Raw genomic sequence first — 57,671 nt, 5'->3', positions numbered from 1 at the left:
AGTTCGCGCACCGCTCGACCATATTCCGATGATTGCCTCTGGAAGTGTCGGCTTGAACAACCTGCGAAATATTCTGGACGCTGGTGCTATTGGAGTAGGGATTGGCGGCAATCTCGTCAAGCGGCAGTGGATAGAAGCGGAACGATTCAATGAAATCCAGAAGCTGGCTCGTGAGTTCATGGATATCGTTGCCGAATTCCAGGCCCAGTCGACAGGCTTCCTGCTCTCTAGCAGCGTGGCCATGGAAGATCCGCAGGGCTCGAGGAGTTGAGGCGAATGAAGGAGAAAGTGATTATATCGCTGCGGCGTCTTGCTTTCTTGGCCATGTTGGTGCTTCTGCTGCCAGCCCTTAGCGGATGCTCCAGCATTGCCGTACTTGACCCCAAGGGGCCAATTGCCGCACAGCAGCGTGATCTGATGTTTCTATCGACTGTATTATGCGCTGTCGTCATCGTACCCGTGCTTATTCTTTCAGCGATCATTATTTGGCGCTATCGGGATAAGGCTGACCGTAAGGCGGCATATACACCGAATTGGGCTCACAGCACCAAGCTGGAGATGATCTGGTGGGGCATTCCGATTATCATCATCCTGGCGCTGGCCATTGTAACCGCTCGGGCCACTTATGCCCTGGAGCCATCTAAACCGCTGGAATCAAAAGCGGACGTTAAGCCGCTAACCGTACAGGTGACCTCGCTAAACTGGAAGTGGCTGTTCCAATATCCCGAGCAGGGCATTGCTTCTGTGAACGAGCTGAAGATTCCGCAAGGGGTGCCGGTCCGCTTCGAGATTACGGCGGATTCGCCAATGAACTCCTTCTGGATTCCCCAGTTGGGAGGACAGATCTATGCGATGTCCGGTATGGCGATGACGCTCTATTTGCAAGCAGATGAGACCGGACAATATTGGGGCTCCGGCGCCAATTTTACCGGCACGGACTTCGCGAAGATGTTCTTCGATGTGCATGCCGTTACTGCGGAGGAATTTATGGATTGGGTAGAGGGTGTCAAGCAGGACTCTCCGAAGCTTACACTTGATGGGTACAAGCAACTGGCAGAGCCCTCGGCATCGGAGAAGCTGACCTATTCTTCTTTTCCGGAAGGTCTATTTGAAATGACCGTAACTAAATATGCGTCATCCCATCATCACGGCATGTCTATACATGAGGGCAGCGCTCATTAGGAATGGACGAAGGCGGAAAGCTTCCGGACGAATAGTAATCAGGAAAGGAGACTAGCAATGATGCTGGAGTCTATCAAAAATTGGGCCTCCGATTTTTTTGTGACTGGAGACCCTTTAATATACGGGGCGGATGCAGCTATTGTCATTACGCTCGTAGCCATCGTCTTTGGATTGACTTATTTTAAAAAATGGGGGTGGCTCTGGCGCAATTGGCTGACTACGGTTGATCATAAGAAGGTGGGCATCATGTACATCCTATCCGCGTTCCTGATGATGTTCCGCGGCGGGGTGGATGCTCTCTTGATGCGAACGCAGCTGGCCATGCCCGAACTTCAATTTCTACAGCCGGATCACTATAACGAAATATTTACGACTCATGGCGTCATTATGATTCTGTTCATGGCGATGCCGTTCATGTTCGGTTTGTTCAACGTAGCGGTCCCGCTCCAGCTTGGAGCAAGGGATGTCGCCTATCCATTCATGAACGCGCTCAGCTTCTGGCTGTTCTTCGCCGGTGCCATGCTGTTCAATTTGAGCTTCGTAATCGGGGGTTCACCGGATGCGGGCTGGCTCGCCTACCCGCCTTACTCCGAGCTGATGTATAACCCGGGTGTTGGTCAGGACTTCTATATATGGGGTATTCAGATCTCCGGGATCGGCAGCCTGATGACCGGCATCAACTTCATTGTAACGATTCTGAAGCTGCGCGCTCCAGGAATGAAGCTGATGAAGATGCCAATGTTCTCTTGGTCGGTGCTGGCAAGCTGTATTGCCATTATATTCTCATTTCCGATATTGACGGCAACGCTGGCATTGCTCTTTCTGGATCGGTACGGCGGTGCTCACTTCTTTACACTGGATGGCGGCGGAAACCCGATGATGTATATCAACCTGATTTGGATGTGGGGACATCCTGAGGTGTATATTATCGTGCTGCCAGCGTTCGGTATTTTCTCCGAGGTCGTATCCACGTTTTCTCGCAAGAAGCTGTTCGGTTATAAATCGATGGTGTACGCGATGATGATTATTAGTATCTTGTCCTTTCTTGTATGGGCGCATCACTTCTTCACGATGGGATCGGGGGCGAATGTCAATGCCTTCTTCGCTTTGTCGACGATGGTGATCGCGATTCCAACCGGGGTCAAAGTATTCAACTGGCTATTTACGATGTTCCGCGGCAGAATCAGCTTCGAATCGCCAATGCTGTGGACGACCGGGTTCATTCCCTGCTTCGTAATCGGGGGGATGACTGGTGTGCTTCTATCGGTAGCGCCCGCAGATTTTCAGTATCATAACAGCTACTTCCTGATCGCGCATTTCCATCAAGTTATTATAGGAGGCGTCGTCTTCGGCTACTTCGCCGGTTTGTACTACTGGTGGCCGAAGCTGTTCGGCTTCAAGCTGAATGAACGTATTGGGAAATGGGCGTTCTGGTTCTGGAATATCGGTTTCTACCTGTGCTTCATGCCGCAATATGTGCTTGGTCTTGATGGAATGACGCGGCGGCTTGTCACCTATAGCTGGGATAAAGGCTGGTGGGGGCTGAATCTGGTCTCGAGCATCGGCGCGGGACTAATGGGTATCGCCTTCCTGTTTCAGGTCTGGCAAATCCTTCATGGCATCAAGCACTACCGCAGCAACCTGGATACGACGGGAGATCCATGGGATGGACGTACCCTGGAATGGTCGATTCCTTCGCCAGCTCCGCATTATAATTTTGCCGTGCTGCCGCAGGTATCTGATCAGGATGAATGGTGGGAGGAGAAGCAGCGCAGGCAGAAGGAAGGATATACGGCAGTGGCACCAGAGTTTTCGCCAATTCACATGCCTAATAACTCTGGTATTCCCATCATCATGGCCGGCTGCTGGTTTCTGGCCGGATTCGGCTTCGTGTTCCACTGGCTCTGGCTGATTATACCGGGGCTTGCTGGCGTAGCTCTATGCATGTTGGCCCATTCCTTCAATTATGACACGGACCATTATATTCCGGTTGAAGATATCAAACGCACGGAAGCGTCTATATGGGGGGCTGCAAATCTATGAGTTCAAGCCAAGTAACAGAAGCGTCTGCGCACGCACATCATGATCAACATCCGGATATAGAGGAGATGCGCCTGCTGGGCTTCTGGATCTACCTGATGACGGATGTTATGATCTTCGGCACTTTTTTTGCCACCTATATCGTACTAAAAAATAGCACCAATGGCGGTCCCGACCCTGCCAATCTGTTCGAATTAGGCGGGGTTATCGCCAGTACGTTTATTTTGCTTGCTAGCAGCTACACTTGCGGACTGGCGGTTCTGGCAATGAACAAGGGCAGATTGCGGGCGCTGCTCGGCTGGCTGGCCATCACGGCATTGCTTGGAGCTTGCTTCATCGGTCTGGAGATCAGCGAATTTGCCCATCTCGTGAACCGGGGGGCGACGATGGGAACCAGCGCATTTCTGTCCGCTTTCTACACCTTGGTCGGAACGCATGGCCTGCATGTGAGCCTCGGGCTGGTATGGATGGTCGCTCTGATGCTACAGCTCGCCAAACGGGGGATTACTCCGGTCACGAAGCGTAAAGTGCAGGTGATCAGCCTGTTCTGGCATTTTCTCGATGTGATCTGGATTTTCGTCTTTACCGTCGTCTATTTAATGGGGGTGAGCTAGGTTGTCGAATATGGAATCAGTTCATACAGAGCAGGGGGCGCATGCGGGTTCGTTCTACTCTTATACTATCGGGTTCTTATGCTCCATTGTGCTGACCGTGATACCGGTCGTGATCGTCCTGGGCGGCTGGCTGGAAGGAATGACGAGAGCTGTGGCCCTGATGGCAGCGGGTGTCTTGCAGTTGTTGGTGCAGCTTCTGTTCTTCATGCATTTGCGTGAGGAAGAGAAGCCGCGCTATAATCTAATCTCTCTCATTCTTGGCCTGTTGATCCTGATCGTCATCGTCGCCGGGTCGATGTGGATCATGATGTTTAATATGGTGGCACAATAAGATAGGGTATAGAAAGCCCTCGTATGCTTTCCGCTGATGGAGAGCTATACGAGGGCTTATTTTTATTACAGTGCATACGTGAAAAAAAGACTAGGACAAGGACGTTACAGAATCGGATTGATGTAAAATAGCGGTTAATTCGTCAAGCAACGCTTGATTCTCCTCTTGCGTACCGATCGAGACGCGGACATGATGCGGAAGCTGCCAGGCTCCGGCGTACCTGACAATAATTCCTCTGCTCAGCAATTGTTCATAAATTGACTTCGCATCCACTCCCAGCTCTACCAGCACGAAGTTGCTCATGCTCCTCGTATACGTTAGCTGGAGTTCGTCTAGAGCATGGTACAGCTGTTCGCGTCCTTGCACCGTTAACTCCAGAGAACGGAGGACATGTTCATCATCGTCAAGCGCTGCGATCGCGGCTGTCTGCGCTAATGCATTGACATTGAACGGCTCCTTCACCTTCAGAATCTGCTGAACGATATCCTCTCTGGCAGCACCAAAGCCGACTCGCAGACCGGCTAAACCGTATATTTTCGAGAAAGTTTGCAGGACGACTATTGGATACCCGGCACGGACATATTCTAAGCCGCTGCTGTAATCGCTGGCTGTCACATAATGATTGTAGGCGGCGTCGAACAGGACAAGAACCCGCTTGGGCAGAGCATCGAGAAGCTTCTGAAGAAGCGGTCCAGGCAAATAAGTGCCGGTAGGGTTGTTAGGAGAGCAGATACATAGCAACTTGGTTCGTTCTGAGACCGCTGCGAGAAGCGCATCGATGTCAATTTCATATTGCTCATTAAGAGGGACGGGAATAATTCGTGCTGCCATCAGATGAGCTCCGAATTCGTATTCACTAAAAGATGGAGAGAGTACGATAATCTCATCCTCCGGTTCCAGATAGGCTTCCGACACCAGCGTAATCAATTCATCTCCGCCATTCGTCAGAATGAATTGCTCCGGCGCCAAATCCAACTTGGAAGCAAGCGCATGTCGAAGGCTGGACGCTCTCGTATCGGGGTAGCGGTGGATGTCAGGCAGTGCGGCAGCGATCGCTTCAAGCGCTTTGGGGGAAGGACCCAGCGAATTTTCGTTCGAGGCAAGTTTAATTATTTTGGATAACCCGAGTTCTTGTTGCAGCTCCCAGATCGGCTTGCCTGGCGTATAAGGCTTAATATTCCGTACAGTATTGCGGGCTTTGACTTCTTTATGGTCGTCCATGATAAGACACCCCTCCTAATGAAGATTTATCCAGTTTTTTGAAATTATAATGTATTACTCTTATGTAGACAAGTAAACATCCATTTGATTGATAGATTGCCGATCCATTTGCCATTATTCAGGACAATTAATACTTCCAACGGTATAAATAGATTGGATGGTATAGAAAGGCGACGAATGGAGGGTTACGGACTTGCTTCGATTCGCTAAGATCGGTTTGACCAAGGGGCCGCTGTGGAAGATAGCTTCACAGGGCCTGTTCGAAAACTGCGAAAGAAGTGATAGAAGTGGCAAGCATGGATTTACGAAAATGGCGAACATTCCGCCTGCTGGCATGGGGGATGTTCATCGGTATGTTCCTTGTACTGCTTGCAGGGGCATTAGTTACGAAGACGGGTTCTGGGCGAGGCTGTGGAAGTGATTGGCCACTGTGCAATGGCAAATTTATACCAGCTTATACGCTGGAGTCGATGATCGAATATTCGCATCGTATGGTAACAGGAGTTGTAGGTTTGCTTGTGATCATAACATTTATATATACATGGCGTTATCTAAGGCATCCTGAAGCATTACTGTATGCAGGTGGCACACTGCTATTCACGATCATTCAGGCCTTGATGGGAGCAGCAGCCGTTATATGGCCACAGCAACCGGCCATTATGGCGCTTCATTTTGGAATATCATTGTTAGCGGTAGCCTGCAGTATGCTGCTTGTCTTATGGAGCTATCGGATGAAGAGAATAGAGAGGCAGAGCTTCTCACGGCAACTCCCTGCGATTGGTTATTTAATGGCATGGGGAATCTGGCTCTTCTGTTACGGTGTAGTGTATCTTGGGGCTTATATACGACATAAGCAGGCCGGGGGAGGCTGTAAGGGATGGCCGCTCTGTAATGGTCAACTGATCCCGGATTTATCCGGTCCTGCGGGAATCGTGTTCGCGCATCGCGTTGCTGCTCTGATCTTGCTCTTGCTTATCATTGGATTCTATGCTCTTGCCCGCTGTGCTAGATGGAAGGAACAGGCTGCAAGGGCTGGGCTTCGGCCAGTCACACTTTGTGCTCTTATTCTGGTCATCGCTCAAATCGGCAGTGGCGCGCTGCTTGGAGTAGTTGCAGGCAATCCAGATTTATTTCTGTTCGCGAGTCTTCTTCACAATGTACTGGGCACTATATTGTTCTGTATTCTATCAGATCAGGCAATCCTGTCCTATAAGCACCATCGCTCGAAATAAAACAACCTCCAAGCTCAATCCATCCATTGAGTCTGGCGGTTGTTTTATGCGGACCTGCTAGTATTGCTGCTGCTTAATCTGTCAAGATGCGCAGCGCCTCAGCGAATTTAGCGATGCCGCTCTCGATCTCCTCGGTCTTCGCTCTGGCATATGTAAAGCGGACGAAGCCGGAATCCGAACCGTAGACACTGCCGGGCACAAAGACGACGCCCCTTCGGATCGCTTCATCCAGCAGTTTGCCGTCGGGTACCTTAGGGGTAAGCATGCACCATAAATGCAGGCCGCCTTGCGGAGTGACGAATGAAATCTGGTCGCCCAGCTCTCTCCGCAGAGACTCGATGAGCAAGTCCCGCTTGAATTGGAGCTGGATTTGCAGACGATCCAGATGGGGCTGGAAATCGTCCGATTTTATAAATTGAGCCGCAACCTGCTGCGGGATGACACTCAAGCCGAAGTCCATCTGCTGTCTGGCATCGGCCAATCTCTGCACGATCGAATTCGGAGCTACCATCCAGCCGATCCTTAGGCCGGAAGCGGCAATTTTGGAGAAAGAGCCGATGTAAAGAATGTTGCCGTTCGAATCCATCGATTTGAGCGGCGCAGGCGCAGTTCCTTCAAATGCCGTTAGGCTGAACGGGTCATCCTCTACAATCGGAAGCCCAAGTTCACTGGCGACAGAGAACAATTGCTCGCGACGTTCACTGCTGATGACCGCACCCGTCGGATTCTGAAAGTTCGGATTCAGGAACACCATTTTGATCCGATGCTTCTTGTATAACTCCCTTATGTCTTCAGGGTGGACGCCGTACTGGTCGATAGGCAGCCGGAACAGACGGAGTCCTGCCGATTGGAACATTGGCAGAGAGTAACAGTAGGATGGATCCTCAATCGCTACTGCGTCTCCGGGGGACAGCAGGCATTGCGTGATCAGATATAGGGATTGCTGAGAACCCGAGGTAATCATGATCGACGATTCCGTCGTCTGAATTCCCCGGTACTTCTGCAAATAATCGACCAGGGATTGTCTAAGCGGTATATATCCCTGTGGGTTATCATAACCCAGATATGAGGTGTAATGATGCTCCCGCATCAGGGCTGCAATTTCATCAAGCGGGGCTAAATCCGCCGCTAATTCACCGCTCGCAAAGTCGATCAGGGAAGGGTCTTGACTCAGCGCATCCCGTATTTTACGTAGAAAAGGCAAATTAGGCAGGAAGCTCCCGCCCTCAGCATATCGGTTCCAATTCGGCGTATGCTTAGGTGTGGCGCCCCATTTAGTTCGGCTTACCCGTGTTCCGCTGCCCGTGCGGCTCTCAATAATCCCCATCGATCTCAGTTCGGCGAACGCGAGGATCACGGTGCTGCGATTCACGCCGAGCTGCTCGGCCAGTTTCCGTTCGGACGGAAGCAGGCTGCCTGGAGGGAACTCGCTATAGGCGATTCTCTTCTCCAGATGATCGGCAATTTGTTCATAGAGCGGTTTTTTGCTCTGACGGTCGGGTTTCCACATGTTTTATCACCTTCAGTTTGTGAATCTTGGCTTATTGTGATTTTTATCATACCACTGATCTTTTGAATTGCAGGGGCTGTTTTTATCACAACCTTGACAATTGTTTTGCGATTCATTGAACATGGATGGGTTCTGAAGTGATAAATTGGTTGGTATATCATGCAAATGACATAAAAAAGGATCGCGTTGGAGGTTGAAATTGTTCTTATGAAACTGGTGTTCCATTTGGAACCTCGTGATCAGGTTTGAGCAGGATCACATCACCATCCTCCGGAACACCGCCTATAACAAGCACCTCCGATTTAAACCCCGCTACCCTCCTTGGAGGAAAGTTGACGACAGCTACGACTTGGCGACCTATGATTGATTCAGGTGCATATCTCCTCGTAATTTGGGCGCTTGAACTTTTGATGCCAAACTCTCCAAAATCAATTTTCATTTTAATGGCTGGTTGACGCGCTTCCGGGAAGTGCTCTGCTTCCACAATTGTACCGATTCGGATATCAAGTTTTAAAAAGTCTTCAATGGTTGCCATCAGTAATCTCCTTCTGGTAAATAAATAGGTTAGTATAACTATAACATTTTGATTGAATAGGCCAAATAAATAAGTACATTCAATTTATAAATGAATGGATGGCTGCACAAACATAAAAGTGGATGGTTACAATTTATGCTCTATTGGATGGTTTATTTTAGTCCACTCTCTTTTATGATAAGGTTCAGGGTTCGATAAGATACGTCCATGTATTGTTGGAATGGATCATAGAGAGGGATGATAAAGTGAGAAATCGGCATGTGAAAGTAGCAGTCATTCAAGCCGCACCGATCTTGTTCGATAAGCAGTCGGCCATGGACAAGATATCTACGATGACGAAGGAAGCAGCTGAACAGGGAGCGGAGCTCATCGTCTTCCCTGAAGTGTTCCTGCCAGGATACCCGCGGGGTCTGAGCTTCGGAGCACGTGTCGGAAGCCGTACACCTGATGGGCGAAAGGATTGGGAACGTTATTGGTCTAGCGCCATCGATGTTCCAGGGGATGAGACGAAGCAGATCGGAGATTTGGCTAAGGAATTGGGGGTTCATCTTGTCATCGGTGTTGTGGAGCGCGATCAGGAGTTCAGTACAGGCACTTTATTCAATACGATGATCTATATCGGGCCTGACGGGGAGCTGCTGGGCAAGCACCGCAAGCTGGTTCCAACCGGTTCCGAGCGACTATTATGGGGGCAAGGTGACGGGAGCACGTTGACCGTGATCGACACTCCCTTTGGCAGAGTAGGAGGGCTAATCTGCTGGGAGAATTATATGCCGTTGGCCCGGACAGCGATGTATGCGCAGGGGATTGATATCTATATAGCCCCGACGGCGGATGCACGGGATTCATGGCAGTCGACGATTCGCCATATTGCCTGCGAAGGCCGCTGTTTTGTCCTCTCCTGCAATCAGTTCGCAACCAAGGAATCCTATCCCGCGGATCTGGCCTATTATCCAGATATCGAGCAGGATCCCGAGGTGCTTAGTAAAGGGGGAAGTGCGATTGTGGGGCAGTTAGGGGACTACATCATAGAGCCGCTTTACAACCAGGAGGGCATTCTCGTGGCGACACTGGATTTGTCCGAGATCGTACAAAGCCGATTTGACTTCGATTCGGTTGGGCATTATAGCCGTCCAGATGTTTTTCAGTTGATCGTGAATGAGACGAAGCAGGACATTGTACAGAGAAAACAGTAGACAACTATAGATTTTTTAAAGCATGAAAAGGGGTTGGAGAGATTGGAAAATAGCTTAAGAGAACGTTTAGAGACCATTCTGCTGACGAATGAGAACATTGCCTCGGCAGAGGAGGAATTGCTGTCGATCATTCCAGAACTCATTGTCTGCAAAGATTGTGAGCAGCATATGCCGGCGCATCGTCTGCCTGTACTTCTTCATACTTACGAGGTTGTAGATGGAGTGAGGAAGGATCTTGCTCTGAAGCTAGCGGCATTGTTCCATGATATCGGCAAGCCGTATACCAAGGTTACACGGGATGGGGTGGATAGCTTCAAGGGGCATGAAGAGATCAGCGTTATTCTGGGAGACTTCATCCTGCAGCGCCTAGGCTTCGACGATACGATTCGGCGGGAGGTCGGTATGCTAGTCAAATACCATGATACTGAATTGTTCCCAGGTCAAGAGAGCATGGACGATATTACCGAGAAAATAGGTATTGACCTGGTGCTGCCATTGCTGGAGCTGCAGCTCTCTGATCTGCTGGCGCATTCCGAGCAGAAGGTAAAGGCCCTCTTGCCGCAAAGAGAGGACACGCTGAAGTATTTCCTGAGAAGTGTAGGCAGCAAGCTGTAGTGATCACTTGGATCTGGAGCTCTAACGAAACACCATAACGCTATTTGTGATCCATTCGATCAAAAAGCTATTCAAGTGGGGAAATAACGATCCCCAGTTTCGTTAAAATTCTCAGCGGCGCTTTTTGGCGCAAATAGCGATCCCCTGTTTCGTTAGAAACGGGATCTAAGATTAAGAAGGGGAGCCCTGATTCGGGCTTCCCTTTGTGTGTAACGCGGCTTATTTCTCAGCCGAAATAATAAGGAACATCGGTCTCCGGAGTTCATCCTTCATATCGGGAATAGTCCTTAACATTTCTTCAGAAGGAACAGGCTCCTGGACCTCCCTTAATATAAATCCGGCATGAATCAAGTCATTCATATAGGTCGAAATCGTTCGATGATATTTGATAACATCTTCATTCAGAAATGTGGTGTTCCGCTGACCCTCGAATTGGTAACGATCCACGGGCCAATGAAGACGATTCCCCTGGTCATCGTAATACCAATCCTGCTCGTTCCGAGAAGTGAAGATAGGATGTTCCACAGAAAACACAAAAGAACCTCCCGGTTTGAGACAAGCATAAACTTTGCTGCAGAGCGCTTCAAAGGACTCAATATAATGAAAAGCCAAAGAACTAATGACAACATCAAATTGCGAAGCGGAGAAGTTCATATCTTCGATGGGCATATTCATGTAAGAAATCGCAGGGTCATCCGTCATTTCACGGGCTTTTTGCAGCATTTTCGCAGATATATCTACTCCGATCACAGAGCTTGCTTGTTGTTCACGAGCATAACGGCAATGCCAACCGAAGCCGCAACCTAAGTCAAGCACCTTTTTATTTTGCAGTCCAGGCAACATTTTTTTAAATACATGCCATTCACCCGCCCCTTCAAGTCCTTTTACAGAGCGGAGCATTTTCCCATAGGCAGAAAAGAAATTTACGTCATCGTATTTATTTTGTCTCATATACATACATCTCCTATAAATTAAGATAGCCTCCTAAAACAATAAACAAATCCATTTCAGGAGGCTATCTATCTCCGTCTGACCATGTCTCTCACCCCAATGTACATAGGTTACGACCATTATTACATAAATGGCTGATGAACTAAAACCGGTCCATTTACGATCTCGGAATATAATGTTATTATCATTTTATAAAATGATAATAATAATTTGAGGGGCAAGACAATGACTAAAAAGGCAGATTTACTACTTCATCCCGTGCGTATGCGCATTGTACAACAATTGCTGCTAGGTAAACCGTTAACGATTGCCCAACTGACCGACGTACTTGGCGATGTTCCTCAGGCCACATTATACCGGCATGTTAATCTTCTGCTTAAGGCCGATTTAATCGTGGTTGCTGACACACAAAAAGTTAAAGGGACGGAGGAGCGGTTATTTTCGGTTAGAGAAGACAACCTGAAGATTCCTGAAACTGAAATCGAATCGACTTCAAATGAAGATCACATCCGTTATTTTTCCGTATTTCATGGTAATTTGCTGCAACTGGCGACCACGTATCTGGCGAATACGCCGCCCAAGAAGTACAAAGAAGAAGGGTTTGGATACTGGTCTACACCGATTCATGTGAGTGACGAAGAATTTATAGAGTTGGTTCAATCCATTAACCAATGCCTAGAGAAAGTACTGGATAACAACCCTTCGCCTGAGCGGAAGACGCGTCTCTTTGCCGGCATGTTCATTCCGCAAAAATTTGAGCAACCGTAAAGAGGAGGAGATAATATGAGTATGCAAGTTGTCTTAGGTGATCGTGAATTGATCGTAAACATTTCAGGATTGGAAGTGGCTGCCATTTTAAAAAAGGAGATTAGGATCCCTTATACTTCAATCGTGGACGTACAACCGGGCAATTTCGAGTTCCCCTGGACGGCGGTAAAAAGAGCAGGGATTACGACAATGAGTTATAAGGCCGGAAGCTTTGTTATCCATGGGGAGAAATACTTCCTATCCTATCACGATGCTCATAAAGTTGTTATTCTCAACCTCGAAGGGGCTGAATTCGATAAAATCGTATTGGAGAGCGAAGCTCCTGAACAACTGGCGAACAATATTAGGGCACGCTGCTTCTCACTTTAATAGAGGTTTGCTTAGGCCAGCTTTAATAGCGCTGCAAAATCCAAATTAAGCAGGGAGGCGTCTAAAGATGAATTATAAAGAATATGGTGATCAGAATGCTTCTCTGCTGCTATTTTTGCATGGTGGAGGAGTGAGCGGCTGGATGTGGGATAACCAGATTCAATCCTTCTCTCACTACCATTGCATCGTCCCAGAGTTGCCCGGACATGGGGAGAGCCATGGTGACATTCTATTCTCTATTCGTGACAGTGCGGAAAGATTCATTGAGTTTATTGAGGAAAAAGTAGCGGGAAAGCCCGCGGGGTGTAAGGTTATCTTGATTGGGTTTTCTTTAGGCGCTCAAGTCATTATTCAAATATTAAGCTTGAAACCGGATTTGGTCGATGCTGCTATCATAAATAGCGCTCTGGTCAGACCAAGTCCCTTTGGCCGCAAACTCATTCAACCTACGATTAGATTATCATATCCATTAATCAGAAATAAGCTCTTCGCTAGGTTGCAAGCTAAGACATTGTATATAACTGAAGAGCAATTTCAGAAATACTATGAAGAGAGCTGTCAAATGAAGCTTGCCACTCTGTTAAGCGTATTAGACGAGAACATGTCGTTTGGAATACCCCAGAGTTTTAGAGAAGCGCATGGAAAGATCCTAGTAACGGTTGGCGCTAAAGAAAAAGCGATTATGAAAAAGTCTGCAAAAGATCTTGTTGAAGCTAACTCCAATTGCACCGGTGTTATCATCCCTGAAATGGGACACGGTGTTCCTATGGCCATGCCCGACTTCTTTAATCAAATGGTTAAGAGTTGGATTCAAGAAGGGGCAGTGCCAAAAGAATGTATAGTGATTCGTTGAATTATGAATTTGCTTCTGCAATGCACTCATATAAAATGTTCAGACCTGTTTCCAACTGTTCGAAGCTGGCGTATGCGTAAGAGAGTCGGATATGATAAAAATCTTTGGCGTCGTAGATATAGCCCGGATTGATAAGTACATTTTGCTTAATCAGCTTGAGAAACAGGGCTTTGTTCACGAGCGGTTCGTAGAGACGAAGCCAAATGTAAAATCCGCCTGCTGGCTTATTCCAAGTCGCTATGCTGTTATAACGACGCTGTAAAATCTCCTCGACGAAATCGGCTCTTCGTTTAAGATGTTCCCGAAGCTGGTTGATATGCTCCTCATAAAGCCCCGATTCAAGCCAATACCTGGCGATTTGCTGAGAAAATGCGCTTGACCCGTAATCCGTTTGCATCTTAATATCCGCCAGCCTGTCGATGACTGGCTCTGGGCCGATCACCCAGCCGATACGAAGGCCGGGGCTTAATGTCTTGGACATGCTGCCGATATAGAGTACTTGACCGTCGGAATCCAGAGATTTGAGTGACGGCGGAATTTCACCAAACGCCAGCTCGTGATACACATCATCTTCGATGATGGGAATTTGCTGGGAAGCGCATATTTGCAGGAGCTTCCGGCGCTCATCCAGGCTCATAATTGAACCAGTTGGATTATGCAATGTCGGAACAGTATAGAATAGGGACTGCTTTTTGCCTTTCATGGATATGATCTGATCCAGCAGTCTATTATCCCGATTCTCCTTGTCCAAGGAGATGATTCTCATTCCGGCAGACTGAAAAGGACGGACCGAATTCAAATAAGAAGGAGATTCCTGAAAAATGGTCGAACCCGGCTCCAGCAAACCTAGCGAAATCAACTGTAGAGCCTGCAACGCGCCCGATACGATCATGATACTATCTGGTGTGGCGTGAATCCCTCTCTTGGTGGCATATCGGCTGAGAGCATAACGCAGCTCTTTGTTCCCCTTCGGTTCAGAGTAACCAATATCCCGGGCGGTAAGCGGGACGTTCTCCAGAGAACGCTGTAGTACAGCCGTTGGCAGCAGGTCTGGGGATAGCTCACCGGTTCCTAGCCGGATGATATCCTCCCGCTGCTCATATTCATTAATAAGCTGGATCGTCTGGAAATTCGGTTCATAGATGCTGGAGGAGATATGCTTCTCCCAATCCGGATGTTTGTCCTTGATCAGAACATTCCAGCTATTGTTCGATACATAGGTTCCATCGCCGACTCTCGTTGATAATATCCCGTCGGCCACCAGTTCTTCGATCGCATTAACGATGGTGCTGCGGTTCACTCCCATATCTGCGGCCAGTTTTCTCTGTGTAGGGAGCTTTGTATGGATCGGCCATTCTCCGCTCTGAATGCGTTGCTTGATCCAATTTACGATCTGCTGGTGTATGGTTAGATGAGAGTGTCGGTTTGGCTTCCATTCCATAGGCTTTGCAACTCCATTCTTCAGATTGGTTGGTTTTTATGCCGTCCAATTGGTCGTTCCTATTATGTATACCATATTTATAATAGAAAGAAAAAGGATGGAGGAAATGAATATTGCAGGCTTTCATACATGGAATGGTGCTCGCCTTCGGTCTTATTTTGCCGCTTGGCGTTCAGAACATCTTCGTATTTACTCAGGGTGCAGAGCAGCCGGAGTTCCGCAGAGCACTGCCAGCGGCGATCACTGCGGCGGTTAGCGATACCTTACTTATTTTACTTGCTGTGCTTGGTCTATCGGTTATGGTTGGAGAGATCGAATGGCTTCGGACTCTTATGATGTGTGGTGGGGCTTTATTTCTTAGTTATATGGGTTATTCCATGTGGAGAGCGAAGGAAGGGACAGGACACAGTCAAAATCGCATCGGACTGTCTATAAAAGAACAGATCGTCTTCGCACTCTCGGTCTCGCTATTAAATCCCCATGCCATTCTTGACACCATCGGCGTGATTGGAACGAGTGCGCTTCGTTATACAGCGGCTGACAAGATATGGTTCACTGCTGCTTGTATCTTGGTATCATGGTGCTGGTTCCTCGCCTTGACTGTTGCCGGGCGCATATTGAAGCAGCTGGATGGAACGGGAAGAATGCTCGTTATAATTAATAAATGCTCAGCCATTTTCGTATGGTTAACAGCAGTCTGGCTATTGCTTGATATCATGGGTTGGAATCCATACTAAGCGTGCTGTGGTGATCATATTATACTAGTGATTCTGAGATCGAAATTTCCTGCTGGATCAGCAAAAATCTGGAAGACAAAATTCAGGAATAATAGAACAAAGCGTAGGAAGAAAACAGCCTGGGCGTTTTGTATGATAGACATATATAGAAGAGATATTCTGGGCTGAATGAGCAGGAGGAGTACGAATATGACTAGAGTAACGGTATGGAATGAATATCGTCATGAGCAGACGGACGCTAAGGTCCGTGAGGTATACCCGGAAGGAATTCACGGACAACTGGCCAGCTTCTTGAAGGAAGCGGGTATGGATGTGAAGACGGCAACATTGGATGAGCCTGAGCACGGCCTGACTGAGGAAGTGCTTAACGATACCGACGTATTGATCTGGTGGGGACATGTCGCCCATCAAGAAGTAAGCGATGAAATTGTAGAACGGGTACATCGCCATGTCCTGCGCGGAATGGGACTTGTCGTACTGCACTCCGCGCATATGTCGAAAATCTTCATCAAGCTGATGGGCACGAGCTGCGACTTGAAATGGCGCGAAGCGAATGAGCGTGAGCGTCTGTGGGTTATGGATCCGAGCCATCCAATTGCGGAAGGCATTGGAGAATATATCGAACTGGAACAGGAAGAAATGTATGGTACTCATTTCGATGTGCCGGCGCCAGATGAGCTGATCTTTGTCGGCTGGTTTGAAGGCGGTAATGTATTCCCGAGCGGTTCGACTTATCGCCGCGGCAACGGGAAGATTTTCTACTTCCAGCCAGGTCATGAGACACATCCGACGTATTACCACCCAGATATTCAGAAGGTTATCATTAACGGAGTTCGTTGGTGTAAACCTGTGAAACGTGATTATCCGGTCTACGGTCATTCCGATGCATTGGAGCAGATCAGCAAGAAGAATTAGTGAGAGAGTAGTACCAAGCCTCTATAATAGAAGAAAATGAAGGACGGGCCTCGTGTGGATAACGGGTGGCCCGTCCTTTTTGCACAGGTTTACAACCTATATCAGATTGTCTAATATAGTCAATGAGATAAGACAACCGAAGACTACGAGGGATGATTGTGAGTATTTATTTGGAACTACCAGAGTTGAATAAGGATTTTTCTTTCAAGAGCTTTGTTAACTCTGGTGCAGGGTTATGTTATCCGCATTGGCACAAAGAAATAGAAATTATATATGTGACGAAGGGCAGCCTGGAGCTGGGAATTAACGATGTTCCAATTCGAATGCATGCCGGACAGATTCAGTTCATTGCCGGCGGGGACGTCCATTATTTCCTGGCTGCTCCGGAGGGTGAGCGGATCGTCATTCAATTTGATCTGAGCTTGTTCTATGATTCGTCTACCGATGCAGAGCGGAAGAAATCAATTAGTGATTCCTTTATGAAAATGGAGCATTCGAGTTGGAAATGGCCTGAGCATGTGATGGAGCGTATGCGTGCCCTGGTGGAGGACATGCACGAGGAGAATGTCTCACGACGGGAAGGCTACATGTATATGGTGAAGGCGCGGTTATTTGAGATGCTGCCGATGATTTTCAGAGACATTCCTCGTAATGAAATGGCCGAGTACGCCAGCAACGGAAATATCCAGTCTCGTGAGACACTGGAGCAGCTGGAGCGGGTCTTCTCCTATGTTGAGGAGCATTATCAGGAATCGGTGACGCTGAAGGAAGTGGCTGAATATATGGGCTTTGATCCTTTCTATTTCAGCAGGCTGTTCAAGAAGAATACCGGGAAGAATTTCATTACGTTTCTGAATGAATACCGCTTGAATAAGGCGAAATGGCTGCTTCTAACCGAGGAAGGCTCGATGGCTGACGTCGCTGAAGCTTCAGGCTTCGGCAGTGTGAAGACTTTCCATCATCTATTCAAAGAGGCGACCGGCCTTTCACCGTTGAAATATAGAAAGACGTTAGCGGGGAAAGAGTGAATCGCTAGAAATAGGTCACATTTCTTGCAGTTCTGTGGTTACCAGCGTCATGTGAAGTCACAAGTGGAGGCACACACGTGGCCAATCTGCGGGATATGGAGCAAATAACGATACCACGTTTCGTTAGAAAATGAAAAGGCGTTATTTTGAGCAAATAGCGATTGTCAGTTTCGTTAGAATTGGGACAGGCCGCGCCAGGGGCTTCGTTGGGGGGCGTTACAGCAGATGCTGCAGAACGCTGTAGATTGCCTTAATAAAACAGGGACAGGCTGATTTTCTCAGTTTGTCCCTGTTTGTCGTTATTTTGAGATCGAGAAAGGAAGCTCTTCTGGCTTGTAGTCGCGGTAAGTTGGAGCTAAGCCGAGACGGAAGTCGAGTGTCTTGCCTTCCAAAATATCTTCGTGAGTAATAAATAGCTTGGTGTAATCCTGTCCAGCCAGCTTGACGCTGGATACGAAGTTGGACTGCGGATTATTGTTATCTGTACGGATTTGCATCTGCTTGCCGTTAGGCAGCTCAATCGTTACCTGATCGAATAAAGGGATACCAAGCACATACTCGTTGCTGCCAGGGGATACTGGGTAGAAGCCCATGGAGCTGAATACATACCAGCCGGCCATACTGCCGTTATCCTCGTCGCCAGGATATCCATTAAAGCCGCTGTTGAACAGATTCGTTACGATCTGTTTGATCACAACCTGCGATGAGGCAGGCTGTCCAACATAGTTGAACAGATATGGAATGTGGAAGCTTGGCTGATTGGAGATGGCCACTTGCCCAAAGTCGATGGCTGCCATTTCACTCATCTCATGAATTTCGAAGCCGTAGCCTAGCACATCAAAATCCGGTGCTTTATTACATAGTTCTGTGATCTTATCGAAGAAGCGTTCCTTCGAACCATAGGCATCGATCAGCCCTTGGAAATCCTGGAATACAGCGAAGCCGTTCTGCCAGGCGCTTCCTTCGGCATAGTCTCGTCCCCAGCTCGTATCGTTGAAGTCTGGACGGAATTGTCCGTTCTGATCTTTTGCCCGCATGAAGCCGATCTCGGAATCAAAGATATTACGGTAATTCAACGCGCTCTCGCGGTATTTGTCAGCGATATCTGACTTGCCCAGCAATTCGGCGACACGGCTGATGCAATAATCACTATAAGCATAGTCCAGCGTATGGTTAACGCTCTCATGATAGTTGCTTGGAACATAGCCGTATTTAATATAGTCCAGTGTGCCTTGGCGACCGTAGCAGGTCTGCTCGCTCTGGGTCGTCGCCGCCTTCAGCATCGCTTCCAATAGCTCAGGCATCATGTTCAATCCGATTCCCTTGGCTGCGGCATCCGCGATAACAGCGTCGATCAAGGTGCCCGGCATCAGTCCGCGCTCATCCGGGGACAGCCATTTCGGCAGGAAACCAGCTTCCCGGTAAGAGTTCAGATAGCCTTCCAGCATCTCTTCATATTCCTGTGGAGCAATGATGGAGTAGAGTGGATAGACCGTCTTGTAAGTATCCCAGAAGCCGTTATTCGTATACAGAACACCCTTCTTCACCGCTCTTGCTGTTGTATCATAATGAACCGGTTCCATATTGGCATCAAGCTCGTAAAATTTCTGCGGGAACAAGAACATGCGATACAGGCAAGTGTAGAAGGTGCGAAGATACTCTTCATTGGAGTGCGACACCTGAATTTTGCTCAAATAGCGGTTCCAGGCCTGTGCGCCTTGCTCCTTTAACTCGTCGATCGACAGATTCAGTTCTCGCTCCAGGTTAAGATCAGCTTGCTCACCGCTAATAAAAGAAGTCGCCAGCTTGACATCAAGGGAATCAGTCTCACAGTCCTTGAAGCGGATAACAAAATGGCGGTCCTTGCCGCTGACTGATGCTTCGCTATAGAGCTTGCCCTCTTCATCGTAGTAGCCGGAGGTGCTTAGATCGATCTCTTTATTGAAGCTCATTGCTACGTACATGCGGAATTGATCGTCATGGCAGCCGGCAAAATTGCTGACATGGCCGGTGAGTCTGCGGTTAGCGGCATCAATATGCCATTCGCTGATGTTCTTCACGTTCAATACAAGCCCGGCCTGACGGCGGGAATTATACTGGATACGCAGTGCAGCCCCGTAGCAAGTCGGAACGAGTTCACTCGTAATATTGTAGCGCTGTTGCTTCACTCTGACGTAGTTCGGTCTGAATACCGCTTCTTCCGGCCGGTAAGAGCTCTGGCAGGTGAAGACGGTGCCTCTTATCTTATCATCTGCAATAGGTGTCATTAGAAAATGGGCGAAATCCCCCATCCAAGGACTTGGTTGGTGGGTAAGTCGGAAGCCCTGAAAGACGCGGTCCAGCGGGTTAAAGAACCAGCTTCCCTCATCATTAGTCTGAACGGCAAAATGATTCATACCGAACGGGACTGATGTATATGGAAGCGTGTTCCCATTCGAATAAGAGTGCTTGTTGTTGGTGCCTTGTCTGGTATCAATATAATGCAGCATATAGACACTCCTTCAATTTTTGAATGATGTAGGCCTTTATAGCCGCTTCACGGTCTGACGCTGGATCAGTTGAACCGGAACGATCACATTGTTCTGTGGCCGCTGCGGGTCTTCGAGCATCCCGATCAGATTCTTTGCAGCCATATAGCCCATTTGTGCAAAATCCTGAGAAATCGTCGTGAGCTTAGGTTCAACGAAGCTGGAAAGATGAATATTGTCGAAGCCTATAATCGAGAAATCATCCGGTATCGATAGCCCGATATCCTTAGCGATTTGCATAATCTCGATTGCGATCAGATCATTCTCCGCTACAATCCCCGTAATCCCGTTGTCCATAACCGCTTGAATGAATTTCTTGTAGTACTCCTTGCCGTTATCATCCTCATGGGATAAATAACGCTCCGTTAGATCATTCACGCTATAATCGATCAGACTGTTGTCGTAGAGCGCTTGCAAATAACCGAAGTAACGCTCTCGGATGGATGAGGACTTCTCGACCCTGGAAGAGGAGAGAAAGGCGATTCTTTTATGATTATTCTCAATCAGATGCTTGCAGGCTTGATATCCGCCGTCAAAATTGTCGGAGACAACGTATGGGAACGAAATACCGTCGATGATCTTATCCATCGTAACCAGTGGAAACTTCGACTGATAATATTGGTACAAAATGCCGAGATCCTCGCTGCTGCTTACCGGATAAATGATCAGACCTGAATTGTTGTTGTGGAGCGCCGTCTCCAGCAGCCTGCGTTGCCCGATCACTGTGTTGGATTGGATATTCAGCGTATAATCGGTCGTCGCTAAATATTCATTAATCCCTTTCTCATAATCACCGAGTCCCGGGTTATGGGTGAATGGCAGAATGAACAAAATTTCTTTGCCGATCCGGGGCAGAGGGCGGAGAGGAGGTAGGTCAGCATGGACGAAGCTGCCTTTACCCTGTACCCGGTAGATCAAATTGGCATTTTCCAGCTCGGTCAGTGCCCGTTTGGACGTAATCCGGCTCACTTTGAACTCTTTGGAGAGCTCCGCTTCGGTAGGGAGTTGGTCCCCAGGCTGAAGTTCCCCAGATGCGATCCTCGCTTTTAATGTGTTGACGATATGTTGATATAGTGGAATCTGTTCCATATTTTTCTCCTCACTAAATTTGGTATATCATTTATTTGCTTGATATGTCAATCAGGAATATGTTAGCGTACAAAAATGCAGTTATTATGTAGAATATACGATAGAACAGGCTTTTCAGCAATACATAGGCCGATACTGTAGTAGTATAACCACTTTAAACAGCTATAAAATAAAAGATGTACATGCTAGACAAATGGTATGGTATATCATAAAATAGACATTGAAGATAATTTGATATATCAACTACCCGTATCAGGGATATGAAATGATGATTTGATAGAGACTAAGGAGGCCAATATTTTGGGATACAATGAAATTCCTGCATCGGTCAAGAGCTTTATGGATCAAATTACAGAGCTATGCGGCCAGGAGCATGCCCGTTGGGCCGAGAACTTCAACGCCTGCTTCGCCAATACGCTGTTAACGACAGTTAAGCGTCAGCCAGACGGTACGACCTTCCTATTGACCGGGGATATTCCGGCAATGTGGCTGCGGGATTCAACAGCCCAGGTAAGACCTTATCTTGTCATCGCCAAGCAGGATGCCGATCTTGAAGAGATGATCGCTGGCCTAGTCGAGCGTCAATTGCAATATATCAACATGGACCCATATGCCAATGCTTTTAATGAAGAGGGAAATCATGCCGGGCATCAGACAGACCATACGGAAATGACGCCATGGATCTGGGAGCGCAAGTATGAGATCGACTCGCTCTGTTATCCGCTCCAGCTTAGTTATCTGTTGTGGAAGTCGACTGGACGTACAGCGCAGTTCAATGATACATTCCAGCAAGCGGTACGGAGCGTCTTGGAAGTATGGGAGACTGAGCAGGATCATAACCGCTCGCCATACTCCTTCGTACGTGATACAACTCGCCTCGAGGATACGCTTGTCAGAGACGGCAAAGGGTCGCCAGTTGCACCTACCGGCATGACCTGGTCTGGCTTCCGTCCGAGCGATGATGCTTGCCGTTACGGCTACCTCGTTCCATCCAATATGTTCGCTGTTGTTGTCCTTGATTATTTGCGGGAAATTTACCAGGATATCCTGAAGGACGACTCCTTGATCGCACGGATCACCAAGCTGCGTGAGGATATTGAACAAGGCTTGCAGAAGCATGCCAAGGTATCCAATGCGGGCGGTGAGACGGTGTACGCTTATGAAGTTGACGGTCTGGGAAATTACAGCATTATGGATGATTCGAACGTACCGAACCTGTTGTCTGCCCCTTACTTGGGCTACTGCGACAGCAATGATCCGTTGTATCTTGCTACCCGTAAGACATTGCTGAGTGCCGAGAATCCGTTCTTCTATGAAGGAAGCTATGCGAAGGGAATCGGCAGCTCGCATACGCCGGAGAATTATGTATGGCCCATCGCGCTGGCGATGGAAGGAATGACGACTGAGGATAAGGCGGAGAAGGAACGCATCCTCAATCTGCTGGTGGAATGTGATGCCGGGACTAAGCTTATGCATGAAGGCTTTGACGTGAATGATCCGACGAAATATACGAGAGAGTGGTTCTCTTGGGCGAATATGATGTTTTGTGAACTAGTCATGGATTATTTCGACATCAGAATCAGCTGCGCTCCTCAGACCCTAGCTTCATCCTACTGAAGCGTTTTGAAAAAACGCACATCGGAAGCATAAGCTTCGGTGCTGAAAACAGGACTTTTTGAACTTTATCAAACTAAGAGGTAGTTCTTGAACAAATAAGAGGTTGCACAAACAAGGGAGACGATCAGAATATGAAAAAAGTATATATTGTATCTCACAGCCACTGGGACCGTGAATGGTATTTGCCTTATGAGCAGCACCATATGCGCTTGATTCAGCTTGTTGATGATTTGCTGGAGCTGTTCGAGACTGATCCGGAATTCAAGAGCTTCCATCTTGACGGACAGACCATTATTCTCGATGACTATGTGCAGGTCCGCCCTGAGAAGAAGCCGCTGCTGGAGAAGTATATCCGCGAAGGACGCTTTAAAATCGGTCCGTTCTATATTTTGCAGGATGATTTCCTGATCAGCAGTGAAGCGAATACACGTAATATGCTAATTGGCTTTGAAGAGAGCAAGAAGTGGGGCGCTCCAGTCAAACTCGGTTATTTCCCGGATACGTTCGGAAATATGGGCCAGACACCGCAAATGATGCGCGAAGCCGGACTGGATGTGGCAGCCTTCGGCCGCGGTGTGAAGCCGACGGGCTTCAACAATGTCGTTATTAATGATGAGAAATATGCTTCGCAATATTCCGAGATGTGGTGGGAAGGTCCGGACGGCTCGAAAATTCTCGGCCTGTTGTTCGCTAACTGGTATAGCAACGGTAACGAAATTCCGGTAGACAAGGAAGAAGCCAAGCTGTTCTGGGACCGCAAGCTTGCGGATGCATCGCAATACGCTTCCACAGGTCATTTGCTGATGATGAATGGTTGTGACCATCAACCTGTACAGAAGGATTTGTCTGCTGCGATTCGTGTTGCGAACGAGCTATACCCGGAGATTGAGTTCGTTCATAGCAGCTTCGAGGAATATATCGCTGCGTTGAAAGCGGACTTGCCGCAAGAATTAAGTACGGTGTCTGGCGAGTTGACAAGTCAAGAGACTGATGGCTGGTACACACTGGCCAACACTTCTTCGGCCCGTGTCTACTTGAAACAGATGAACACCGAAGTAGAGCGCCAGTTGGAAAATATCGCCGAGCCGCTCGCAACGATGGCTTATACAACTGCCGAACAGTATCCGCATGACACTTTGCGTTATGCATGGAAGACGCTGATGCAGAACCATCCGCATGATAGCATTTGTGGCTGCAGCATCGATGAAGTTCACCAGGAGATGGTAACTCGCTTCAAAAAAGCGAAGGAAGTGGGCAAATTCGTAGCTGATGAAGCGGCTGAGGCGTTGATGGCTCAGATCGACACCAGCGCTTTCCCTGAAGGCTCGAAGCCTTTCGTTATCTTCAATACGGCTGGTTCTGCGAAGACGGACGTAGCAGAAGTAACGATCGAATGGACGAGAAAACCATTTGCACAAGGGACGCCTTCCAAGCTCTATTATGAGCTGAAGGAGACGAAGCTTCCGGAACTTGCCGTTGTGAACGCCCAAGGCAAGACAGTTGCTGCTGAAATTATCGATGAAGGTGTTACTTTCGGCTATGATCTTCCTAAGGATAAATTCCGCCAGCCTTATATGGGACGGTATGTGAAGGTACGTATGTTCATGGAGCAAATGCCTGCTATGGCTTGGGAGTCCTTCGCATTGGTAGAAGGTGCAGCCGCAGATTTGCAAGCTGGCGATGCTATTGTCAAGGAACAAGGGCGTCTGCTGGAAAATGAATTCCTGAAGGTGACCATTCAAGAGGATGGTTCGCTGGATGTTCAGAATAAAGAGACAGGCAAGGAATACACAGGCTTGATGGTATTTGAGAATGTTGGGGATATCGCCAATGAGTATATTTTCAAGCAGCCAGTAGGAGATCAAGCGATTCTCTCTTCGGGTAAAAAGGCGACAATTACAGTTCAATCGGCAAATGCCTTCGCCGCAGAAGTGCTGGTAGAGCAGGAACTGGAAATTCCAGTGTCCGCCGATGAGCGTCTGGAAGAAGAAATGAAGGCCGTGATCGAGTTCCGCGATCGCCAAGCTCAGCGCTCCAAGGAGACGGCTATTTTCAAGATTGCAACCAAGATTACGCTACAAAAGGGCAGCAAGCAATTGCAATTCGAGACTTCGTACAACAATCAAATGAAGGATCACCGCTTGCGCGTGTTGTTCCCGACTGGAATCGAGGCGGATTATCATGAAGCCGAGAGCATCTATGAAGTGGTACAGCGTCCTAACAAGGTAGATCGGGCTTGGGAAAATCCAACGAATCCGCAGCATCAGCACTCGTTCGTTAATGTGCATGACGACCAACATGGTGTTACTGTTGCGAACTTTGGATTAAATGAGTACGAAGTATTGTCGGATCGCGGCACGATTGCACTGACCCTGCTTCGCGCAGTAGGCGAGCTTGGCGACTGGGGCTACTTCCCGACACCTGAAGCACAATGCCTTGGCGAACATACGGTTAGATTCGCAATTGCATTCCATGGTGATGAAGCGGATAAGCTGAGAACTTACCATGAGGCGATGAACTTCCAGGTTCCGTTCAGTGTTTACCAGACATCGAAGCATGCCGGACAATATGCTGCAGATCATCAATATATGAAGATCGAAGGGGATGCCTTTGCACTGACTGCATTCAAGCGTAAAGAGCATTCAGATGAGATCGTGACGAGAGGCTTCAACATGACCGGAGCTGAGCAGCCGCTTCGCTTGTCGATCGCCGAGCTTACTCCACAGCGCTGCAATCTGCTGGAAGAGCCAGTAGAGGCTAAAGTGACTGATAAGATCAAGCCGGCCGAGATCGTAAGTTACAGCTGGAGCAAGTAAGTCAGTACGAATAATTTACCGAGTATCATAAAAACAGGTTCCTTAATTGCTGATACAGCAGCTAAGGGGCCTGTTTGCTTTAAATAAAGGGTTATTTATTCTTTGACAGAAAACCATAAGGTCCATGAATCTTTCTCAACAATAGGTGCAGTATGGTCGCTTAATTTATCTTGAATGAATGAGATCAGGTCTCGAAGTTGGTCATCAGTCAATTCATGAAGGATGGATCGTCCAGTTCTTAGAAGTAAATCCTCTCTTAACTCCCCAAACTGACTATATCTCCTTCTTGTTTCCCAAATTGGAACTATTCGATCTATTCGAAATCCATTTGCAAGTAATGCCTGTTGTACTTGATCGGAGTCATATCGACGGGAGACTTCTTTAGTCGCTAGCTTCGGATATTTTTCGAAGAAAAAACCTCTGATGTGATTTTCGTCTCCAGGAAGCAGGCAATCTTCGGGAGTTCTGTCTTGGATGATTAGAACACCATCTTTTTTCATGATGCGGTTAGCTTCTTTGAGACAAGCATTCAAGTCATTCAGATGATGGATTAATGCTCTTTCCAATACGATATCTACCTGTCCTTCCGGCAGGGTGGAATGATAGGCATTGCCTTTTAGAAAAGCCGTGTTAGGAAGCATAGCGCAATTTTTTCTCGCAGCAATAAGCATTTCATCAGAGAAATCTATACCGGTCACGTGACCAGCTCCTAATTCGATCAAAGCTTTGGTATATATACCTCCCCCACAGCCTATGTCCGCAACCTGCTTATTCTTCACATCAACACTTGTTTTGATTAGAGTCATCCAGGATTCATCGGCTTTTCTGGTTGAATAGGAGCTCCTGTTGTTAGGATCATGAAAATTCATCGGCATTTGTATCACCCTTTCGATGTTTCATTATATAAAACTTAGTTTCATTTATTATACAATTGAACTCTAACATGTGCTACATTTCGTTGAATGGTATCACGATTTTGTAATTGCTTAACTATAATCCATGCATTGTATTTGCTAAAATACAGATATCTGATCATGCATAAGTTATTTATAAGAACGGGGGAGGACCATGCGATTAGGATCTATTGAAGGTGGAGGAACAAAGTTTGTGTGCGGAATCGGAAATGAGGAAGGGGAAATTGTAGAACGTATATCTTTTCCGACCACAACGCCTATGGAGACGCTGGACAGAGTGGTAGAGTTCTTCAAGGATAAAGGAGTTCAAGCGATTGGGTTTGGCAGCTTCGGCCCGGTCGATGTGAATAAACAGAGTGATACATATGGCTCGGTGATGAAGACGCCTAAGCCGAATTGGAGCAACTACCAAGTGGTGGGCCATATTAAATGTAGCTTGAACGTACCGATCGGCTTCGATACGGATGTGAATGCCGCAGCGCTGGGAGAAGCAGCTTGGGGAGCAGCCAGAGGATTAGATAGCTGTCTATATATTACCGTCGGTACCGGTATCGGAGCAGGAGCCGTCGCCGAAGGCAAACTGATACATGGATTGGTACATCCTGAAATGGGGCATATTCTAGTCAGACGCCATCCTGATGACCACTATTCAGGCCATTGTCCTTTTCATCGGGATTGTCTGGAAGGACTCGCGGCAGGTCCAGCGATTGAAGCAAGATGGAGCAGACAGGGAAATGAGCTCGATGAGAATCATCCTGCCTGGGAGATGGAGAGCTACTATATTGCACAAGCACTAATGAACTATATCCTTATCCTCTCGCCGAAGAAGGTTGTACTGGGTGGAGGCGTCATGGGCCAAAAGCAATTGTTCCCGTTGATCCGTGAGCAGGTAAGTCAGCTCCTTCATGGATATGTACAGCATTCCGCCCTAAGTTCCGACATAGACGATTACATCGTTCCGCCAGGATTAGGCAGCAATGCCGGCCTGTGTGGAGGCCTGGCATTGGCAAAGCAGGCTTTTGAAGAATAGTACTGAATATGGAGCCATTGCAATAGTGGATGAAAATAACCCTGAAGCCCGGCATATATGCCGGGCTTTTTGTCGAACGCATAAATGAGCCATGGACAGTCATAATAGGAAGGATAGATCTAGGGCTGTCAATTTCGGATAAGGACATCTTAGAAAGGCTGGTTAATTTGGAGCTTAATGAGTGGTTGTTCTATTTCTTTGTATATTCTCTTTGCGGATTTCTGCTTGAGAATGTGTACAGCTGGTTCACGACAGGAGTGTTCTGGAAGGAAGGGTATCTAAAAGGTCCGTTTAAGCCGATGTACGGATTTGCACCATTATTTCTGCTAATTCTGTCCGAAGTTGTACAGAGCAAGCCGATTCTGTGGCTCGCCTGTCTGCTTATACCTACAGTCGTTGAATATGTCAGTGGTCTGCTGCTGCACAAGCTGTTCGGCCGAAGATGGTGGGACTATTCAGATTATCGCATTCAGCTGGACGGCTATATATGTCTGCGCTTCTCTCTGTACTGGGGAGTGTTGTCGTATGTTTTTCTACAGTTCATTCATCCGGTTGTACAGGGGATTTATGACGGAATAGCGGGGTTATGGACGATTGCTGGCCCAATTCTGCTGTTGTTATTCATGATCGATATGCTGCTGACTTATTGGATCCGGCGCAAAGCCTGGAAGCAAGAGTTGATTTGACAAATTTTAATGTGGAGGCGCAGGAAAATGAAGTTCAACAAGGCAAGATGGGGTTTCGTTATGACTCTTACATTGGTAGTAATGATGAGTTCTGTACCAGCCAGTTATGCATCTGGTATTTATGAGGAGTCTAGGAATGGATTGGCTCCATCCGAATTGAAGACGAGCACAGGTGCAGAACAGAGACTAGCGATCATTATTGATGACTTTGGCAACGATATGAAAGGAACGGAAGAGATCCTCAGTCTACCAGTGAAGCTCACCGTAGCGGTCATGCCATTTCTTAGAACGAGTGAGAAGGATGCCCGTATGGCTCACGAGAAGGGACATGATGTGATTATTCATATGCCGATGGAGCCGAAGCAAGGGAACCCGGAGTGGCTGGGCCCAGGTGCGATTCTGTCAAATATGAGCGATGCCGAGATTAGGGAGAAGGTGGAGGCGGCCATAAAGAATGTGCCTTACGCTGTCGGAATCAATAATCATATGGGCTCGAAAATAACCGGTGATAAGCGGATCATGAGTGTAATTCTGGATGTATGCAAGGAACATGGCCTCTTCTTTGTAGATAGCAAGACGAATTATCATTCGATTGTGGGTGAGATATGTGATGAGAAAGGGCTGCCACGGCTTCAGAATGACATTTTTCTCGATGATGTTCATTCGGTAAGTCATGTGACTGGACAGCTAAGGAAGATTCAGGAACGGCTTCAAAAGCAGAATCTCTGTGTCACGATTGGGCATGTCGGGGTTGGCGGACATAAGACCGCAGAGGCATTGAAACGAACAATTCCGGAAATGAAGCAACGGGGAATTCATTTTGTAGGCATGCTGGAGGTGGCCCAGGCAAAAGAAAATCCCGGAAATCCGGGACTCGGGGTTACATTACCGTAAAATATTGAACTATACCGGCGTAAATCGCCTCAGCAATCTTCTGTTGACCGCGTTTGCTAGTAAGCATAGCGCGGTCTTCTCTATTGCTGATAAAACCCGTTTCTACAATAACTGCAGGCGAATCGACATGCTTTAACAAATAGAAAGGTTCGCCAACCTGAGGAAAGCGATGGCTATTGTATAGCGTGTCAAGCGAATTCTGAATGGAGGTGGCCAGGAACGCGCTTCGCCCTTCATTCTGATGAAGCACTAGCGGACCACGTCGCGTTTTGTTGCGTCCCCAATTGACATGCATGCTGACGACAATTGAAGAGGGTACTTGCTCACTAAGCTCCTTGCGCTGGGCAAGGTCCCGAATATGCCGTGAACGGCTTTTCAACCATCGGTTCTCATCACTCAGGGCGTAATCACCGGTTCGGTTCAAAATTGTGCGATACCCGTGACTTCGAAGAAGCATATACAATCTGCGGCTGATGTCAAGATTGATGTCCTTCTCAAGGATGTCTCCATAGGAAGTACCACCATCAATTCCGCCGTGTCCGACATCGATTAGGATCACCGGTTCGGGAAAGGCGTATTTCAAGTCATCAACATCTGCCGAGATCGGGGTGCTGTCGACCCATAAACTGAAGAGCATGAGAGCAGCAGCGAGCAGAACAGGTAGTTTTCTTCTCATGACCTCACCTTTCAAGATTTCCGTTTCTTCTTCTATATTGAGCGTAAATGGGCGAAAAAATGCATCTCCGCCAAATTCGGCACTAAGTTTATTTGACTGGATTATGGAGCAAACTACGTTTAGATAGCTATTACAAAAGGGAGGTGGAATATATGTCCAACAAGGGTGATGAACTGGTGAAATACATTACGGAGCGGGTAGTTGATTATGTAGAGACGCCAAGAGACGTCAGACGAGAACGTTCTCGCGGCAGACAGAGCTGGTCGCAGACCTGGTTCGGAATGATACCATTCTCAATCTCGCTCTGGGTACGTCAAATTCCGTTCCATCGTATACGCGTCAAGGGTAAGGAATGGCGACAGAAAGAATATCGAAGAGACCCATCCTCACGTAATGTGTAGATTATAGAAAATGAAACAAGCTGCCGATTGAATTGGCAGCTTGTTTGCATTCTACCCCTCCCCTACCGAGTGAAATCACGGCAGGGGGGAGGATGGGTGGGTTAGTAAGCCACGAATTTACCTGCGTCGAGCATGGCTTCGAGGGCTATCCAACGTGGTGAGGATGTTGTTCCGCTCTGTACGTAAATGGAAGCTTCGGAGGATGAATATCCGTCGGCGTCGGCCGAAGATTGCTTCCACAGCTGATATCCAAATACAGGCAACGGTACGGAATAAGTGCGGTCCCCGCTGGAGGAGACATATATGAGACGTTTCGTGGCAGTAATAATTCGTTCAAATGATTGTGGGTTTATATCCAGTGCCTTGCTAGTCATCCACATGATATTATCATATGGATCAAAATGGACTGCCGTTTGTATCGCCTGGGCAGCTGGCATCAGATCTGAATTATGATGACTCCCGGCGGCAGAACCGGGAGGTATATATTTGGCAGCCTGCTTGGCGAAGCTCTGCGGTGTCTCCGGTAAATCTTCACCATTCAGCGCATTTAGAAAATGGGAGAAACCTTCTTTGCTGCGGCTTCCAATGCCCCACTCTGCAAGCGTAGGTCCAGCGTAGAGCGGGACGACCGTACGGTTGGGATTGGAGTCGAGCCTAATTCCGATATTGTCCAGACCCGATTGAAGAGCAGATGGCGAGAATATGGAGTCTTCGCCTGTTCCATATTCGATCAACTTGTATTCATCGCGGTCTGTCACGGAAATGATCAGGTATCCGCCTGAAGTCGAGTGGCCTACAGCGGTTTTGCCCTGTTCATCAGTACATATGGTGACAAGCCAACTGTGAGTTCCTGGTCCCAGCGGCTCAATGACCGTTTCGGCGTTCTTCCAGTGAGCGAAGGGCTTCGTAGCTGAGAGACGAAGGATCGTATCTTCGGCAAATTGCCTGAGCCCGACTGGTGCCGCTGCTTGAATAGAGGAGGTCTGAGTTGGTGCGGCCAGCGTTCGGGCGATGAATACCTGAGCTTCGAATCCGGACGGGAGAAGAATACCTGTACATAGCAATATTTTCAACATCAGTGAGATCGGTTTACGAAAGTTTACATGCATCAGACGCGAGTCACCCCTGTCATTAATTTATATCGCTTGTCCTATTGTACAGAAGCTGCTGCAAAAAGAGTGTTGCAACCTGTCAAACAGGCATGAAACGGAATGCTTCTATTTTTGTGACCTTTTAGCGAGAAGCGTCAATTTCTGGCCCTGGCGCCGTCAACGCAGCGAACGTAGGTGAAAGATGCCGTAGTTGATGACGGATACGACAATTCTCGGCTCGTACTGCCAGCGGATTTCACTGCGCCTTGCTTCATATTGTTCAGCAACCTCCTGCTTACGTTCTTCATCAGATTCGTTCAATAGAGGTTGATAATAGGCATCAATGAGCTCAAGCTCCTCTCTCAGCCTGATTGCCGCTGCATCTGCCCAAGACATATCATAGGTGGAAAGTTTATCGTGCATTCTCTGTTCGAGGGCATCTCTACCTTCCGCAAGAGACAGCTCGGATGGCTCGATACTGACATTCTCAGGCAAGCGGGGGACAAGCTGTATACTCGCCAGCCGGTTGGAGAAGAGTTCATCCATTCGGCCGCTTAATAGAGAGATGCCCATAAAGTGCATCTCCTCCCGTTTGATATCGCAGCAAAACTCCAGCTTGAAGCAGACTCCGAGCCATGGCTCATAGGACGCTGGAAAGAGCGTCATGCGCTGTCGTTGTCCAGGGTCTTCAAATAAATATACGCAGCGTCCTCCTTGTCTGGCTGCCATGAAGATTTGCTTGAGCCGTGGACTTCCGAACGTGAGCACTTCCTTCTGAATCCGTCCGGGTCCCAGGATCGGAAGGGGTCGGACGGGTCCGAAGTAGCGTCCAAGAACGCTGTCATCTGCCGATCCGGCAGCAGGCGGCTGCCCGGCGTTATGTGTGGAGCCTAGCTGGGACGGTCCTGAGCCTGCGCCGGGCTTCGCACTGTCCTTGCTATCATTCCGCTCCTGCAGCGCCTCATAAGCCTCGGCATCAAATACAAACGAGAAGCTCATCGTCTCCGGCTCTACGCCGGTACGCTCCACGAATCCCCAGTAGTAGGGGCGATTCGTCAGATCACGATCCGCTTGCGGAGAGAGCTTGACGGTAACATGATACGGGGACTTCTCAAGGATTTGGCATTCTGTAGCGTCCAGATATGTCATGACATACTGTTGTATTTGCTCCTGTGTCATCGTCATATGTCAATTATCCTCCAAGCAGCTGTTCAAAATTTCCATCCTGCTCCCGTTCTGAAGTTTCACGGTCCAGTTCGGATTTAATCGTATTCAGTGAGTTGCCGAGAGAATCCACACCTTTGGCGAGTTCCTCATCGTTGCTCGATTCCAGCAAAATCTTGTAGATGCTCTTCTCGAGCGAGCCCTTCTTCTCGAACCGTTCGAGGATGACATCAAGCTGGCCGATAACCGATTCGAACAGATTGATTTTCTCATGCAGGAGGTTCACGATATGCTCTTCGATTGTTCCTTTGGTCGACAAATTGTATATATTCACATCGTTTTGCTGACCGAGCCGATGCACCCGTCCGATCCGCTGCTCGACCCGCATCGGATTCCAGGGCAGATCGAAGTTGATCATATTGTGGCAGAATTGCAGGTTGATTCCTTCGCCCCCGGCTTCTGTGGCAATCATGACCTGTGCCTTGCCGCGGAACAGATCCATCATCCAGTCCTTTTTGCCACGGTTCATACCGCCGCGGTAAGGAACGGAGACAAGATTGCGTTCGCTGAAATATTTTAATAAATATTCCTGGGTCGCCCGATATTCTGTAAATACGATCACTTTCTCATTCATCTCACGGATCAGTTCCATCGTCTTCTCTGCTTTGCTGTTCGCTTGAATCGTCTTAATAATTCCGACCAGATCCCAGATATCGTCACGCAGTGGAGAATCCGGGGCCAGCTTCTTGGACAGATTGACCAGCGTGACGAAGACGGCATCGCGGCTGCTGCATACTTCCCTCTGTAGGGTGACCAGAGAGAACATACTGCCCATATCACCGCCTGCTGCCCGATATTGGTTCTTGATAAAGGAAGTAACGCCATTGTAGAGGTTCTGCTCCTCGGGGGAGAGCTCGACATGCACATTGCGCACGATCCTCTTCTTGAAGTCCAACTGGCCTTCGCCGCGACGGTTTCGGATCAATACTTTTGACAGCTCGCCCTTGAGGGCCTGCTCGTTCTTGGCAACGCGTTTGTCGAGGACGAAGTTGGCCGCGAAATCGTTCTGACCTCCAAGCTGACCCGGCTTGAGCAAGGTAATCAGATTGAACAGTTCGCTCAGGTCGTTCTGGATCGGCGTAGCGGTCAGGAGTAGACAATATTTTTTACGCAACTGCAGCATGAACTGGTAGTTGGTTGATTTTTTGTTTTTTAATTTATGGGCTTCATCGACAATGACCATATCATATTCATAATCGGTCAGAATTTTCTTATGAGGGTCGCGCTTGGCAGTATCCATTGAAGCGACGACAATATCGTTATGCCAGGAATGTTCTTTCTTCTGGGCTACAGCCGAGATACCGAACTTCTGATTTAATTCTCTCACCCATTGCAGAACCAGCGAGGCTGGAACGAGAATGAGAACCTTCTTGACAAGTCCGCGAATGATATATTCTTTCAGAATCAGTCCAGCTTCGATCGTCTTGCCCAGGCCAACCTCATCGGCAAGAATAGCTCTACCGCGCATCTCGAACATCACCTTCTGTGCCGTGTCAATCTGATGCGGAAGCGGGTCGAATTGATTAAGATGGCCCAGGCATAGCATTTCTTCAAAACTGGTAACGAGCAGGGAAGCTTCGGCCTGGGTGGCCAGATTGAACAATCTCCAATCATCCCAGGGGCCGCCCTTTTTTAATCTCGTATCAAGATCTTCATACCAATTCCGTTCAAATTCGATGGGAACACCGGCTAACATATGCTTCATGTCCGGATTTGGGGGATGAGGGTTCATGATGATGTAACCTCCCTTTTGTCTAACGCTTTCGTTATCTAGTTGCTGTAGGTAGTATGGACGAAAAACAAAAAGGATATAACTTGGGCCAAAATAGATAGGAATTAGGAGCATTCAGAAGTTTGGACAGGAAGGTGTCGCTTTAATAGTCCAAATTAAAATGAAATTCGTTGTGACAACCATATGTAGTGTAGTATAATGAATTGAGCACACTACATATTGAGATTTGTACATATTATTGTAACAATTCTAAGTGTGTAAATGTATAACAGGAACCATGTTTATAGGGTTCAATCTCGTAATTACTGCTTGATTCCGGCTATATTCTTGTCTGCGGTAGCTCCGCTAAGCGGTATTACTTTTTTGAGCTTGTTTTTTTGTGTTTTTGTTGAAATTGGCTAACACTATATCAGTCGTTATTATTTATGATTCGGATGGAATCGGACAAGAACCGGCTGAGAGGTGAAGAACAGTTCTAATAATTAGGAGGGTGTTTTCTTTGAAAACGAAGCAAAATCAGCGCCTGGAAGGGCTAAGCGAGAAAATCTTCTTGGATCGGTATGCTTGGAAGAATCCTGATCCGAGCCATGCCAAGGTTGGGGACGTTGTTCTCGTCTTGACCAAGGATGATCCTAAATTTCCGACGAAGGAAGTTGGCGAAGTGATCGCTCGCGACGGTCAGTCGGTCACTGTCAAGACACGCAGCGGTGCGTTGGTAGAGGCAGATGTCGAGAAGCTGACGTTGAATATCGAGAAGACACCTGAAGAGATGTGGGATCGACTGGCTAATGCGATGGCTTCGGTGGAAGAAACGCCAGAGAAGCAAGCAGAATGGTCGGAGAAGTTCCGTGGTATATTGGAAGATTGGAAGCTCGTACCAGGCGGACGGATTGCCGCAGGGGCAGGAGCCAGCGATGAGTTGACACTGTTCAACTGCTATGTCATTCCTTCTCCGAAGGATAGCCGTGGCGGTATTATGGAGACTTTAAGTGAAATGACGGAGATTATGGCCCGCGGCGGCGGCGTCGGAATCAATCTCAGCTCGCTTCGTCCTCGTCGTGCTATAGTCAAAGGCGTTAACGGTTCATCGAGCGGTGCGGTATCCTGGGGCGGATTGTTCAGCTATACGACGGGTCTGATTGAGCAAGGAGGCAGCCGTCGCGGCGCTTTGATGCTTATGATCAACGACTGGCATCCGGATGTGCTTGATTTCATAACGGTTAAGCAGACGATGGGACAAGTCACGAACGCGAACTTGTCGGTATGCGTAAGCAACGCCTTCATGAAGGCTGTCAAAGAGGATTTAGATTGGGAATTGGTCTTCCCGGACACCACCGATGACGATTACACCGAAGTATGGGATGGCGATCTCGATAAATGGAAAGCTGCCGGACGTAAAGTTGTACATTACCGGACAGTGAAGGCACGAGAAATCTGGCATACGATCATCGAATCGGCCTGGAAATCGGCTGAGCCCGGGGTCGTGTTCATGGAATACTACAATCAAATGTCCAACAGCTGGTACTTTAACCCGATTATCTGCACGAACCCATGCGGAGAGCAAGGTTTGCCTGGCTGGGGCGTATGTAACCTGTCGGCGATTAATTTGTCCAGGTTCTATAATGAAGAGAAGCATGATGTGAATTGGGATGAACTGGCGGTTACGACACGCTATTCTGTGCGTTTCCTGGATAATGTCATTACCAAGACGCCATATCATTTTGAACAAAATGAGCAGAATCAGAAGAAGGAACGCCGCGTAGGTTTGGGAACGATGGGGCTGGCCGAGCTCATGATCAAGCTTCATATTCGATATGGCAGTCCGGAATCGCTGGAATTCCTTGATAAATTGTACGGCTTTATCGCTAAGGAAGCTTATCTGGCATCTGCAGAGATTGCCGCTGAGAAAGGGTCTTTCCCTGCATTTGAAGCGGACAAATACTTGCAGAGCGGCTTCATGAAGGTGATGACTGAGGTATATCCGGAAGTGGAAGAGGCGATCCGTGAGAAAGGGGTACGTAATGTAACCCTGATTACACAGGCTCCGACCGGAAGTACGGGTACGATGGTTGGTACATCAACAGGCATTGAACCCTATTTCGCTTTCAAATATTATCGTCAAAGCCGGCTCGGCTTCGACGAGCAATTCGTGCCCATCGCTCAGGAATGGATGGATGCGCATCCAGGTGTAGAATTGCCGGATTATTATGTGACAGCGATGAGCTTGTCTGCAGAGGATCATATCCGCGTGCAAGCGGCGATCCAACGCTGGGTAGACAGCTCGATCTCCAAGACGGCGAACTGCCCGTCCGATTTCACAGTCGAAGATACGAAGCGCTTGTATGAACTTGCCTTCGATCTCGGTTGTAAAGGGGTTACGATCTATCGCGATGGTAGCCGTGATGTGCAAGTCCTGCAGACCGAGAAGAAGGAAGACAAGGATGCTAGGGAACCTGCTACGAGTGATGCTGTACCGACTGACGAATCAGCAGATGATAAGAACACTAGCATCGCTGTTGGAAAGAAATCGGTTGAAGATAAACAATATAAGAAGCGTCCACAAGTGCTTCGCGGCGCAACGTACAAGATCAATACGCCATTCGGTATGGCCTACATTACGATTAATGATCTGAACGGAATTCCGAGTGAGATCTTCTTGAATGTCGGCAAGGCGGGTTCTGACGTATTCGCGATGGCAGAAGCGCTGGGTCGTGTCTGCTCCCTGTTCCTCCGCTATGGGGATCATGGCGAGAAGGTAGAATTACTGATCAAGCACCTGAAGGGAATCGGCGGCTCCGGTGCGATCGGCTTCGGTCCGAACCGCGTCGAATCCATCGCTGACGCCGTTGCCAAAGCGTTGGAAATTCATGTGCAGAGCGATCATTTCGGCGGAGACCATGATCCGGCTCCGGTTGCTGCGACGGTAGCTCATCACCATGACGAGCAGACCGATGAACATGACCACGGGAATGACCAACGGTATAATGCACCGACCGCATCACGCGACCTGTGCCCATCCTGCGGCTCGGCCTCGCTGATCAATATCGAGGGCTGCAAGACCTGTAGCAACTGTGGTTACAGTAAGTGCGGATAATGAAAGGAAGTTAGTAACGACACACAATAAGGCGCAATTCCATTAGGAATGCGCCTTATTGTGTGTTAACAATATTTGTTAATCCCAGTCGATTTTAGGGGCGATATGTATGGCTGGGTTACTTGATGACGGGGGTATATGGGAGCGATGTTTTATCTTGCTCGAGCATAAGGAAGCTATGAAGCGTCAAAGTCTAGAGGCAACTTGGAAGATAAGGCCGATCCTGTATACTCAAGAGTTGGAACAGATTCAGCTAGCGCTGTCCGAATCATTGCACACACATAAGCGGATAACACCTCGAATGTATGATGATTTTGAAGATGTTGAGATCAGCGGGATCGTGACAGCGATTCAGACTCAGTCGGGAGATTAAACCTACGACCGCCCAGAATGATTGGCAATGGATCAGGATGTCTGATATCATGTCTGCAAATTAAAGAGAAGACCACAGAGGCTTAATGATGTGCCTCGGATCTTTTGGATGGAGCACTTGGTATCCCTGAAATAGTAAAGGTAAGAAGCGTAAGCCAGATGGTAAAATTGTGGAATATTGTTTAGGCAAAATAAGAATGAATCTAGCTGATTAAACCTATCCAAAATTTAAAAAACATAAACACGGGACCCTAAAGTGGGTCCCGTGTTCCTTTATAAAAATTCCTTTAGTATTGTCTTTACTTTCTTTAAATCAGATCGATCGAGTTTCAATAGTAAGTCTATCGTCTCTTGGATGATTGGATCCTGATATTTAAAAACAAAACTCTTTTCAATAAAGAAACATGAAGTTAAAACTGATACGAGTTGAAGATACAATCAATGTTTGGGAAATCACCAAGAGGGTATTATTTAGCGAGGTGAGGTGATACTGTTAATCCGTTTTGCAGAACAATATGATATAGGGATGGCCACTGTCCTGAGTATGAAATAATTTTTGCTGATGAATTGTATAGCAGGTATCAGATCATATGGTGTATGGAAAATTACTATTTTATTTGTCCATAAAGTACCATTGAGTGCCTTAATGATGGGATAGTTTAATTGCTGTTCTACTCAGAGGCTTTCTGGAAGTCCCTGTAATATGGATTCAATACGTCCGTCACGTAATTTTGGATAATAGTTGAGCTACCCCTGATGCTACTTCGCCCAGGACGGAGCGCGCAGCAAGCGATCCACGGAAATTGGTAACTAGATCCTCTCTCTAGTGGTTTCTCATCCCTTTATTAATCAATGCAACAGGATCTAAAATTATTGGGGTAAAACCATTAATTTATATATATAAAGCCCCAGCGAAATTATGTACAATTATGTTATTTATTAGGTGATAACGATTTGACCATAGTTAAAAAATCTTTTCAAGTTTTGTGCTAAAGGAGATTAACGGTAATGAATGAGATGGAAAAGCAATTTATAACTTCAAAATAAATAATTTTAGCCATTGTCTTTCTGGTGCCATTGGGACTATAGCCAAGGATAAGTACCAAACAGACTATAGAGAATCAATTAGTACATACAATCGAAGAACTTAAGGTGGAAATTGGATCGAAGCTAAAAATAAGGAGATAGCATAATGAGGCTTGCAATTGATGGGGGCATTCCGGTTCGAAGTGAAGCGTGGGGGAGTAGCTATATCTGCACAGAAGAAATAAATGAAAAGGAAAAAGAATACGTTCTAAGAGTTTTGGACAAGAAGAGATTGTTTAGATGGGCACCAGAATGCTTAACTGATTCAGAAACATCAAAGCTAGAAAACCTTTATTGTGAAAGATTAGGCGTAACCCATGCGTTGGCGGTCAATTCCGGAACATCTGCCCTATTAGCAACGCTAATTGCTGCAGGAATTGGCCCGGGAGATGAAGTTATAATACCAGCGTTTACATTTATTGCAACCGCTTCCGCTGTTGTTCTAGCTGGTGCAGTACCGGTTATTGTTGATATTGATGAAACTCTAACTATATCGCCCAAATCAATATTAAATGCTCTTACAAAATATACTAAAGCAATCATACCCGTCCACATGAAGGGAGTTCCTTCGCAAATGGATGAGATAATGAAGATTGCAAAGGATAACAAACTTATTGTTATTGAAGATAATGCGCAAGCCAATGGGGGGATGTATAAAGGGAAGCAATTGGGGTCCATCGGAGATGCCGCTTGTTTTAGCTTTCAACAAAACAAGTTGGTTACTAGCGGAGAAGGGGGACTAATTGCAACTAATAATTCAGAAATTTTCTCTAGAGCATGTATATATCATGATGTTGGCTTGTTATTTAGGGATGTGAGTAAAAACACTGTAAATTTTCCCTCTTTTCCTGCTGAAAACTATCGAATGAGTGAATTGAATGCAGCTATCGGTCTAGCTCAATCTGAAAGAATAGATAATTTAGTGGGTAGATTGAGAAAAATTAAACAAAAAATAATAGCTGGTATACAAGATGTTTCACTAATTGAATTACAAAGGGTTCCAGATGTGGAAGGCGATAGTTCGTGCTATGTAATATTCTATTTGCCAAGTCCACAAATCACCATGAGATTCTCAATGGCATTGAAAAAAGAAGGGATCCCAAATAACGTGCTGCGAAGCCGTGGCTTTTCTGATCGACATATATATACGAATTGGGACTTTATTCTTAATAAAAGAGCAATTTACGAAGCCTCTAATCCCTGGAGTAATGGATGGTATAAAGGTGATGTTGAATATTCATTGGAGATGTGTCAAAAAACACTGCAACTTCTATCAAGAGCAATAGCCATTCCCTTACATCAAAATCTCACAACCCGTGATTGTGACGATGCGATTGAGGCGATTCATAAAGTTAGTAATAATTTATTGAATTTATGAAAGGAATAAACTGAATAATGAGGAAGTTACATGTGGCTATAATTGGATGTGGATCTATTGCTAAATCAAGACATATACCTGAGTATATGGCTAATTCAAATACAGAAATTGTCGCGTTTTGCGATGTTCAATTGGAGAGGGCTGAGAAATTAACATCGATTTATAAAGGAAAAGCGTATTCTTCATACAAAGAAATGTTGCATAACGAGAAACCAGATATAGTAAGTATCTGCACACCCCTTGGAACGCATGCAGAAATAGCCATTGACTGTGCAAACAAGGGTGTTCATGTTCTTTGTGAGAAACCAATAGCAACCTCAGAATCTGAAGCATTAGCAATGATTGAAGCGGCGGAACGAAATGATATCCAGCTAATGATAGCGCATAATCAGAGGTTCCTTCCGTGGCATATTAAAGCAAAACAAATTATAAGAGAAGGAAGGCTTGGAAGACCGCTTTCTTTTCGGACATCCTTTTCACATAGCGGGCCAGAAAATTGGAGCGTTGATGGAATTGATTCTTGGTTTTTTGATAAAACTCAGGCTCTCGCTGGTGTTATTGTCGATCTTGGAATACATAAAGTAGATATTATTTGCTGGTTGTTGGAAGATGAAGTAGTCGAAGTTGGGGCAATAATGCAAAACCTATGCAAAAAAAATACAGATATAGACGATAATTCTAACTTAATTCTTCGAATGGAAAATGGGACGATAGGTACTGTGGAGGTAAGTTGGACATATTTTAATGGCGAAAAAAATACTACCGAAATCTATTGCGAAAAAGGGGTTATTAGAATTCAAGATTCTTTCGAGGAGAATGTTGTTGTTGAGCTTACCGATGGAACTGTTGAAAAATACTCACTTAAACAAACAACTATCGGAAAAAGAGGTCAGATCAATAGTATGGTAATAGATAATTTTGTTGACAGCATACTACAACAAAAAAAACCAGCTGTTTCTGGGGAAGAAGGTTTGAGAGCGCTTCAAATCATCCTGGCTGCAATAAGCTCAAGTCAAAGAAAGGAACTAATTCTTATGAATAAGGAGAACTGAATGATTAAATGTGTCGTTTGGGATTTAGATAATACACTTTGGGATGGAATCATAAGTGAAGATTTATCAGTACAACTTCGTCACGATGTACTAACGTTATTAAAGCTTATCAATGAAAAAGGAATAATTCAATCAATAGCAAGCCGTAATGAAAAGACGCCAGTAATGAAAAAAATGGAAGAATTTAATGTCCATCAATATTTTCTTTTACCGCAAATAAGCTGGGATAGTAAAGCTGATGCAATAAAAAGGATCATAAATAGTTTTAATATTAAAGCTAATGATATTTTATTTATTGATGATAGCCAATTTGAAAGGGATCAAGTGAAGCAGATGTACCCGACAATCATGGTCGATGATGGGAGAAATCTGGGGAATATAGTGAAATTGATTAGTCAAAACAATACCTATACCAGTGAAGAGGCAAAGGAACGGATACAATACTATAAAACAGAAGAGATGCGTATTAGTAAAATGGAACAATTCCCAGGAACTGAAATGGACTTTTTGCATTCTTGTGGAATTAAAGTGGAAATGTTGCGAGCAAATGTCGAAGATTTAGAAAGAATTAAAGAGCTGATTGACCGAACAAACCAGATGAATGCGACTGGATTGCGATTGAGTAAAGAAGAGATAATTGAGATGATCAACAGCCCTGACCATGAAATATATATTTCGTTAGTTAATGATAAGTACGGTTCATACGGAAGGTCTGGATTACTGATTGTTTCCAAGGATGATGTATCTAGAGAATATGAAATTATTCAATTGATTGTTTCATGCAGACTTATGGGTAAGGGAATTGCACAAACGTTACTTCACTTTGCATATCAAAAATCAAAAGAAAATAAATACAATTTATTAAGCTGTAGATTTATTAGAAATCAATATAACAGACAAATGATTCTATTATTTGCATCAAACAACTTAACGAATGCTAAAAGTAACGAAAGTACAGCATTTACTAAATACGTATTAGACACAACAATGTTCAACATAAATTTGCCGGACTGGATTACACTAATTGACAATACTAAAGGGGTAAAGTGATATGAATAATCAAGAAATTTACAAACTATTGAGAGACAAACTAGTCGAACTAAGATATTTAAACCCCGATGAAATTTTGAATGAAACGGATAATCTGTTAGACTTGGGCCTCGATTCTATGGGGTTAATAACTATTATTATTGAAATGGAAGCGGAAACTGGGATAGAAGTGCCTGATAGTGAACTTGTACTAGACAATTTTTCTACGATTTCTGCATTTCAGGATTACTTTTTGAGAAATGATTGAAATACTAAGAGAGTTATAGAGAGGTAATAATTACAAAGTGACGATAAGTTTAATTATAACAACTAAAAACAAAGCCAACTATTTGGATTTGACATTATATGGTCTGCAAAGACAATCATATAAAAATTTCGAAACCATTATTGTTAATGATGGGTCTTCTGATGAAACAGACGAAGTCGTTGCAAAATGGTCGAAGATATTGTACCCACTAAAGTATATAAGAAACACTTCCTCTATTGGAGCTGGGAATGCAAGGAATATTGCGCTTGATAAAGTAAGCCGTGATTATGTCTTGTTTTTAGATGATGATCGTCTTCTTGATTTAAACGGAGTGAAGGAACATGTATTAGCTAATAGAGATAATACTACTTCCTTTATATGTGGAAATAGATGGGAAACCTATTCTGGAATTACGCAAAAATCCAGAGATATTTTTTACTCTTTGATGGACAAAGGAGAACTTAGTCGTTATCGAAGACATATTGAACCAATGCCTCGTGTAATGTCAAAAGCCTATCGAGAAAGAGGCCATAGTTGGTCGTTGAAATGGTTTTTAATTTTAACAGGAAATTTGTCCGTGCCCATGTCTATCCTTGAGAAAGTAAATGGTTTTGATGGATCATTAGAAAGATTAGAAGATTTAGAAATGGGCTATAGAGCTTTTAACTTAGGGTATGATGTTCGGTTTATTGACCGCATTGAATCATATCACCTAGCCCACTCCCGTTATAACTACGATAAAGTTATGGCTGGTGTTTATAGTAAACTAAAATTCAAACACTCAAGTTTACAAATACAACTACTCGAACCATTTCTTACTGGAGCGATTTGCCTACATGAGTATGAGTATTTAGTAAATCTTCAACATGAAAAAGAAATGAAATGTAATTGTCATAAAGGCGGGGACTGTGAAAGGATACTGTATTTTACCAATAATAGCACTAATAAAAGAAAGTAGAGCCCTCTGGAGAAAAACATGTCTAAAATTATAGCGTTAAATGTCCCGCAGATAATGGACAGCAAGTTGTATGAAGATCTTCTTACAAAAGTATCAAAAGAAGAAAAAGCGAAAATTGAAAAATTTGCACATAAAGAAGATTCATACCGGTCATTATTAGGGAACATATTAACCCGAGCGGTGATCTGCGTATATTTAGGGATATCAAATGAAAAGATTCAATTTGCTAAAAATCAATTCGGAAAGCCATATCTCCTCAATTCTAATGGTTTCTATTTCAATATCTCTCATTCTGGAGAGTGGGTATTGCTAATTTTCGGTAATAAACCTGTTGGAATAGATATAGAAAAAATTAGAGGCTTTAATATAGAAACAGCGAAGGGATGCCTTTCACAACAAGAATTCTTGCGTCTTCAACAAGTGTCCCAGGAAGAACAACTTGATTATTTCTTTGATCTATGGACTTTAAAAGAAAGTTATATAAAAGCTATTGGAACAGGTCTGTATTTACCGCTAGATTCATTTTCGATTCTTTGTTCTGAAAGTATTATAGCAGTCGAGCCCAATAAAGAAAGATTATTTTTCAAGCAATATTCTTTAGGGAATCAATATAAGGTAGCCGCATGTTCATATGATAGAAACTTTCCCCAAAGGGTCAATGTAGCTCAAATGAATAAGTTGCTAGAAGAGTTGCGTTAAAAATTTCTGCTGACATACTATCGATAAATGAGAGGCGGTATAAAATGAAAGCTTATGTATTTCCCGGCCAAGGATCTCAGAAAAGGGGGATGGGGGAAGACCTCTTTGATGAATTTCCAGATTATCTAAAAATTGCTGATGATATTTTAGGTTATTCGATCAAAGAACTCTGTTTGAATAATCCTAATCAACTACTTAATACGACAAAGTATACACAACCTGCCTTGTTCACTATAAATGCACTCTCATACTATAAATATTTAAGTGAGACAAAAGAAAGCGAACCTGACTTTTTTGCAGGACATAGTCTCGGGGAATATAATGCGCTTTTAGCCGCAGGGGCATTTGGTTTTTCAGACGGATTGAAAATTGTTAAAAAGCGCGCGGAGTTAATGAGTAAAGCTACCAATGGTGGGATGGCAGCTATAGCAGGGCTTGATCAGGAAACAATATCTAAAATTGCCCAAAGTAACTCTCTTTATAGTATCGAAATTGCAAATATTAATTCTTATTCTCAAATTGTAATATCGGGATTCCGTGAGGAGATCGAGAAAATTATGCCTCTACTGAATTCAGAGGGTGCAGTTTTCTGTATTGTTTTACCAGTTAGTGGTGCTTTTCACTCTTCACAGATGTCTGGGTTTAAAAGTGAATTTATAGAGTACTTAAGAGAGTTTAAATTTTGTAAACTAAATAAACCGGTCATTTCCAATGTAACGGCTTGCCCCTACACAGATGAAGATATTCACGGATTGCTCTCTTCTCAATTAGATACCACCGTTAATTGGCTGGGAACAGTAAAGTACCTGCTAAAAAGAGGTGTTGATGATTTTAAAGAGATAGGCCCAGGCGCTGTCCTTAAAAATTTGATAAGAAGCATTATCAATGAGAGCTAATAACGAAAAATTCGAGGTACACCAATGTGCGAAAAGTATTAATTGATTTGATTTGTTTTCCTCATGCAGGAGGTTCATCAGTAAGCTTTAACCATTGGAAAAAAATCATGCCGGAATGGATCAGTATTAACACCGTTGAGTTGCAGGGTAGAGGAAGCAAAATAAAGGAACCGCTATTTAATAATTTTGAAAGCGTGGAGTCCTATATCCTCCGCTCTCTAGGGAACATTATTCGGCCAGATATCCCATTTGCATTTTATGGACACAGCTTGGGGGCATTAATTGCATTTGAATCTGCTAAGAGCATAGGGATGGTTTACGATAGAGAACCCAAGCATGTATTTCTCTCAGGGTGTTTACCTCCTCATTTAGTTCGTAAACAAAAAAAAATAAGTATACTACCGGACGAGCCTTTTTTAAAAACATTAAAGTTATTCGGCGGGTTACCTGAACAGATTCTGGAAAATAAAGATATATTGCAACTGTTTCTACCGATTATTCGTTCCGATTTCGAAGTGTATGATTCATATAATCGTTCTTCGTTAGTTCCGTTAAATATAAATACAACCATTCTATTTGCTAATGAAGATCTATGTACTGGTCAATATAATGTTAATGAATGGAGTAGATATTTCTCTAAAGAAATTCGATACCAGGAATTTGAAGGTGACCATTTTTTTACTGTTAAGGAAGCTGAAAAAGTCGTTAAGTTAATTGAAAATACGCTAAGCACGATATTCTGAAGAAAAATATAACTATGTAGGGATGGTAATGTGGATTCACGATTACAGATGTTGAAGGAAAATACATACATAGATATAGCTAAGGGGTTTGGTTCTCTTATGTTAAGTATGCAGACTGCACCTCGAAATCGTTTGCTCGGGGGAAGTTGTCCCTGAAATCGCAGCGTATCTGTTAAGGACTTTTGAATACTAAACTAAAGTGGGGTAAATATGAACAGTATTTATACGAAGCTTCTTGCAAGTGGGCAGTTATCAAACACTGGTTATCATTATGGAACCTATGCATATAGTGGTCTTTTTTGGAAGTTACTTTTAGCAATAGATGAACTTTTCACCGAACTTGCAAAAGAGGCGTATAACATAATTGAAGAACAGTATCCAACGATATTTCCACTGACTGAACTAAATAACATCAATTATTTTTACAAATTCCCTTCTTTTCCGATTATTAGCTTTCCCTTAAACAAAGACGATCATAAAATCAATCAACAGATTTCTGATGACGCGAAAGCGATGAAGATTGATGACGGTTATTTCAAACATCATCCACATTTCTTTTCTGATGAAAAGTGCTTTGTATATAATCCGTCTACCTGCTATCATACATTTTTAAACAGGAAGAACAGTACTCCGTCTAAGAGACTGACAGTTGTCACAGCAGTTTCACAATGTGCGAGAAACGAAAGATTGGATCCAGCAAATCCAATGAGATTGAGGAATTTCACCATGAGAGAATGTATTTTTATAGGTGATCATGAAAAGGTGGAAGCCCAGGCCAATGCATTCTTCCATAAGTTAGTGGATGAAATTATACAATTGGTTGACACTGTAGATTTGAAATATGCAAGTGATATGTTTTTTGGTGAAGGTCACAAGACAATTGAAGACTTTCAAATTGAGTCAAAAGTAAAATTAGAGATGACTCTGCCAATTCCAAGTGAAACATGTAACACTGATAAAATTGATTTAGCTTGTATGTCAAGAAACCTACATAATAAATTTCTTTGCAAGTCATTCGGAATAAAAAGCGATGAGTTTAGTGTTGAAAGTGCGTGTGTTGCAGTTGGATTAGAGCGTCTGACTTACGCTTTGTTATGTAACTGTGGTTTTGAAATTGAAGAATGGAGAGAATGTCGTTTGAAGGATATTTTGCTTAACAAACTTACTGCTAATTAAAATATTCACGAAAAACTTGGTCTTATTTAAAGGAGATAAATATGGGGCATATATTAGTTACTGGGGGTTCCAGAGGCATTGGAAAGGCAATTGTTGAATCACTAATTACAGAGAACAAATCAATTATTTATACGTATGCGAATGAAAATCCCAACGAAACGCTTTTGAAACAAAAGGCAAAAGACAATGGGGTCACTTGTTTCTCCTATAAGGTGGATCAGAAAGACAGCTCCCAAGTGACTAAATTCTGCAATCAAATAATTTCTGAGTACGATGATATTGAAGCTATTATCCTCAACGCTGGAATATCTCAAAACAGTTTGATATCTAATATAACGGATGAACAATGGCATGAAGTCATTGAAACAAACCTTTATGGTCCGTTTTATTATTTGCGTAATATGTATAATTACTTTATTTCAAAAGGTGAGGGTACGGTAATTACGGTGTCCTCCATGGCGGCAATTAACGGAAGTATCGGTGCTGCAGCGTATGCCGCTTCAAAGGGTGGCATTATCGGACTGGCAAAATCGGCAGGAAAAGAAATGGCTCGCTTTGGAATCAAGAGTTATATTATTGCCCCTGGGTATGTTGAGACAGATATGACAGCGAACTTAAATATGAAAAAAACGGTGAGCAGTATTTTGATGGGCAGACTTGGAACACCTCAAGAGATAGCTGATTTAGTATCATACTTAATTACCAAAAAGAATTTCTTTCAGAATAATATTTTTACTGCTGATGGAGGAAACGTTTGATTATTTTGGATAAGGCAGGTTGATGTAATGAGTAGAACATTGAGTGAACTCAAAGAAGAATTGAGATATATTATTTCGTCTATGTCACAAACTGAGCACCATGAGTTGGAAGGAAATATACCTTTTTCGGATTTTGGTATTGATTCCATGATGATCTCTACATTGATTACTAGATTAGATCAAGAATATGGTGTTGACATTCCAATCAGAGAACTCATGATAGAACTGGATACTATAGATAAACTTTCCAAATATATATCAGACAGAATTGTCACACCTGTAAGCGTCGAACCAACTCATGCTGCTGAAACATCCGATGATCCGGGAGATAGTAATAGTACAGTAAATGTGGTAAATGAGAATTCCCAAGTTTATGTAAACAATATTCTTGAATTCCTAGCTCAGCAGAAGTCAACCATGGAGAGTATTATATCAAAACAGATTGAAGTGGTTGACCGACTTGTGTCTTCGGGAGGAACCAATCAAAAGCATATGGCGAGAAATTCAACAAAGGATATTTCTAGATCGGTCGTAACCTTAACGACTGTTCAACAAAATGAAAAAAATCCTAGCTCGACAAGTCATTTTGTACCATTTGTAAGCAAAGTCCCGGATATATTGACTCAGAATCAAAAGAAATATTTAGTAAACCTACAAGAAAAAATAATTAACAGCACAAAGAACTCTAAGGCAGTTGCACAAGAATATAGGAGTGTACTCGCTGATCCAGATGAGATCGCAGGTTTTTCTCTAGATAGCAAGGAGATTACATACCAGCTCACTGTGGAAAAAGGCATCGGTAGTCATGCTATAGATGTTGATGGAAATCAATATATTGATCTTGCAATGGGGTATGGTTCATTATTATTCGGCCATTCACCGGATTTTCAGACAAAAGCATTAAAAGCTGAAATTGATTCAGGGATTCAGTTGGGATATAGACATCGTCTTGTAGGGAGTGTGTCGGAGAATATCTCCAGACTCACGGGCATGGACAGAGTTGCTTTTTGTACAACAGGCACAGAAGCTGTGATGTCAGCAATTAAAATGGCACGTGCAAGTTCAGGAAAGAACAAAATTGCTATTTTTACAGGATGTTATCATGGTCATAGTGATTTAACGCTAGTAACAAAGTTTGACGAACAGGCGGTAGTGGTTGCCTTAGGTGTGTCAAAAACAATCAGTCAGGATGTAATCGTGCTTAACTATAACGATGCTGAAAGCCTCGATATCATCAGACAAGAAAAAGACAACCTGGCCGCTGTTCTCATTGAACCTATTCAAAGCAGACGTCCTGATGTTCAGCCGGAAAGTTTTCTTAAGGGGTTACGTGAGGTAACAGCCAAGAGTAATGTTTTCCTAATCTTTGATGAAGTAATTACAGGTTTTCGTTGCCACGTTGGTGGAGCAGCAGCACTCTTTAATACAAAGCCTGACATGGTGATTTACGGAAAGACGGTTGCAAATGGTCTTCCGATAGGGGTTATCGCAGGGAAGGCCGAAGTAATGGATGCAGCTGATGGCGGCGCATGGAATTATAGTGATTCTACATTTCCACGCGCTAAACAAACATATTTCGCAGGTACCTTTTTTAAACACCCATTGTCATTAGCATCCGCGAATGCAGTGTTAGAGCAGTTTATACAAAACCCAAATTGGATTCAAGAAACGCTTACAGCTAAGACGGAAAAACTAGTTTCAGAAATCAATCGAATTTTCGACAAATATAAAGCACCACTTTATGTAAGAAACTTCTCATCATTGTTTAAATTCTTTTGCACCGATTCAAATTCACTTTTAGAAATTTTCTTTTTAGCACTTCGTCTTAATGGCATTTATATCTGGAGTGGAAGAACTTGCTTTTTGTCAACAGCTCACACAGAGCAAGATTTAACTAATATCATCCAAACAATTGATGTAGTCATCAGAGATATGCACGATAACCAATTGTATTCAATAAAGGATGGAGTTATCGTAACGTAATTTGATTTTTTAAAACTAAAAAATGAATGTGAGGAAGAGACAATGGGACAAAACGAAATTTTAAAAGTACTTGGAGAAATTGCAGAGGTAGAAGAAGAGATCGTATTGGAAATGGATTTAAAGCACGATTTGGGATTTGATTCACTAATGTACATTGATTTGGCAGTAAAAATTAAAAAAATGACTGGGAGAGAAATATCCGCATTTGAGTTGTCTAATTTCAATCAAGTGAGAAATCTAGTTGAATTTGTTGAATCATTATAAAAATAAGAGGAGTTTACATTTAAATGCGGAGAGTTTATCTAACCTGCATGGACTCAAGTGTCGATTACGCCCAAGAATTAGCATATTCATGCGCTAATCTAGAGGGCTTAGTCAAAACAAAAAAATTACTGGGTGCAGATACTTTAACCAAAGTCAGCAGATCTTTGGCCAAGCATAATGAAAAATATATCTCTGGCTCAACTGAAACCCTTGGTCTTATTTATGCCACTGAATACGGCAACTTGAATTCCATGATAACATTAAGTACTTTGGCGCTATCCGATGAGGAATTATCCACTCGTGTGTTTCCGAATGCCACTATTTGCTCCGCTTCCATCGCAACATCAATGATTATTCAATCCCATGGATTGAACATGACATTGAATGGCGGTTATCTTGGGTATGGGAATGCCTTAGAAATAGCATATATGTATATATTATCAGGGAAATTAGACACATGTTTAGTGATGACTGGGGATGATTATAATGATTTGTCAACTATCGACATACTTAAGTTTGCACCCAGTACCAAAAATCCATTATCAAATGTGACTTTAACGATCCTATCAAGCAATAAATATGTTTCTGGTGAAAAAAGCAAATGCTATTTTATTGAGCATATTAAATTTAAAAATACTGATATGGCTGAAAATAAAGATATATATATCGACAGCATGTATGGAAATAGTACGGCAAAGGGATTAAATGGGATGTCCAGCAAGTTGAGAGAAAATAAGGTTTATGCTGCTAGTTCATTTCCATTCTTTTTGTTGAGAGACAGTATATCGGCTGCAGATTCGGCTGAAAGGATCTCTATCTCTTTTGGGCTTTATGGTCAGAATGAATTTGTGGCTACTCTAAAAAGTGAGGATTAAATTTGGATAATCGTTTATTCTTACGTCCCGATTTCAATATTTTTAAATATCATTTTCCAAGCAAACAACTATTCCCTGGTGGACTAATGATTGATTTGTGCATAGAAATGATAAAAGAGACGTTACCTTTTTCGAAGTCTTTTACTTGTTCTTTTAAATCTCCATGTTTACCTGATAATTCCATTGAGTTTGATACTAAAGTTGTTAGCGACGTTCAAAAGGTTAAAATACTATCGGACTCTCAAGTCAAGGCCCTTATCTCGATCAGCCAGTCTCATGATTTCGCATCCGAATTGCCATATATCAATCCAGATCCCATAACGAACAATAATTTTGGATTTATTCATGCAAAAGAAATTACTTTTTTAGATCAGTATCTGCTAACTTCAAGAAAACAGAATCAAATAAATGCAGCTGGAAAATACATTGCAGGGGATAATAGAAAATACTTCGCTACGGAATTTTCTGCGAATCCTAATTTCGGCATATTTTTTGAATTGATAGAATTTATGGGTCTTACATGTCTTGCGGCAAATCATGAAGCGGGAATATTGAGCCCAAAAGATTTATATGGTTTTGTGAAAATTACGGGTTTTCAAATAAAGAGGCCGATTAGAGAAAAGGAATTGTTAACATGCTTTATCACTAGCGACAAAGATGATATCGCATTATCTTGGAGTGGATATATCACTAGCGGATGCGAGGTAATCGCAATCGTTGAAAATGTGCTGAGTATCTTGATAAAGGAGAACTGAACTTGGAAAGAGTGTTTGTATCGGGAGTTGGTGCAGTATCACCTATTGGTATTGACTGCGATTCCATTTATGAGAATCTCACTCACAACAGATATTTGTTTAAACCTGAGAAACGGGCAATTAAAAATCATGGATACGGAAAATTGTCTTCCCAAGTCTCGGATGACGATAAAGAGACAATAAGACAACATATTTTTCAAAAGGGGAATGAAGGAACATCATTGCCACAAGCAACACAATACAGCATCTACGCCACGAAAATGGCATTAGAGGACGCCGGAATCAATGTGGCAGAAATAGAAGATCTTCGTATCGCGATAATACTCGGAAATAATGAGTCTGAAAGCGAAGTTTTTGATACCTATTTGGCAACTAAGGATGAGACCTTTCCGTTTTACGCAAGTTATAAAATTCCTGAAGCAATTGCAAAATTCTATGGCTTAAAAAACGTCAGAAATTTATGCATACATAACACGTGTGCTTCATCGAATTTGGCAATGGAGATCGGGTTGAATCTCCTTAGAACGGACCAGTGTGAACTGGCGATTGTAGGTGGTACAGATTGTTTTTCACAGAAGGTACATGCTGGATTCGACAGTCTTTTCTCAATTTCAAAGCAAGGAAGTAAACCTTTTTCAGAAGGAAGAGATGGCATCACCATTGGTGAAGGTTCGAGCGTCCTGATCTTGGAAAGGGAATCTTTCGCGGCGAAACGTGGATTTACAACTCCGTACTGCGAAGTAGTAGCGGTTTCTAGTAGCAACGATGCAAAATCTTTAACTGCTCCTGATGTTGACGGTATTCTGCTGGCATATAAGAAAGTTCTTCGCGAAGGCAACATTGCTTTTGGAGACATTGATTATGTCATGAGTCATGGTACAGGTACGAATTTAAATGACAGTGTTGAAGCAACTGTTATCAATGTATTAGCTAACGGTGGAAGAAATCCGGAGGTTTGCTCCATAAAAGGAATTGTAGGTCATATGATGGCAGTAGCAGGCAGCTTTGCCAGCGTGATAATCTGTATGATTTTTCGTAAGGGAATAATTCCAGGTAGCCCGCAGTGCTTGCCGAAAGATAAAGAGTGTGCAATAGATATTATCACCGATACCAAAGTTGATATGGAATGTAACATTTGGAGTAACCATTCTTTTGGGTTTGGCGGAAATAATTCTATCGCACTGTTTAGGAGAGTTATTTAGATGATTGTATTGGGATATAGCGGATTACATAATGCTATGAATTATGTCAAAACAAACCGGGCAGAAAGACCCGGTGAAGAAAAAATAGTTCAGGGATTGGATAGTGCTGCGGCTCTAATTATTGACGGCAAAATTGTTGCATGCGCTGAGGAAGAAAGATTCAATTATGAAAAGCAAACATGCGACTTCCCAATAAACGCTATTTCTTACTGTATTAAGGAAGCGGGCATTGGAATAGAGGATGTAGACATCATCGCTCATGGATTTGATTACGAACCCTTTAAAGACATTTTTGCGCAATATGATAAGGAAATGTTTGATGAAATTTATAGTATAGAAAATCAAAAAAAACTATGGCATAACCATTTCGGTGTTACATTGAATGAGACGAACTTCGTCCCTGTGAATCACCATCTCGCTCATGCTGCCAGTTCTTATTTCCCATCAGGATTTAAGAAGAGTTTATGTTTTGTATGTGATGCTATGGGAGAAAATAAATCATCAACCATGTTCATGGTTGATGATGGTAATTTCAAAAAATTGTCTACTCATTCGATAAAGAACTCTATTGGCATTCTTTATTCAATCGTTACCTACCATTTAGGGTATGAGTTTAACGCTGATGAGTATAAAGTTATGGGATTGGCTTCCTACGGAAACCCAGAGCAATTCCGTGATTTTTTTGATACACTTATTCACTACCACGAATACGGAAAAATTGAAATTGACTGGGAACAGTTTGGTGTCGATGTCAGTGAGGATCCTTTCCACAGAGCAAAATTGGAATATCTAGAGAAAAATATTGTGCACCGTGGTAATGGTGAGTACATGGATGATTTATTAATTAATTTTGCTGCATCTGCCCAAGAGGCTGTAGAAAAGGTGTTTACCCATATTCTGTCATACTGGAAAGGTAAAACTGGAATAAATGACATTTGTATGGCAGGTGGAGTTTTACTGAATTGTAAGAACAATGGTAAAATAATCAACTCGCAACTTTTTGAAAATATCTATGTACAGCCTGCTGCAGGAGATAATGGAACTGCTCTTGGTGCTGCTTTATATGTCTCCAATCTTAATAATATTAAAATCAGTAAAGATAATCAAAATGAAATTCCTTTCTATGGCCCTTCTTACAACGACAGCGACTACATGAATGCTATTTCAAAATTCAACAATGGAATTTTATGGACGAAGTTTGATAACTTTGAACTTACCTGTAAGGATGCGGCATCAGAAGTCGCTAGTGATAGCGTTATCGGGTGGTTTCAAGGCAGAATGGAATACGGCCCACGGGCTCTTGGTGCACGTTCTATTGTGGCGAACCCCATATCACGCGACATTAAACAACGTCTTAATTCAATAGTGAAATTTAGAGAAAGTTATAGACCCTTTGCGCCTATATCTTTAAAAGATGAAGCAGAGAAATATTTTGAATTTAATCATAGTCGTATTTTCGATTATATGCTTGCGACTTGTATGGTCAAACCGGAATATCGCGATAAATTAATCGGAATTACCCATGTTGACGGGTCAGCACGGTTACAATTGATTGATAAGGAGAATAAGTATTTCTATGATTTATTAAAAAGTTTTGGTGAAATCACAGGATGCGCTTGTATGATAAATACCTCATTTAATGTGAAGGGTCAACCTATTATCTGTTCTCCAGAATTAGCTATTGAAACATTCTTGAGAATCGATATGAATGCATTGTATATCGGTAATTACAAGATAACCAAAAAATGTGAGGTCAGATATGATTCCTAATAAAAATGATATAGCTATTATTGGTATATCCACACAACTTCCTGGTTGCAACAACATCGAAGAGTTTTGGAGAATGCTTCAAAGTGGTTCTGAGGGTATAAGAAAAATTGAAGAAGGACCCATTAATCATACTAATTTTGTCAATAGCGTTTCCGCTTGTAAAGGATATGACAGATTTGATGCAAAGTTTTTTGGATATTCCTCACACGAAGCTATGATAATGGACCCGCAGCAAAGAATATTTTTGCAAAACTGCTGGCATGCTTTGGAACACGCAGGTTATAGTCCACTGGATATGAAAGTGAACGTAGGTGTTTTTGGCTCTTGTGCGTACAATACCTATCTTTTGTCCTGTCTAAAGGAAAATCCTAAATTATTGGAATCATATAATTATCCTGAAATCATGGTTGGAAACGACAATGGATATTTAACAACGAGAGTGTCCTATAAACTAAATCTGACAGGGCCTAGTGTCACGGTGCAGACCGCTTGTTCCTCTACTTTGACAGCACTTAGTTTGGCTTGTGACAGTATATTGAATAAGGATTGTGAAGTTTGCCTTGTAGGAGGCGCCTCTGTTCAGTTCCCGTACTTAAAAGGCTATGATTATCTGTCGGGGTTCATTAATTCTAAAGATGGTCATTGCCGACCTTTTGATGAGAGTTCTTCAGGAACACTGTTTGGCACGGGTGCTGCGGTAATCGTTATAAAAAGATTAGAGGATGCGATTAGAGATCATGACACTATTTATTCTGTAATAAAATCATTTGCAATCAATAATGATGGTGCAGACAAAATGAGTTATTCTGCTCCAAGTCAGAGAGGACAGGCCGCGGTGATTAAAACCGCACTAAAAAAGGGGAACATAGATCCTAAATCTATTGTATATATCGAAGCCCACGGGACAGGTACGACTTTGGGAGATCCTATTGAAATTGCTGCAATTATTGATGCATATGAGTTAAATAAGGCGAACAAAGAGCATCGTTGTGCGATTGGTTCTGTCAAATCTAACTTTGGTCATTTAGACGCGGTCGCAGGTATTGTTGGGCTGATAAAAACCACAATGTGTTTATATCATAGGAAACTTATCCCATCGCTTCATTTTGAAAAGTGGAATCCCAATATCGACCTTGAGGGTTCAAAAATGTATGTCAATACCAAACTTGTCGAATTACCTCCTGAGGAATCATTTTGTATGTCGGTAAGTGCCTTTGGTGTGGGCGGCACAAATGCGCATTTTATTTTATCCACGCCACCATTACTCAAGAACACAGTGGATTCCAGGTGTACTGATTTCATATATAAAGTTTCTGCTCAAACTCTTCCCGCGTTGAAAGAAAGCCTTTCAACGTTACCTTCATGGATAATGAAATCAGATGATTTGCATTCGCTTTCATTTACACTGAATAACGGAAGAGCCGAGTTTGGTTATCGCGCATTTATGATAAGTTCCTCTACCGAAATAGTCTATACATCTTCAGAGCATTCCCTTGTGAATAATAACAATAAACTACCACTATTTTTGTGTGCCAAAACAGATAAGGCTGCTCTTCATGCTGCATCTATTATGGCATATAACAGTGCACATTTCAGAGAAGTATTGATGAATGTTATGGCTGAGAGACTTAGTAACATTAATCAATTGGTTGCAAGCAATATTGACATAATCATAGATAATCTGAAAGGTTCAAGTGACATTAAATCATTGGTAAATACAGCAATGATAAGGTTTCTTCGCCAGATGATGAGGTCCTCTTTTTACTTGCAGCTGGATAAATTGGAGAATTTTGAGGTCGGAGTACCTAAGGAAGACATCAAAGGACAAATTAGTGATGAGGCTCTTGATTCCGATAGAGTTTTTTTTGTGGAGTTTAATGACGGAGAAATGAAATATAGTATATGTAGTTCCGTTAATAGATCACAATTAATTCTTATTGACTGGAACGGTCCTTCTGGAAATAGTGGCCTTTTTTCGTATTTTGATTTTCTAAAAGGAATTGGCGAGGTTTGGCAAAATGGGGGAGATGTCCTTTGGGAGTGCATCACAGATTCAGAAGGATGGAGAATTCCAGCACCGCTATATCCTTTTCAGGGAGAAAGGTTCTGGTTTTCCGAAAGTGACGGGCACAAATCTGAAGAAGGTTTAATTTGGTTCCCAAAATGGACGTTGTCTGAACAAATCTTTAATGAGAATAAAGGCGGATTTTTCATACACTTAAAAAGAAAAAATGAAGATGGCGTTTTAACTCGTTTTGATACAAATTATAACGTAATAGAATTTAATGAAAATGAAATTTCAGCTGAATGGCTTCAAAATAAACTTATTCCGTATGAATCATTAGAATCAGTGTCAATGATTATCGAATGGGAAAGTTTGAAGTCAGAACCAGATGAAAATTTCCGTAATTTTTATGCCCTGATTAAGAGCATCAATGCATGCTTAAAAGTTGTAAATATTAAAAAAATATTTGTTATTGAGTTGAATCTTACTTCCCCGGAAGAGTGTGTATCTTCTGTAATTACCGGTCTTGTTCCGTCTGTAATGCTTGAATATCCAAGCGTACAGTTGAAATTGATTCAGACTGACGATATTAAAAACATCCATTCAATTGTCCAAAATGAACTTTCAAGCTTGGAACAGCATGTTAAATATTATAGAAATAACAGATATAGATATACATTTTCCTATAATGATGAACTGCCAAAACAAAAGCGAAGCTATAACAGCGGTGCTTATCTAATCACAGGTGGTACGGGAAATGTAGGTCTTCTTATTGGAAATATGCTTGCAGATACCAATTCAGATCTCTATTTTATTTCGAAAGTCTATGATAATACTATATTTCAGGAAAGTATTGACAGTAAAACGGAAGTAATAGTTGAGAATATAAAAAAAATACAAAAAAAGGGTTCCCGAGTACATATTATTAAAGCAGATATTGGTGATCCATTTGAGACTAAAGCTGTCCTGGAAATGATTATCGAAAAACATGGTTTTATTGAAGGCATTTTCCATTGCGCGGGAAAACCCGGTAAAGCCAAAAACTATCTGGAGACAATTGATATTAATGATT

The 57,671-nt window shown here is 44.0% G+C and carries 51 protein-coding genes (2 of these 51 running past the window's edge); 39 read left to right on the top strand and 12 right to left on the bottom strand.

Going from position 1 to position 57,671, the window contains the following annotated elements; translation table 11 throughout:
• The 5 genes in view from ABD014_RS02060 to ABD014_RS02040 are tightly spaced (at most 60 nt apart) and all read left to right on the top strand, a layout consistent with a single transcriptional unit that may run on beyond the window.
• A protein-coding gene (locus ABD014_RS02060; RefSeq protein WP_343856845.1) for a bifunctional 4-hydroxy-2-oxoglutarate aldolase/2-dehydro-3-deoxy-phosphogluconate aldolase crosses the window boundary here: on the top strand, window positions 1-271 show its end. It extends 431 nt beyond the left edge of the window; only the last 271 of its 702 coding nucleotides appear in the window; its start codon lies beyond the left edge, outside the window; its stop codon occupies window positions 269-271.
• A gap of 5 nt (window positions 272-276) precedes the next feature.
• Window positions 277-1,182 carry a ubiquinol oxidase subunit II gene (gene cyoA / locus ABD014_RS02055; protein WP_343856843.1) on the top strand — a complete coding sequence of 302 codons (906 nt, stop codon included), beginning with the start codon at window positions 277-279 and terminating at the stop codon, window positions 1,180-1,182.
• 60 nt (window positions 1,183-1,242) lie between these two features.
• A complete protein-coding gene (locus ABD014_RS02050) occupies window positions 1,243-3,225 on the top strand; it encodes a cbb3-type cytochrome c oxidase subunit I (RefSeq protein ID WP_343857329.1) in 1,983 nt (660 codons plus the stop codon).
• On the top strand, window positions 3,222-3,836 hold the full coding sequence (gene cyoC, locus ABD014_RS02045; protein ID WP_343856840.1) for a cytochrome o ubiquinol oxidase subunit III: 615 nt from the start codon (window positions 3,222-3,224) through the stop codon (window positions 3,834-3,836). The genes ABD014_RS02050 and cyoC overlap by 4 nt, the downstream gene beginning before the upstream one ends.
• A gap of 10 nt (window positions 3,837-3,846) precedes the next feature.
• Entirely contained in the window at window positions 3,847-4,167 is a 321-nt protein-coding gene (locus tag ABD014_RS02040) for a cytochrome C oxidase subunit IV family protein (protein WP_343856838.1), read from the top strand.
• Window positions 4,168-4,257: 90 nt separating this feature from the next.
• On the opposite strand, the gene hisC is transcribed toward ABD014_RS02040, so the two are convergent.
• A complete protein-coding gene (hisC, locus tag ABD014_RS02035; RefSeq protein ID WP_343856836.1) occupies window positions 4,258-5,388 on the bottom strand; it encodes a histidinol-phosphate transaminase in 1,131 nt (376 codons plus the stop codon).
• A 296-nt stretch (window positions 5,389-5,684) separates the two neighbouring features.
• Here hisC and ABD014_RS02030 point away from each other — a divergent pair, with 296 nt between their 5' ends.
• Complete coding sequence (locus ABD014_RS02030) at window positions 5,685-6,620, top strand: COX15/CtaA family protein (RefSeq protein WP_343856834.1); 936 nt, start codon at window positions 5,685-5,687, stop codon at window positions 6,618-6,620.
• Window positions 6,621-6,693: 73 nt separating this feature from the next.
• Here the strand turns inward: ABD014_RS02030 and pdxR are convergent, their stop codons facing one another.
• Both pdxR and csaA read right to left on the bottom strand, forming a co-directional pair.
• Window positions 6,694-8,130, bottom strand: coding sequence for a MocR-like pyridoxine biosynthesis transcription factor PdxR (pdxR, locus tag ABD014_RS02025; RefSeq protein ID WP_343856832.1), 1,437 nt, complete (start codon window positions 8,128-8,130; stop codon window positions 6,694-6,696).
• Window positions 8,131-8,335: 205 nt separating this feature from the next.
• Window positions 8,336-8,665, bottom strand: a complete 330-nt coding sequence (gene csaA / locus ABD014_RS02020) for a chaperone CsaA (protein WP_251407297.1) — start codon at window positions 8,663-8,665, stop codon at window positions 8,336-8,338.
• Between the two features lie 245 nt (window positions 8,666-8,910).
• Between csaA and ABD014_RS02015 the strand changes: the two genes are divergently transcribed.
• Both ABD014_RS02015 and ABD014_RS02010 read left to right on the top strand, forming a co-directional pair.
• Window positions 8,911-9,861, top strand: coding sequence for a carbon-nitrogen hydrolase family protein (locus ABD014_RS02015; RefSeq protein WP_343856828.1), 951 nt, complete (start codon window positions 8,911-8,913; stop codon window positions 9,859-9,861).
• A gap of 42 nt (window positions 9,862-9,903) precedes the next feature.
• A complete protein-coding gene (locus ABD014_RS02010; protein ID WP_343856826.1) occupies window positions 9,904-10,476 on the top strand; it encodes an HDIG domain-containing metalloprotein in 573 nt (190 codons plus the stop codon).
• 219 nt (window positions 10,477-10,695) lie between these two features.
• On the opposite strand, the gene ABD014_RS02005 is transcribed toward ABD014_RS02010, so the two are convergent.
• Window positions 10,696-11,427, bottom strand: a complete 732-nt coding sequence (locus ABD014_RS02005) for a class I SAM-dependent methyltransferase (protein ID WP_343856824.1) — start codon at window positions 11,425-11,427, stop codon at window positions 10,696-10,698.
• Between the two features lie 225 nt (window positions 11,428-11,652).
• On the opposite strand from ABD014_RS02005, the gene ABD014_RS02000 reads away from it, so the two are divergent.
• The 3 genes from ABD014_RS02000 (at window position 11,653) to ABD014_RS01990 (ending at window position 13,417) form a co-directional block, all read left to right on the top strand.
• Window positions 11,653-12,195 carry a helix-turn-helix domain-containing protein gene (locus ABD014_RS02000; RefSeq protein ID WP_343856822.1) on the top strand — a complete coding sequence of 181 codons (543 nt, stop codon included), beginning with the start codon at window positions 11,653-11,655 and terminating at the stop codon, window positions 12,193-12,195.
• 15 nt (window positions 12,196-12,210) lie between these two features.
• The gene (locus ABD014_RS01995; protein ID WP_343856820.1) at window positions 12,211-12,564 is read left to right on the top strand and encodes a PH domain-containing protein; all 354 of its coding nucleotides are present in this window, start codon (window positions 12,211-12,213) and stop codon (window positions 12,562-12,564) included.
• A gap of 67 nt (window positions 12,565-12,631) precedes the next feature.
• Entirely contained in the window at window positions 12,632-13,417 is a 786-nt protein-coding gene (locus tag ABD014_RS01990) for an alpha/beta fold hydrolase (RefSeq protein WP_343856817.1), read from the top strand.
• Between the two features lies 1 nt (window position 13,418).
• On the opposite strand, the gene ABD014_RS01985 is transcribed toward ABD014_RS01990, so the two are convergent.
• A complete protein-coding gene (locus ABD014_RS01985) occupies window positions 13,419-14,858 on the bottom strand; it encodes an aminotransferase-like domain-containing protein (protein ID WP_343856815.1) in 1,440 nt (479 codons plus the stop codon).
• A gap of 113 nt (window positions 14,859-14,971) precedes the next feature.
• Between ABD014_RS01985 and ABD014_RS01980 the strand changes: the two genes are divergently transcribed.
• The 3 genes from ABD014_RS01980 to ABD014_RS01970 all read left to right on the top strand — a co-directional run bounded on the left by ABD014_RS01980 (window position 14,972) and on the right by ABD014_RS01970 (window position 17,538).
• Window positions 14,972-15,595 (top strand): LysE/ArgO family amino acid transporter, encoded by a 624-nt coding sequence (locus ABD014_RS01980; RefSeq protein WP_343856813.1) that lies wholly within the window; start codon window positions 14,972-14,974, stop codon window positions 15,593-15,595.
• A 189-nt stretch (window positions 15,596-15,784) separates the two neighbouring features.
• Window positions 15,785-16,510 carry a ThuA domain-containing protein gene (locus ABD014_RS01975; protein ID WP_343856810.1) on the top strand — a complete coding sequence of 242 codons (726 nt, stop codon included), beginning with the start codon at window positions 15,785-15,787 and terminating at the stop codon, window positions 16,508-16,510.
• Between the two features lie 158 nt (window positions 16,511-16,668).
• Window positions 16,669-17,538, top strand: a complete 870-nt coding sequence (locus tag ABD014_RS01970) for a helix-turn-helix domain-containing protein (protein ID WP_343856808.1) — start codon at window positions 16,669-16,671, stop codon at window positions 17,536-17,538.
• A gap of 299 nt (window positions 17,539-17,837) precedes the next feature.
• Here ABD014_RS01970 and ABD014_RS01965 read toward each other — a convergent pair whose 3' ends face one another.
• Both ABD014_RS01965 and ABD014_RS01960 read right to left on the bottom strand, forming a co-directional pair.
• Window positions 17,838-20,027: a GH92 family glycosyl hydrolase gene (locus ABD014_RS01965; protein ID WP_343856806.1), complete on the bottom strand. Its 2,190-nt coding sequence runs from the start codon at window positions 20,025-20,027 to the stop codon at window positions 17,838-17,840.
• Window positions 20,028-20,063: 36 nt separating this feature from the next.
• Window positions 20,064-21,155, bottom strand: a complete 1,092-nt coding sequence (locus ABD014_RS01960; protein WP_343856804.1) for a GntR family transcriptional regulator — start codon at window positions 21,153-21,155, stop codon at window positions 20,064-20,066.
• A gap of 300 nt (window positions 21,156-21,455) precedes the next feature.
• Here ABD014_RS01960 and ABD014_RS01955 point away from each other — a divergent pair, with 300 nt between their 5' ends.
• Window positions 21,456-22,772: a glycoside hydrolase family 125 protein gene (locus ABD014_RS01955; RefSeq protein WP_343856802.1), complete on the top strand. Its 1,317-nt coding sequence runs from the start codon at window positions 21,456-21,458 to the stop codon at window positions 22,770-22,772.
• A gap of 131 nt (window positions 22,773-22,903) precedes the next feature.
• On the top strand, window positions 22,904-25,588 hold the full coding sequence (locus ABD014_RS01950) for an alpha-mannosidase (protein WP_343856800.1): 2,685 nt from the start codon (window positions 22,904-22,906) through the stop codon (window positions 25,586-25,588).
• A 95-nt stretch (window positions 25,589-25,683) separates the two neighbouring features.
• On the opposite strand, the gene ABD014_RS01945 is transcribed toward ABD014_RS01950, so the two are convergent.
• On the bottom strand, window positions 25,684-26,463 hold the full coding sequence (locus ABD014_RS01945; RefSeq protein WP_343856798.1) for a methyltransferase domain-containing protein: 780 nt from the start codon (window positions 26,461-26,463) through the stop codon (window positions 25,684-25,686).
• A gap of 193 nt (window positions 26,464-26,656) precedes the next feature.
• Between ABD014_RS01945 and ABD014_RS01940 the strand changes: the two genes are divergently transcribed.
• From ABD014_RS01940 to ABD014_RS01930, 3 genes are all read left to right on the top strand, one after another.
• Window positions 26,657-27,532 carry an ROK family protein gene (locus ABD014_RS01940; RefSeq protein WP_343856796.1) on the top strand — a complete coding sequence of 292 codons (876 nt, stop codon included), beginning with the start codon at window positions 26,657-26,659 and terminating at the stop codon, window positions 27,530-27,532.
• A gap of 167 nt (window positions 27,533-27,699) precedes the next feature.
• On the top strand, window positions 27,700-28,218 hold the full coding sequence (locus ABD014_RS01935; RefSeq protein ID WP_343856794.1) for a putative ABC transporter permease: 519 nt from the start codon (window positions 27,700-27,702) through the stop codon (window positions 28,216-28,218).
• Window positions 28,219-28,245: 27 nt separating this feature from the next.
• A complete protein-coding gene (locus tag ABD014_RS01930) occupies window positions 28,246-29,112 on the top strand; it encodes a divergent polysaccharide deacetylase family protein (RefSeq protein ID WP_343856792.1) in 867 nt (288 codons plus the stop codon).
• Here ABD014_RS01930 and ABD014_RS01925 read toward each other — a convergent pair.
• Window positions 29,099-29,788, bottom strand: a complete 690-nt coding sequence (locus tag ABD014_RS01925; protein WP_343856790.1) for an N-acetylmuramoyl-L-alanine amidase family protein — start codon at window positions 29,786-29,788, stop codon at window positions 29,099-29,101. The genes ABD014_RS01930 and ABD014_RS01925 overlap by 14 nt on opposite strands.
• 152 nt (window positions 29,789-29,940) lie before the next feature.
• On the opposite strand from ABD014_RS01925, the gene ABD014_RS01920 reads away from it, so the two are divergent.
• The gene (locus ABD014_RS01920; RefSeq protein ID WP_343856788.1) at window positions 29,941-30,189 is read left to right on the top strand and encodes a YqzE family protein; all 249 of its coding nucleotides are present in this window, start codon (window positions 29,941-29,943) and stop codon (window positions 30,187-30,189) included.
• 101 nt (window positions 30,190-30,290) lie between these two features.
• Here ABD014_RS01920 and ABD014_RS01915 read toward each other — a convergent pair whose 3' ends face one another.
• From ABD014_RS01915 to ABD014_RS01905, 3 genes are all read right to left on the bottom strand, one after another.
• The gene (locus ABD014_RS01915) at window positions 30,291-31,298 is read right to left on the bottom strand and encodes a hypothetical protein (RefSeq protein ID WP_343856786.1); all 1,008 of its coding nucleotides are present in this window, start codon (window positions 31,296-31,298) and stop codon (window positions 30,291-30,293) included.
• A gap of 159 nt (window positions 31,299-31,457) precedes the next feature.
• A complete protein-coding gene (locus ABD014_RS01910) occupies window positions 31,458-32,465 on the bottom strand; it encodes a YqhG family protein (protein WP_343856784.1) in 1,008 nt (335 codons plus the stop codon).
• Between the two features lie 7 nt (window positions 32,466-32,472).
• Entirely contained in the window at window positions 32,473-34,236 is a 1,764-nt protein-coding gene (locus ABD014_RS01905) for a DEAD/DEAH box helicase (RefSeq protein ID WP_343856782.1), read from the bottom strand.
• A gap of 499 nt (window positions 34,237-34,735) precedes the next feature.
• Here ABD014_RS01905 and ABD014_RS01900 point away from each other — a divergent pair, with 499 nt between their 5' ends.
• The 19 genes from ABD014_RS01900 to ABD014_RS01810 form a co-directional block, all read left to right on the top strand.
• Entirely contained in the window at window positions 34,736-37,330 is a 2,595-nt protein-coding gene (locus tag ABD014_RS01900; protein ID WP_343856780.1) for an adenosylcobalamin-dependent ribonucleoside-diphosphate reductase, read from the top strand.
• Between the two features lie 109 nt (window positions 37,331-37,439).
• Window positions 37,440-37,703, top strand: a complete 264-nt coding sequence (locus ABD014_RS01895; RefSeq protein ID WP_343856778.1) for a YolD-like family protein — start codon at window positions 37,440-37,442, stop codon at window positions 37,701-37,703.
• Window positions 37,704-38,894: 1,191 nt separating this feature from the next.
• Entirely contained in the window at window positions 38,895-40,166 is a 1,272-nt protein-coding gene (locus tag ABD014_RS01890; RefSeq protein ID WP_343856776.1) for a DegT/DnrJ/EryC1/StrS family aminotransferase, read from the top strand.
• Between the two features lie 32 nt (window positions 40,167-40,198).
• Window positions 40,199-41,218, top strand: coding sequence for a Gfo/Idh/MocA family protein (locus ABD014_RS01885; protein WP_343856774.1), 1,020 nt, complete (start codon window positions 40,199-40,201; stop codon window positions 41,216-41,218).
• Window positions 41,219-42,268, top strand: a complete 1,050-nt coding sequence (locus ABD014_RS01880) for an HAD-IIIC family phosphatase (protein ID WP_343856771.1) — start codon at window positions 41,219-41,221, stop codon at window positions 42,266-42,268.
• Window position 42,269: 1 nt separating this feature from the next.
• Entirely contained in the window at window positions 42,270-42,515 is a 246-nt protein-coding gene (locus ABD014_RS01875) for an acyl carrier protein (protein ID WP_343856769.1), read from the top strand.
• Between the two features lie 37 nt (window positions 42,516-42,552).
• Window positions 42,553-43,473 carry a glycosyltransferase family 2 protein gene (locus tag ABD014_RS01870; protein ID WP_343856766.1) on the top strand — a complete coding sequence of 307 codons (921 nt, stop codon included), beginning with the start codon at window positions 42,553-42,555 and terminating at the stop codon, window positions 43,471-43,473.
• A gap of 18 nt (window positions 43,474-43,491) precedes the next feature.
• Window positions 43,492-44,172: a 4'-phosphopantetheinyl transferase family protein gene (locus ABD014_RS01865; RefSeq protein WP_343856763.1), complete on the top strand. Its 681-nt coding sequence runs from the start codon at window positions 43,492-43,494 to the stop codon at window positions 44,170-44,172.
• 44 nt (window positions 44,173-44,216) lie between these two features.
• Entirely contained in the window at window positions 44,217-45,068 is an 852-nt protein-coding gene (fabD, locus tag ABD014_RS01860) for an ACP S-malonyltransferase (RefSeq protein ID WP_343856761.1), read from the top strand.
• A 26-nt stretch (window positions 45,069-45,094) separates the two neighbouring features.
• The gene (locus tag ABD014_RS01855; protein WP_343856759.1) at window positions 45,095-45,811 is read left to right on the top strand and encodes a thioesterase II family protein; all 717 of its coding nucleotides are present in this window, start codon (window positions 45,095-45,097) and stop codon (window positions 45,809-45,811) included.
• Between the two features lie 210 nt (window positions 45,812-46,021).
• Window positions 46,022-46,987 carry a class-II aminoacyl-tRNA synthetase family protein gene (locus ABD014_RS01850; RefSeq protein ID WP_343856756.1) on the top strand — a complete coding sequence of 322 codons (966 nt, stop codon included), beginning with the start codon at window positions 46,022-46,024 and terminating at the stop codon, window positions 46,985-46,987.
• 41 nt (window positions 46,988-47,028) lie between these two features.
• Window positions 47,029-47,745 (top strand): SDR family NAD(P)-dependent oxidoreductase, encoded by a 717-nt coding sequence (locus ABD014_RS01845; protein WP_343856754.1) that lies wholly within the window; start codon window positions 47,029-47,031, stop codon window positions 47,743-47,745.
• A 27-nt stretch (window positions 47,746-47,772) separates the two neighbouring features.
• Entirely contained in the window at window positions 47,773-49,728 is a 1,956-nt protein-coding gene (locus ABD014_RS01840) for an aminotransferase class III-fold pyridoxal phosphate-dependent enzyme (RefSeq protein WP_343856752.1), read from the top strand.
• Between the two features lie 42 nt (window positions 49,729-49,770).
• Entirely contained in the window at window positions 49,771-49,992 is a 222-nt protein-coding gene (locus ABD014_RS01835; protein WP_343856750.1) for an acyl carrier protein, read from the top strand.
• A 23-nt stretch (window positions 49,993-50,015) separates the two neighbouring features.
• Window positions 50,016-50,867, top strand: a complete 852-nt coding sequence (locus tag ABD014_RS01830) for a hypothetical protein (RefSeq protein ID WP_343856748.1) — start codon at window positions 50,016-50,018, stop codon at window positions 50,865-50,867.
• A 2-nt stretch (window positions 50,868-50,869) separates the two neighbouring features.
• On the top strand, window positions 50,870-51,622 hold the full coding sequence (locus tag ABD014_RS01825; protein WP_343856745.1) for an ApeI family dehydratase: 753 nt from the start codon (window positions 50,870-50,872) through the stop codon (window positions 51,620-51,622).
• An 11-nt stretch (window positions 51,623-51,633) separates the two neighbouring features.
• Window positions 51,634-52,824 (top strand): beta-ketoacyl synthase N-terminal-like domain-containing protein, encoded by a 1,191-nt coding sequence (locus ABD014_RS01820; protein WP_343857326.1) that lies wholly within the window; start codon window positions 51,634-51,636, stop codon window positions 52,822-52,824.
• On the top strand, window positions 52,825-54,594 hold the full coding sequence (locus tag ABD014_RS01815; RefSeq protein ID WP_343856743.1) for a carbamoyltransferase family protein: 1,770 nt from the start codon (window positions 52,825-52,827) through the stop codon (window positions 54,592-54,594). It abuts the gene before it with no gap.
• Window positions 54,584-57,671, top strand: the 5' portion of a protein-coding gene (locus ABD014_RS01810; RefSeq protein WP_343856741.1) for an SDR family NAD(P)-dependent oxidoreductase. 2,774 nt of this gene lie beyond the right edge of the window; 3,088 of the gene's 5,862 nt are visible here — the first part of the coding sequence; the start codon lies at window positions 54,584-54,586; the stop codon falls past the right edge of the window. Before ABD014_RS01815 ends, ABD014_RS01810 begins: the two co-directional genes overlap by 11 nt.

Source organism: Paenibacillus motobuensis (genome assembly GCF_039521865.1).
Classification (GTDB): Bacteria; Bacillota; Bacilli; order Paenibacillales; family Paenibacillaceae; genus Fontibacillus; species Fontibacillus motobuensis.
Note: the sequence above shows the minus strand (reverse complement) of the source record. Positions and strands in the feature narration are given on the sequence as shown.

Bases quoted from the DNA above. Each gene is read 5' to 3' on its own strand.
- ABD014_RS01890 (WP_343856776.1), top strand. From the start codon at position 38,895: ATGAGGCTTGCAATTGATGGGGGCATTCCGGTTCGAAGTGAAGCGTGG.
- ABD014_RS01925 (WP_343856790.1), bottom strand. From the start codon at position 29,788: ATGAGAAGAAAACTACCTGTTCTGCTCGCTGCTGCTCTCATGCTCTTC.
- ABD014_RS01850 (WP_343856756.1), top strand. From the start codon at position 46,022: ATGAACAGTATTTATACGAAGCTTCTTGCAAGTGGGCAGTTATCAAAC.
- ABD014_RS01930 (WP_343856792.1), top strand. From the start codon at position 28,246: ATGAAGTTCAACAAGGCAAGATGGGGTTTCGTTATGACTCTTACATTG.
- ABD014_RS02000 (WP_343856822.1), top strand. From the start codon at position 11,653: ATGACTAAAAAGGCAGATTTACTACTTCATCCCGTGCGTATGCGCATT.
- ABD014_RS01990 (WP_343856817.1), top strand. From the start codon at position 12,632: ATGAATTATAAAGAATATGGTGATCAGAATGCTTCTCTGCTGCTATTT.
- pdxR (WP_343856832.1), bottom strand. From the start codon at position 8,130: ATGTGGAAACCCGACCGTCAGAGCAAAAAACCGCTCTATGAACAAATT.
- ABD014_RS02005 (WP_343856824.1), bottom strand. From the start codon at position 11,427: ATGAGACAAAATAAATACGATGACGTAAATTTCTTTTCTGCCTATGGG.
- ABD014_RS01835 (WP_343856750.1), top strand. From the start codon at position 49,771: ATGGGACAAAACGAAATTTTAAAAGTACTTGGAGAAATTGCAGAGGTA.
- ABD014_RS01895 (WP_343856778.1), top strand. From the start codon at position 37,440: ATGGCTGGGTTACTTGATGACGGGGGTATATGGGAGCGATGTTTTATC.
- hisC (WP_343856836.1), bottom strand. From the start codon at position 5,388: ATGGACGACCATAAAGAAGTCAAAGCCCGCAATACTGTACGGAATATT.
- ABD014_RS01905 (WP_343856782.1), bottom strand. From the start codon at position 34,236: ATGAACCCTCATCCCCCAAATCCGGACATGAAGCATATGTTAGCCGGT.
- ABD014_RS02050 (WP_343857329.1), top strand. From the start codon at position 1,243: ATGCTGGAGTCTATCAAAAATTGGGCCTCCGATTTTTTTGTGACTGGA.
- ABD014_RS02030 (WP_343856834.1), top strand. From the start codon at position 5,685: ATGGATTTACGAAAATGGCGAACATTCCGCCTGCTGGCATGGGGGATG.
- ABD014_RS01965 (WP_343856806.1), bottom strand. From the start codon at position 20,027: ATGCTGCATTATATTGATACCAGACAAGGCACCAACAACAAGCACTCT.
- ABD014_RS01975 (WP_343856810.1), top strand. From the start codon at position 15,785: ATGACTAGAGTAACGGTATGGAATGAATATCGTCATGAGCAGACGGAC.
- cyoA (WP_343856843.1), top strand. From the start codon at position 277: ATGAAGGAGAAAGTGATTATATCGCTGCGGCGTCTTGCTTTCTTGGCC.
- ABD014_RS01865 (WP_343856763.1), top strand. From the start codon at position 43,492: ATGTCTAAAATTATAGCGTTAAATGTCCCGCAGATAATGGACAGCAAG.
- ABD014_RS01960 (WP_343856804.1), bottom strand. From the start codon at position 21,155: ATGGAACAGATTCCACTATATCAACATATCGTCAACACATTAAAAGCG.
- ABD014_RS01910 (WP_343856784.1), bottom strand. From the start codon at position 32,465: ATGACGATGACACAGGAGCAAATACAACAGTATGTCATGACATATCTG.
- ABD014_RS01880 (WP_343856771.1), top strand. From the start codon at position 41,219: ATGATTAAATGTGTCGTTTGGGATTTAGATAATACACTTTGGGATGGA.
- ABD014_RS01815 (WP_343856743.1), top strand. From the start codon at position 52,825: ATGATTGTATTGGGATATAGCGGATTACATAATGCTATGAATTATGTC.
- cyoC (WP_343856840.1), top strand. From the start codon at position 3,222: ATGAGTTCAAGCCAAGTAACAGAAGCGTCTGCGCACGCACATCATGAT.
- ABD014_RS01915 (WP_343856786.1), bottom strand. From the start codon at position 31,298: ATGCATGTAAACTTTCGTAAACCGATCTCACTGATGTTGAAAATATTG.
- ABD014_RS01830 (WP_343856748.1), top strand. From the start codon at position 50,016: ATGCGGAGAGTTTATCTAACCTGCATGGACTCAAGTGTCGATTACGCC.
- csaA (WP_251407297.1), bottom strand. From the start codon at position 8,665: ATGGCAACCATTGAAGACTTTTTAAAACTTGATATCCGAATCGGTACA.
- ABD014_RS01985 (WP_343856815.1), bottom strand. From the start codon at position 14,858: ATGGAATGGAAGCCAAACCGACACTCTCATCTAACCATACACCAGCAG.
- ABD014_RS01945 (WP_343856798.1), bottom strand. From the start codon at position 26,463: ATGCCGATGAATTTTCATGATCCTAACAACAGGAGCTCCTATTCAACC.
- ABD014_RS01940 (WP_343856796.1), top strand. From the start codon at position 26,657: ATGCGATTAGGATCTATTGAAGGTGGAGGAACAAAGTTTGTGTGCGGA.
- ABD014_RS01950 (WP_343856800.1), top strand. From the start codon at position 22,904: ATGAAAAAAGTATATATTGTATCTCACAGCCACTGGGACCGTGAATGG.
- ABD014_RS01995 (WP_343856820.1), top strand. From the start codon at position 12,211: ATGAGTATGCAAGTTGTCTTAGGTGATCGTGAATTGATCGTAAACATT.
- ABD014_RS01845 (WP_343856754.1), top strand. From the start codon at position 47,029: ATGGGGCATATATTAGTTACTGGGGGTTCCAGAGGCATTGGAAAGGCA.
- ABD014_RS02040 (WP_343856838.1), top strand. From the start codon at position 3,847: ATGGAATCAGTTCATACAGAGCAGGGGGCGCATGCGGGTTCGTTCTAC.
- fabD (WP_343856761.1), top strand. From the start codon at position 44,217: ATGAAAGCTTATGTATTTCCCGGCCAAGGATCTCAGAAAAGGGGGATG.
- ABD014_RS01920 (WP_343856788.1), top strand. From the start codon at position 29,941: ATGTCCAACAAGGGTGATGAACTGGTGAAATACATTACGGAGCGGGTA.
- ABD014_RS01840 (WP_343856752.1), top strand. From the start codon at position 47,773: ATGAGTAGAACATTGAGTGAACTCAAAGAAGAATTGAGATATATTATT.
- ABD014_RS01875 (WP_343856769.1), top strand. From the start codon at position 42,270: ATGAATAATCAAGAAATTTACAAACTATTGAGAGACAAACTAGTCGAA.